The sequence below is a fragment of the Pseudomonas sp. G166 genome (assembly GCF_037027455.2).
Taxonomy (GTDB): Bacteria; Pseudomonadota; Gammaproteobacteria; order Pseudomonadales; family Pseudomonadaceae; genus Aquipseudomonas.
On sequence record NZ_CP146985.1, the window covers coordinates 4296797 to 4354467 of the forward strand.

General features: G+C 60.2%; 42 protein-coding genes and 1 pseudogene (2 of these 43 running past the window's edge). 29 read left to right on the forward strand and 14 right to left on the reverse strand.

What is annotated here, in order from left to right; genetic code table 11:
• Positions 1-2420: the 3' portion of a winged helix-turn-helix domain-containing protein gene (locus tag SGN16_RS18635; RefSeq protein ID WP_335944340.1), read on the forward strand. 388 nt of this gene lie to the left of the window's left edge; only the last 2420 of its 2808 coding nucleotides appear in the window; the start codon falls outside the window, past its left edge; its stop codon occupies positions 2418-2420.
• Here the strand turns inward: SGN16_RS18635 and SGN16_RS18640 are convergent.
• Both SGN16_RS18640 and SGN16_RS18645 read right to left on the reverse strand, forming a co-directional pair.
• Positions 2367-3854 (reverse strand): winged helix-turn-helix domain-containing protein, encoded by a 1488-nt coding sequence (locus SGN16_RS18640; RefSeq protein WP_335944341.1) that lies wholly within the window; start codon positions 3852-3854, stop codon positions 2367-2369. The genes SGN16_RS18635 and SGN16_RS18640 overlap by 54 nt on opposite strands.
• A 183-nt stretch (positions 3855-4037) precedes the next feature.
• Complete coding sequence (locus SGN16_RS18645; protein ID WP_210639448.1) at positions 4038-4988, reverse strand: GlxA family transcriptional regulator; 951 nt, start codon at positions 4986-4988, stop codon at positions 4038-4040.
• A gap of 380 nt (positions 4989-5368) precedes the next feature.
• Here SGN16_RS18645 and SGN16_RS18650 point away from each other — a divergent pair, with 380 nt between their 5' ends.
• The gene (locus SGN16_RS18650) at positions 5369-6091 is read left to right on the forward strand and encodes a pirin family protein (RefSeq protein WP_210639449.1); all 723 of its coding nucleotides are present in this window, start codon (positions 5369-5371) and stop codon (positions 6089-6091) included.
• Between the two features lie 128 nt (positions 6092-6219).
• Here the strand turns inward: SGN16_RS18650 and SGN16_RS18655 are convergent, their stop codons facing one another.
• A complete protein-coding gene (locus SGN16_RS18655) occupies positions 6220-7095 on the reverse strand; it encodes a LysR family transcriptional regulator (protein ID WP_210639450.1) in 876 nt (291 codons plus the stop codon).
• A 113-nt stretch (positions 7096-7208) separates the two neighbouring features.
• On the opposite strand from SGN16_RS18655, the gene SGN16_RS18660 reads away from it, so the two are divergent.
• Positions 7209-8408: a YbfB/YjiJ family MFS transporter gene (locus SGN16_RS18660; protein ID WP_335944342.1), complete on the forward strand. Its 1200-nt coding sequence runs from the start codon at positions 7209-7211 to the stop codon at positions 8406-8408.
• Positions 8409-8679: 271 nt separating this feature from the next.
• Positions 8680-9081, forward strand: a complete 402-nt coding sequence (locus SGN16_RS18665) for a hypothetical protein (RefSeq protein WP_335944343.1) — start codon at positions 8680-8682, stop codon at positions 9079-9081.
• A 477-nt stretch (positions 9082-9558) separates the two neighbouring features.
• On the opposite strand, the gene SGN16_RS18670 is transcribed toward SGN16_RS18665, so the two are convergent.
• Complete coding sequence (locus tag SGN16_RS18670) at positions 9559-10602, reverse strand: GlxA family transcriptional regulator (protein WP_210639453.1); 1044 nt, start codon at positions 10600-10602, stop codon at positions 9559-9561.
• A gap of 289 nt (positions 10603-10891) precedes the next feature.
• Between SGN16_RS18670 and SGN16_RS18675 the strand changes: the two genes are divergently transcribed.
• From SGN16_RS18675 to SGN16_RS18725, 11 genes are all read left to right on the forward strand, one after another.
• The gene (locus tag SGN16_RS18675) at positions 10892-12835 is read left to right on the forward strand and encodes a methyl-accepting chemotaxis protein (RefSeq protein WP_335944344.1); all 1944 of its coding nucleotides are present in this window, start codon (positions 10892-10894) and stop codon (positions 12833-12835) included.
• A gap of 217 nt (positions 12836-13052) precedes the next feature.
• Entirely contained in the window at positions 13053-14045 is a 993-nt protein-coding gene (locus SGN16_RS18680; protein ID WP_335944345.1) for a transporter, read from the forward strand.
• 55 nt (positions 14046-14100) lie between these two features.
• Positions 14101-15282, forward strand: coding sequence for an MFS transporter (locus SGN16_RS18685; protein WP_335944346.1), 1182 nt, complete (start codon positions 14101-14103; stop codon positions 15280-15282).
• Between the two features lie 35 nt (positions 15283-15317).
• Positions 15318-16766: a carotenoid oxygenase family protein gene (locus SGN16_RS18690; RefSeq protein ID WP_335944347.1), complete on the forward strand. Its 1449-nt coding sequence runs from the start codon at positions 15318-15320 to the stop codon at positions 16764-16766.
• Between the two features lie 346 nt (positions 16767-17112).
• Entirely contained in the window at positions 17113-17964 is an 852-nt protein-coding gene (locus SGN16_RS18695; RefSeq protein WP_335944348.1) for a fumarylacetoacetate hydrolase family protein, read from the forward strand.
• 3 nt (positions 17965-17967) lie between these two features.
• Positions 17968-18789, forward strand: a complete 822-nt coding sequence (locus SGN16_RS18700; protein ID WP_335944349.1) for an IclR family transcriptional regulator — start codon at positions 17968-17970, stop codon at positions 18787-18789.
• A gap of 22 nt (positions 18790-18811) precedes the next feature.
• On the forward strand, positions 18812-20458 hold the full coding sequence (locus SGN16_RS18705; RefSeq protein WP_335944350.1) for a bifunctional 3-(3-hydroxy-phenyl)propionate/3-hydroxycinnamic acid hydroxylase: 1647 nt from the start codon (positions 18812-18814) through the stop codon (positions 20456-20458).
• Between the two features lie 24 nt (positions 20459-20482).
• The gene (locus SGN16_RS18710) at positions 20483-21331 is read left to right on the forward strand and encodes a VOC family protein (protein WP_335944351.1); all 849 of its coding nucleotides are present in this window, start codon (positions 20483-20485) and stop codon (positions 21329-21331) included.
• A gap of 73 nt (positions 21332-21404) precedes the next feature.
• Positions 21405-22883, forward strand: a complete 1479-nt coding sequence (locus SGN16_RS18715; protein WP_210639487.1) for an aldehyde dehydrogenase family protein — start codon at positions 21405-21407, stop codon at positions 22881-22883.
• A 102-nt stretch (positions 22884-22985) separates the two neighbouring features.
• Positions 22986-23984, forward strand: coding sequence for a helix-turn-helix domain-containing protein (locus SGN16_RS18720; protein WP_210639488.1), 999 nt, complete (start codon positions 22986-22988; stop codon positions 23982-23984).
• 167 nt (positions 23985-24151) lie between these two features.
• Positions 24152-24823: a class I SAM-dependent methyltransferase gene (locus SGN16_RS18725; RefSeq protein ID WP_210639489.1), complete on the forward strand. Its 672-nt coding sequence runs from the start codon at positions 24152-24154 to the stop codon at positions 24821-24823.
• Positions 24824-24874: 51 nt separating this feature from the next.
• Here SGN16_RS18725 and SGN16_RS18730 read toward each other — a convergent pair whose 3' ends face one another.
• The 3 genes from SGN16_RS18730 to SGN16_RS18740 are packed head-to-tail and all read right to left on the reverse strand — an operon-like array spanning position 24875 to position 30611.
• Positions 24875-26272, reverse strand: a complete 1398-nt coding sequence (locus SGN16_RS18730; protein ID WP_210639490.1) for an efflux transporter outer membrane subunit — start codon at positions 26270-26272, stop codon at positions 24875-24877.
• Positions 26269-29415, reverse strand: coding sequence for an efflux RND transporter permease subunit (locus tag SGN16_RS18735; RefSeq protein WP_335944352.1), 3147 nt, complete (start codon positions 29413-29415; stop codon positions 26269-26271). Before SGN16_RS18735 ends, SGN16_RS18730 begins: the two co-directional genes overlap by 4 nt.
• A gap of 2 nt (positions 29416-29417) precedes the next feature.
• Complete coding sequence (locus tag SGN16_RS18740; RefSeq protein WP_335944353.1) at positions 29418-30611, reverse strand: efflux RND transporter periplasmic adaptor subunit; 1194 nt, start codon at positions 30609-30611, stop codon at positions 29418-29420.
• Positions 30612-30755: 144 nt separating this feature from the next.
• Here SGN16_RS18740 and baeS point away from each other — a divergent pair, with 144 nt between their 5' ends.
• On the forward strand, positions 30756-32141 hold the full coding sequence (gene baeS / locus SGN16_RS18745; protein WP_335944533.1) for a sensor histidine kinase efflux regulator BaeS: 1386 nt from the start codon (positions 30756-30758) through the stop codon (positions 32139-32141).
• A 1-nt stretch (position 32142) separates the two neighbouring features.
• Complete coding sequence (locus SGN16_RS18750; RefSeq protein WP_335944354.1) at positions 32143-32826, forward strand: response regulator; 684 nt, start codon at positions 32143-32145, stop codon at positions 32824-32826.
• 246 nt (positions 32827-33072) lie between these two features.
• Here SGN16_RS18750 and SGN16_RS18755 read toward each other — a convergent pair whose 3' ends face one another.
• The 3 genes from SGN16_RS18755 to SGN16_RS18765 all read right to left on the reverse strand — a co-directional run bounded on the left by SGN16_RS18755 (position 33073) and on the right by SGN16_RS18765 (position 35554).
• The gene (locus SGN16_RS18755; RefSeq protein WP_210639494.1) at positions 33073-33522 is read right to left on the reverse strand and encodes a hypothetical protein; all 450 of its coding nucleotides are present in this window, start codon (positions 33520-33522) and stop codon (positions 33073-33075) included.
• Between the two features lie 89 nt (positions 33523-33611).
• Positions 33612-34871 (reverse strand): ATP-binding protein, encoded by a 1260-nt coding sequence (locus SGN16_RS18760; RefSeq protein WP_335944355.1) that lies wholly within the window; start codon positions 34869-34871, stop codon positions 33612-33614.
• A complete protein-coding gene (locus SGN16_RS18765) occupies positions 34868-35554 on the reverse strand; it encodes a response regulator transcription factor (protein WP_210639496.1) in 687 nt (228 codons plus the stop codon). Before SGN16_RS18765 ends, SGN16_RS18760 begins: the two co-directional genes overlap by 4 nt.
• Positions 35555-35778: 224 nt before the next feature.
• Between SGN16_RS18765 and bamA the strand changes: the two genes are divergently transcribed.
• From bamA to SGN16_RS18780, 3 genes are all read left to right on the forward strand, one after another.
• The gene (gene bamA / locus SGN16_RS18770) at positions 35779-38145 is read left to right on the forward strand and encodes an outer membrane protein assembly factor BamA (RefSeq protein WP_210639497.1); all 2367 of its coding nucleotides are present in this window, start codon (positions 35779-35781) and stop codon (positions 38143-38145) included.
• Between the two features lie 114 nt (positions 38146-38259).
• Positions 38260-39195, forward strand: coding sequence for a glycosyltransferase family 2 protein (locus SGN16_RS18775; protein WP_335944534.1), 936 nt, complete (start codon positions 38260-38262; stop codon positions 39193-39195).
• A gap of 25 nt (positions 39196-39220) precedes the next feature.
• A complete protein-coding gene (locus SGN16_RS18780) occupies positions 39221-40057 on the forward strand; it encodes an NAD-dependent epimerase/dehydratase family protein (protein ID WP_335944356.1) in 837 nt (278 codons plus the stop codon).
• Positions 40058-40246: 189 nt separating this feature from the next.
• On the opposite strand, the gene SGN16_RS18785 is transcribed toward SGN16_RS18780, so the two are convergent.
• The 4 genes and pseudogenes from SGN16_RS18785 to SGN16_RS18800 form a co-directional block, all read right to left on the reverse strand.
• Positions 40247-42412, reverse strand: a complete 2166-nt coding sequence (locus SGN16_RS18785) for a glycosyltransferase (protein WP_335944357.1) — start codon at positions 42410-42412, stop codon at positions 40247-40249.
• Positions 42405-43091: a 2OG-Fe(II) oxygenase gene (locus tag SGN16_RS18790; RefSeq protein ID WP_335944358.1), complete on the reverse strand. Its 687-nt coding sequence runs from the start codon at positions 43089-43091 to the stop codon at positions 42405-42407. The genes SGN16_RS18785 and SGN16_RS18790 overlap by 8 nt, the downstream gene beginning before the upstream one ends.
• The gene (locus tag SGN16_RS18795; protein WP_335944535.1) at positions 43085-44605 is read right to left on the reverse strand and encodes a polysaccharide pyruvyl transferase family protein; all 1521 of its coding nucleotides are present in this window, start codon (positions 44603-44605) and stop codon (positions 43085-43087) included. Before SGN16_RS18795 ends, SGN16_RS18790 begins: the two co-directional genes overlap by 7 nt.
• A pseudogene (locus tag SGN16_RS18800) lies at positions 44585-45808 on the reverse strand (ABC transporter ATP-binding protein); the annotation flags it as partial. The gene SGN16_RS18795 and the pseudogene SGN16_RS18800, both read right to left, overlap by 21 nt.
• Before the next feature lie 184 nt (positions 45809-45992).
• Between SGN16_RS18800 and SGN16_RS18805 the strand changes: the two are divergent.
• The 9 genes from SGN16_RS18805 to wecB form a co-directional block, all read left to right on the forward strand.
• Positions 45993-46811, forward strand: coding sequence for an ABC transporter permease (locus SGN16_RS18805; RefSeq protein ID WP_335944359.1), 819 nt, complete (start codon positions 45993-45995; stop codon positions 46809-46811).
• Positions 46812-47114: 303 nt separating this feature from the next.
• Positions 47115-49409, forward strand: a complete 2295-nt coding sequence (locus SGN16_RS18810; RefSeq protein WP_335944360.1) for a glycosyltransferase — start codon at positions 47115-47117, stop codon at positions 49407-49409.
• 47 nt (positions 49410-49456) lie between these two features.
• The gene (locus SGN16_RS18815; protein WP_335944361.1) at positions 49457-51865 is read left to right on the forward strand and encodes a phospholipid carrier-dependent glycosyltransferase; all 2409 of its coding nucleotides are present in this window, start codon (positions 49457-49459) and stop codon (positions 51863-51865) included.
• Between the two features lie 12 nt (positions 51866-51877).
• Positions 51878-52900 (forward strand): glycosyltransferase family 2 protein, encoded by a 1023-nt coding sequence (locus tag SGN16_RS18820; RefSeq protein WP_335944362.1) that lies wholly within the window; start codon positions 51878-51880, stop codon positions 52898-52900.
• Between the two features lie 92 nt (positions 52901-52992).
• Positions 52993-53679 carry a methyltransferase domain-containing protein gene (locus SGN16_RS18825; RefSeq protein ID WP_246883030.1) on the forward strand — a complete coding sequence of 229 codons (687 nt, stop codon included), beginning with the start codon at positions 52993-52995 and terminating at the stop codon, positions 53677-53679.
• Entirely contained in the window at positions 53676-54083 is a 408-nt protein-coding gene (locus tag SGN16_RS18830; RefSeq protein WP_210639507.1) for a GtrA family protein, read from the forward strand. Before SGN16_RS18825 ends, SGN16_RS18830 begins: the two co-directional genes overlap by 4 nt.
• 2 nt (positions 54084-54085) lie before the next feature.
• On the forward strand, positions 54086-55369 hold the full coding sequence (locus tag SGN16_RS18835) for an NAD-dependent epimerase/dehydratase family protein (protein WP_335944363.1): 1284 nt from the start codon (positions 54086-54088) through the stop codon (positions 55367-55369).
• On the forward strand, positions 55359-56945 hold the full coding sequence (locus tag SGN16_RS18840) for an FAD-dependent oxidoreductase (protein WP_335944364.1): 1587 nt from the start codon (positions 55359-55361) through the stop codon (positions 56943-56945). Before SGN16_RS18835 ends, SGN16_RS18840 begins: the two co-directional genes overlap by 11 nt.
• Positions 56942-57671, forward strand: the 5' portion of a protein-coding gene (wecB, locus tag SGN16_RS18845; protein WP_335944365.1) for a UDP-N-acetylglucosamine 2-epimerase (non-hydrolyzing). Its footprint extends 374 nt past the window's final position; 730 of the gene's 1104 nt are visible here — the first part of the coding sequence; the start codon lies at positions 56942-56944; the stop codon falls past the right edge of the window. Before SGN16_RS18840 ends, wecB begins: the two co-directional genes overlap by 4 nt.

A 57671-nucleotide genomic window follows, 5' to 3' on the forward strand; every position in this document is an offset into this window, starting at 1 on the left:
TGCCCCTGCGCCGCACACGAATGATCGGGCGCCAGGCCCTGATAGACGTGCTGGTGGCCCAGTTACCGCGAAAACGTTTCATCACGCTGGTGGGGACCGGAGGCATCGGCAAGACCACCGTTGCCCTGCGCGTCGCCGAACAGTTGCTCGGCCACTATCGCGACGGTACTTATCTGCTGGACCTGGCAGCGCTCAACGATCCAGCCATGATCGCCCCCAACCTGTGTGCGCTGCTGGACCTGCCACTGCATGACGACGAACCGCTGGACAGCATCGCCCGCCAGCTCAAGGAGCGGCATCTGTTGCTGGTGATCGACAACTGCGAGCACCTGATCGACGCCATCGCCCTGCTTTGTGAAACCCTGCTGCGCGGCGCCCCGCATTTGCACGTGCTGGCCACCAGTCGCGAAAGCCTGCGGGCCGAAGGTGAACATGTGCAGCGCCTGGATGCCCTGGCGTACCCGCCACGGGAGATGTCCATCAAAGGTTATCCCGCCGTGGAGTATCCGGCGTTGCAGCTGTTCGCCGAACGGGCGATGGCCAGCCATGACGACTTCGAGTTGACCGACCACGAGGTACCGTTGGTGGTCGACATCTGCCAACGGCTGGACGGCATTCCCCTGGCCATCGAACTGGCTGCGGCGCAAGTCGGCCGCTTCGGGCTGGAGGAACTTCGCAGACAACTGCAAGGCAGCGTCGCCCTGCTGCACAATGACGTCGACGCCGCACCGCGTCAGCAAACCCTGCGCGCCACGCTGGATTGGAGCTTCGCGCTGCTCACCCCTTGCGAGCAGATCTGCCTGCAGCGCCTGGCGGTGTTCATGGGCAGTTTCAACCTGGCCTCGGCAGCGGCGGTGATCGTCGGCCAACATGTCGCGCCCGATCAGGTACTGGTGTCCGTCAGCCAGTTGGTCGCCAAATCCTTGCTCAACGTAGAAATCGGCGATGAAGAGGTGCGCTATCGCCTGCTCGACACCACCCGCAGCTACGCCTTGGAGAAACTCGCCGAAGCGGGAGAACTGGCGGCCAGCCAGGCGCGCCACGCCGAGCGTTGCCTGACGTTGATGGAGCAAGCCCAAAGCGACTGGGAAAACACCCCCACTCGGCTGTGGATCGCCCGCTACGCCGCCTACCGCGACGACATCCGTGCAGCGCTTGACCGGGGCTTGGGCCCCCAGGGCTCCCACGCCGTGGCAATCCGCCTGACTGCCCGCACCCTGCCCCTCTGGCAGGAACTGTCGTTGCTCAAGGAGCACGGCCTTTACGTCAGCAAAGCACTGAAATTACTCCAGGCCAGCCCCTCGCCGTGCCCAAGGTTGACCCTCGCCCTGGAACTGGCCCACGCCAGTTTCAATTACCACACCGAAGGTGGCACACCGGCCACCGTCCGCTCTTTCGTCACGGCCCGGCGGTTGGCGCAACAATGCCAGGACCTGGCGGGAGAACTGCGGGCGGTATCGGGGCACATGACCGTCAACCTCAGTCGCGGCAATTACCAGCAGGCGCTGGAACAAAGCCAGGACTTCGACCGGCTCGGCCTGCATGGCGACCCGAACCTCTCCTTGAGCGCCCAACGCTTGCGGGTGCTGGCGCTGCATTTCACCGGCGACCAGCGCGCGGCGCGGCGCGATGCCGAACAGGTGATCCAGCGCCTGGCCCAGAGCGGCCATCTCAGCCGGTTCAGCCATGGCTTTGGCGTGCAATACGATCAGAGCGTGGCCGCACTGACGATTCTGGCGCGCATCCTCTGGCTGCAAGGCTATGCCGAGAAAGCCCGGCGCACCGCCAACCTGGCGTTGCAGATCGCCCTGCAGATCAACCACGGCATTTCGATCTGCTACACCCTGGCGATGACCGGTTGCGTGATCGCCCGCTACAACGGCGATCATTCAACCGCCCGGGAAAGGCTCGATCTGCTCAAGCAACAGGCCAGAAAACATTCGGTGATGTTGTTCCATGACTGGGCCTGTCACTACGACTGCGCCTTCGCCGGTGAAACTCTGGAAGCGAGTCCGACGGGCACCGGGCTGATCCGCGATATCGTGGTCACGCTGCGGGCCGACCTCGTCAGCCCGGCGCAAATCGAACGCGCCCACAGCGGTGCTGCAGGCTGGTGTGCAGCGGAAATCCTGCGGGCCGGCGCCGAAACCTGGCTGGCACAGGACGATCCGTCCCTTGAGGGCCGCGCCGAAGATCAACTACTGCAGGCACTGGCCGTGGCCCGGCGCCATAACGCCCTGGCCTGGGAACTGCGCAGCGCCATGTCCCTGGCCCGACTATGGCAACGCCGGGGGCAGACGCTCGCCGCGCAGGATCTGCTCGAGCCGGTCTATCGACGCTTCACCGAAGGCTTCGACACTCCCGACCTACAGGGAGCCGACGCGCTGCTCCAGACGCTGAGTCAACGGCTCGGGCATTGACCGGCGCGGCCCCCAAGCCTCTTGCAGCACATAACGCCGATGGAGCGCCTGCCACTGACCACTGCACCGCAGCTTTTCCAGGGCATAGGCGCGGGTGGTGTGGAGCAAGTGAAAACGAACCCCGTCGGCGCATTGCTCGACCATCAGCAGCGACTGGCTCACCAACCGCGACAGCAGCCAGGGCAATTGACCGACGCTCAGCTCGGCACAACTGATCACCGCCATCGCCGCCCGCAGGGTAAAGGGTGTCTCGAACACCGCCAGGCGCTGGAACACCACTTGCTCGTCAGCGCTCAAGCGCTCGAAACTCCAATCCAGCACAGCCTCCAGGCTTTGATGGTGGATCACCGCCGTGCGTCGTCCATGGCTCAGGAAAGACAGGCCATAATCCAACTGCTCCAGCACTCCCGCCACCCCCAAAGCATCGACCTGGACCGCCGCCAACTCCAACGCCAATGGCAAACCGTCCAGGCGTTGGCAGACCTGAGCGAGGGTCTGCACGTCGCGCCCTGCCGGTTTGAAGCCTTGCTGCCGGGCGCCGACCCGCTCGATCAACAACTGCACAGCCGGGCACGCCAATATCTGATGTTCAGGTTCAAGGGCCGACGCCACCGCCAATCCCTGCAACCGCACAACGCTCTCATCCGGAATACCCAGAGGTTCGCGACTGCTCAACAACAGCGACACGCCAGGGGCCGAGCGCAGTGCCTGAACCAGTTCCCGGCAGCCCTCGATCAAATATTCGAAACCATCGAGCACCAGCAACATTCGACGGGATGCCAGTTGCTGGTTCAACTCCCCGCCTTCCAAACCGAGCGTGCGGGCGACCTGCGCTGGCACCTGCGAAGAATCGCTAATGACGGACAGGTCAACGAACCAGGCACCGTCGTCAAAATACTCCAGCATCAGTTCCGCCACCCGCAACACCACGGTGGTCTTGCCGACACCGCCCGGGCCGGTCACGGTGGTCAGCGGCTGGCGGGGCACTTCGGCCAGTAACTGGCCCAGCACTTTGTCGCGACCGATCACTGGGCTCAGGCGGGCGGGCAAGTTGTGTCGCTCGGGCCATCGGTTGACATGCCGCTCGACATTCGCTTCCAGAATCACCGGGGCGGCAAGGCAATAACCTTGCCGGGGATGATTGAGGATATAGCGAACGCCGTCCCGCCCATCGCCGAAGGCCCGCCGCAGCGCCGCGATGTGCACCCGCAGGTTGATTTCTTCCACGACGCTGTCGGGCCAGACGCGCGCGATAAGCGCTTGCTTGCTGACAAATGTGCCGGCGTGCTCGACCAGCACCTGAAGAATGTCCAGGGCACGTCCGCCCAGCGCCAAGGGTTTGCCGTCACAAGTGACCAGGCGCTGCTGTCGATAAAAGGCAAACGGACCGAAGCCCACCGCCGGCTCGGTATCGGGTTTGACGAAACTGTTCATGGGCGATCCAGCGCCGGGTAACCGGGGCGGGCATGGCGTTACGGATCATCGAACGCGTCTGCCCTGGCTCCTGCGCATCCTTTCCAAAGGGTTCGCCGTTATCTTGGCAGGCACAGGTCTCAGGACAATGCTGGCACAGGGAGCACCACGGACATCACGGTGCCCTGGACGGACACCGATGGATCAACTGAACTGCTGGCGATATTGCACCGGGGTCAGGCCGAGCTTTTCACTGAACAGATAACGCATGTGCCGCACGCTGCCGAAGCCACTGCGAAACGCCACGGTCTTGAGCGGCAGGTCAGTGGTTTCCAGCAACTGACGAGCGCGATCGATGCGCGCGCCCTGCAGGAACTCCATGGGCGTCATCTTCACCTCACGGGCGAAGACCCGGGCGAAATGCCGCGAGCTCATGGCGGCCAAAGCGGCCATGCGCTCGATGGTGAAGGGTTCTTCCAGGCGCTCCATCACATGATTCTGCACCCGGGTAATGGCCGATTCCTGCGTCGCCACCGCCGCTACCAGGGGACTGAACTGCGCCTGCCCGCCCTGGCGTTTCATCACGACCAGCAGAACCTTGGCCACATCCAACGCGACTTTGCGACCGTGGTCTTGCGCGACGATGGACAGCGCCAGGTCGATCCCGGCGGTGACGCCGCCGGAAGTGATCAAGCGACGGTCCTGCAGGAAGATCTTGTCGGTTTCCACCATTGCCTTGGGAAAACGCCGGATCAGGCGTTCGGTGTAATGCCAGTGGGTGGTGACGCGGTAACCGTCGAGTAATCCAGCCTCGCCGAGCACAAAGGCCCCGGTGCAAATGGACCCGTAGCGCGTGGCCCGTTGCGCCGCTGCCCGCAGCCAGGTATGCAAGCCCGGATGCTGGTTGTTATAGGCCCCCGGCCCGCCCGGGACCAGCAACACGTCATAGGCCGCCCAAGCCTGGTCGATATGAATGTCGGCCTGCACCGTCACGCCGTTGGAAGCCCTTAATGCACCGCGCTCGGTGCCCAGGGTCAGTAATTGATAACGGTGATCCGGATCGAGATAGCGATTGGCGATGGAAAACACTTCCAAAGGCCCGGCCATGTCGAGCAGCAAGAAATCCGGGAACAGCACCATTGCAACGGTTTTCATTGGGGATACGCCAAAAAAATCCAGGGGAACGCAGCGAAGCCTAACGCCCGCCAATCAATAAATGTGCAGACCGTAGATTTCCCCTGTGGGAGCGAGCTTGCTCGCGATAGCGTCCGTCCAGCTGAATCGATGTAGATTGACACTACGCCATCGCGAGCAAGCTCGCTCCCACACAGTTCATCGTTTGGCTGACAGGCTTGAGTCAAAGCCTCAGCATTATGGCGAAGCGAAGCGACTGCTGGTGACATTTGAGCATTGTCCACTCAAAACGGACAGTATTTCGTTTTCCACCTGCTTATTGAATAGTTCGATAACCATTAACCTTCTTCTGAACCCGGCGAACGGCCACAGCCATCGCCCACTGAACCAGGAGAACTACCATGCTGACCCTTCGCAAAGCTTCGGACCGCGGCATCGCCCGTCACGGCTGGCTGACCTCGTTCCACACCTTTTCTTTTGCCAGCTACCGCAACGTCAATGAACAAGGCTTCTCCGACCTGCTGGTCATCAATGACGACCGGGTCGCCGCCGCCAAGGGCTTCGGCCAACATCCCCATCGGGACATGGAGATTTTCTCCTATGTGCTCGAAGGTGCGCTGGAACACAAGGACACCCTGGGTACGGGCTCGGTCATTCGTCCGGGCGACGTGCAATTGATGAGCGCTGGCAGCGGTGTGGCCCACAGTGAGTTCAACCACAGTGCCGACGAGTTGGTGCATTTCCTGCAAATCTGGATCGTGCCCAACGTCAGTGGCGCCACACCGCGCTATCAACAGGAACACTTCAGCGCCGAACAAAAACGCGGTCGCCTGCAATTGATCATTTCCCCGGACGGTGCCGACGGTTCGCTCCAGGTGCGCCAGGACGCAAGGGTCTACGCCGGGCTGTTCAACGGCCAGGAAAGCGCCACCCTGGCGCTGCCAGCCGATCGCTATGCCTACGTCCATGTGGCCCGGGGCAGTGTCGAGCTTAACGGTGTGCCGCTACAGGAAGGTGACGGTGTGCGAGTGCGCCAGGAACAGGCACTGACGTTGAGCAACGGCCAGGATGCCGAGGTGCTGGTGTTTGATCTGCGGCCGCAGGAACTGCCGCAGATGCCATGACAGGGGTGCCTGTGAGCACCTGTGGGAGCGAGCTTGCTCGCGATAGCGCAGTACCAGCCAGCGTTGATGCTGGCAGGACTGACGCGATCGCGAGCAAGCTCGCTCCCACATTGGATCCTGTGACCGCTTTACTCATTCTCCAGCGCAAACACCTCGACAATCTCATCAATCACCGCCCGCACCCGCGCGGTATGGCGCAGGTCCGCGTGGGTGACCAGCCATACCTCATAGGGCAGCGGGCGCGTGCGCTCCGGCCACAACCGCACCAACCCGTCCCGCTCCCCCATATACACTGGAATCTCCCCCACCCCAATGCCCGCGGCAATTGAGCGACGCACTAACAGGCTCGAACTCAAGCTGGCGACGATCCGCCCGCGGCTGATCGGTTCCGAGACCAGGGTAAAGTCCTTGTTGCCCTGCAAATAGGGCTGGTAGACCACCAGGTCATGGCCTTCGAATGCGCTGCCAGGCGACGGTACGTCATGGGTATCGACATAGGCCTGGGAGGCGAACAGGCCCACCGGCCAGCGCGCAATCCGCCGGGCGATCAGGTCGGGATTGTCTGGCCGGGTGTTGCGCACGGCGATGTCCGCTTCACGCTTGACCAGGCTGAGGATCTGCGTGGAGGCGTCCAATTGCACCCGCACGTCAGGGTGGCGTGCATGCAGGCTGGCAATGGCCGGAATCAGAAAGTCGATTGCCAGCGAATCGGTGGTAGCCACACGCACGTTGCCGATCAGGCGCTCATCCAGGCCCTGTATCCGTCGCTCCAGCTCCAGCGCCGAATGCTCCATTTTCTCCACCGCCTTGAGCGCCGCTTCGCCCACCGCCGTCAGTGCATAACCGTCGGAGGTACGCAGGAACAACGCGGCGCTCAGGGATTTCTCCAGTGCGTTGATACGCCGCCCCACGGTCGCCTGATCCACCCCCAGTAGCCGCGCGGCGCCGCGCAAGGTCGACGCTCGACAGACAGCAAGAAATACCCGTGCATCATCCCAATTCATCTGGCCTCCCACATGATGCACAAATGCATCACATTGCCGCGAAATCGCTGCGCAAACGCAGCAACGATAGCCGATATGCTGAGCACCATAAACCTTTTCGCAGGATCGCTATCATGAGTAACCCTTCCGCTACGCTCGACGCCCCCCGTGCCGGCATCTGGTTGCCGATCCTTGCGGGTCTTTGCGCCAGCCTCGTCAGCATCGGCCTGGCGCGTTTCGCCTACACACCGCTGATTCCTTCGCTGATCCAGGCGCAGTGGTTTTCTGCCCATGACGTGGTCTACCTGGGGGCTGCGAACCTGGTCGGCTACCTGATCGGTGCTCTGCTCGGCCGGCCCGTGGCCCGCCGGCTGACGAATAAAAACGCCTTGCGGCTGATGATGCTCGCCGTGACGGCCGCGTTTTTCGCCTGCGCCTTTCCCGTGTCGGTGACCTGGTATTTCGCCTGGCGATTGCTATCGGGGATCGCCGGCGGTGCAATCATGGTGCTGGTGGCGGCAACCGTGCTGCCCCACGTCCCCGCAGCACGTAGAGGGCTGGCCAGTGGCGCGATTTTCCTTGGTATCGGCCTGGGCATCGCCGGCTCCGGCACGATCGTGCCGCCACTGTTGAGCCTCGGCCTGCAGGCCACCTGGCTGGGGCTCGGGGCGCTGTCGCTGGTACTGACCGGGCTGAGCTGGTTCGGTTGGCCGCAGGATCTGCCGCACGTGGCCGCCAACGCTAGCGACGCCAAGCCCGACGAGCCAACGCCTCGCGCCGTGTACCAATTGTTCGCTCAATATGCGTTCATGGCCGCCGGGCTGGTGCCTGCCATGGTCTTCCTGGTGGATTATGTGACCCGCGGTCTCGGTGCCGGTGCGCATATCGGGGCGCTGGTCTGGGTGATGTATGGCCTCGGTGCGATTATCGGGCCGGTGAGCTATGGCTTTCTTGCCGACCATCTCGGGGCGCGCAGGAGTATTCGACTGGTCCTGGTCGTGCAAGCGATTGCCCTTGGCTTGCTGGCGATCTCACACACCTTCATCGCATTGGCGTCACTGGCGCTGATCATCGGTTCATTCCCACCCGGCATTGTGCCTTTGGCCCTGGCCCGGGTGCATGAACTGGTACCGGACCATCACCGTCAACAAGTCGCCTGGAGCCGTGCCACCGTATCGTTCGCCACCTTCCAGGCCGTGGCCGGGTTTGCCTATTCGGCGCTGTTCAATGCCAGCGGCGGGCATCACGCCGTGCTTTTCCTGGTTTCAGGCGGGGCAATTATTTTTGCGCTGATACTCGACTTCATCTTCGTGGAGAAAGAAGACTCGAAATGAGCGAGTTCAGGTGAAAAAAATCTAAAGAACCCCGGCAATCCGGCGAATTCAAGCTTCACTCTGTGAGGCGAAGCCCATCGGCGTCGCAGATAACGCTTCCACGCCTTGCGCGCGAACCCGAATCGTCTATAAAGTTCCGCCGGCAATCCGGATTTCTGACCAGCAGTTACCTGATGCCTCGTTGGATTGTTGACTCATTGTTACAAGCCGAGCAAAATGATTTCAATTTGCCATCTCAGCCCTTAGCTTCAGATATTTCATGGAAGAAAGCATGAAAACGGTTATATCGATCGCCGTACTTTTCGTAGCGTGCTGCGCCACAGCGGACGTTCAGAAAATCCAATATAACTACGACGATTCGGCGGCAGAATACGCCATCGTCTCGTTTGCTGAACATGGTCCTGCGATCCACGCCACCATACGAAGAACGGGGGCCTACTTCACTAGCTATACAAAATTGGAGCTTGATTGCGCCAACCGTAATGTCCGTCATATGGGCATGTATAACAGCGTCGAGGCCTTGGAAAACGTTCAGTTTGACGAGATGCAGGGGCGAATCGTCGAGGGCACCGTGGCTGATGAAGTAGGGAAAGTACTCTGCAGCGGTTCCACCTTGACCGCCTCGCAGTCCGCTGAACTGCCTGCCGAAGCGCAACCAGACGACAAGATTTGACCCCTACGCCGCTAGCCTGCGGCGTTGTCTTTCGCATCCGTGCGAAAGTCACTACAGAGCAAAATGCTCTGACATGGATGTCTTCGTATTGGATGGCGAGGCCTTGCGACGGCTCGCCAGCGAATACTGCAAGACCCTTTATTTCTGCATAGACAGAAAAAGGCAACCTGACCCGATTACCTGAAGTACCTGCCTAGTCTTGGCGGGTGGGGAAGATTCATGCACGCAAAAAAGATATTCGAGTTCCTGATGTCGCTGTTGGCCTACGCTCTTGTCTCACTGCTCTGGTTTGCGTACGCCGTTCCAAGCATGATCGAGCAAGACTCAGACCTCTCATTGATCGTGGCCGCCACCGGGTCGATCATTTGGATGTGTGCCACGGGCTGTATCGTTTTGTACATGATCCAGAAGTCCCGAGCGAGCTGATCGAGAGATCGAACCCACTCGGCTACGCAAAAAGCGCGTTACATCGAGGCCTTAGCGCAACGCTTGTTTTCGCTCAAGCCTGGAACGATAACTGCCCGGTGGAACGCCGAAAAAATCCCGGAAACGCCGTTGGAAGTGCGGCGAACTGACAAAGCCCGTCGCCACGGCGATTTCTGTCACGGACCGATTGGTTTGCTGGATGAGTTGGCGCGCGCGCGTCAGGCGCAGTTCCAGGTAATAGCGCGTCGGGGTCGCCCCGAGAAAACTGCAGAAGCGTCGTTCCAACTGCCGCTTGGAAATCTTGACGCACGCCGCCAGCTCATCGATGGTCAAGGGCTCCTCTACGTTTTGCCACATCAGCTCCAACGCCAGCTTGAGACTTTCCGGCAGCGTCGGGTCCGTTTCGACAAAGACCGGCGGTAAATCCGAAGCATCATCGCCGGATTCATCACAGCGAAGAATCTCCTCGATCGCCCCCACCAGCGCCTGCCCTCCCGTCTTGCTGATCAACTGGAGCATCATGCGCAGCGAGCTGTTCGCGCCGGCGCAACTGACCCGCTCCCGGTCAACCACGTAGGCGCGGCTGGAAACCTTCACGTGGGGAAACATCTCCGTCATCATGGCGCGGCTTTCCGGATGCACGGCGCATTCGAAACCATCGAGCAGGTTGGCATCGGCAACAAAAAACACGCCGTTCCACAACCCGCCCAGTATCGCCCCGGACGTTGCATTGGCGCGCAGCTTGCGACGCAGCAATGGATGGCCCTGCAACTTCACACGAAAGCCACCGGCGACGATCAGCACGTCCTGGTTCTCCGGCATCTGCGCCAGCTCGATGTCAGTCGAGATGACGATTCCCAGGTCGCTCGTCACCTGCGCCCCGGAAACCCCCACCGTCAATACCTCGTAGAGCGGCATGTCGCTCATCAGGTTGGCGGTCACCAGCGCGTCCACCGCCCCGGTGAAGGACATCATCGAGAAGTTATCCATCAACACAAACGCGACACGGATCGGCGCCTGGTTGGCAGGTGCCGACCCGAGCGGTCGATAAGCCATGTTCTTGTTTTTAAGTACGCTTTCGAATGCGCTTGGCATAGGACCTCGTTGATACATGAAGACGACCAGTACTTACCTGACGCCGACACCTTTAGAAAAGGCCAGTGGGATGCAGTGCCGCCGGCACTATCTTCCAGATTAGCGAGGTTGTCTGCAATCGCCTCGCGGCAGCCTGATCGATCTCCGGTGGCAACCCATCGGCCTAAAGTACATGGGACTTTGGTCGATATGCTATGGGTAGGCATGGGCGCTTCCCTTCCAGAATTCGTAACGCTCACCGCTAATGTTTCCGCCGCTCCAACACCTAAAATATTCCGCGGGAGAAGTCATGAATATCAAACAGAAGCTGACATGGGCGTTCGCGGCCATTGCCTGCCTCCCGGTTGTCCTGGTGGCAGTGCTCGTGGTGTTGAACCTGCGCGACGCCGCAAAAGCCAACTTCCTGGATAGCAGCGGCCGTGAAATCCGCCAGATCGACAATGGCATGAAACAGTTCTTCGACGGCATCAGCCAGAACGTGGAATTCTTTGCCAAGGATCCTCGGATCGTCGCGGCCAAGGATCTCAAAAACTATTCCGGTGCCGACGCCGCACAAATCCCTCTTCCTGAGAACAACAAACAGCTTTTGGATATCTTCGACAGATTTGCCAAGAGCCACCCGACCACAGCGTACCTTTCCGTAGGCCTTGCCGACGGTGGCTATGCCAGCTGGCCTGACGATCCCAAAATCTCCAATTACGACCCACGGGTACGTCCATGGTACAAGGCAGCCATAGCCGCACCGGGCACCACCGTTCGCACAGATGCTTATTATTGGGCACCAGATGATGTGTCACTGATCGGCATCGTACATACGGTTTCAGACGCCGCCGGCAAGCTAGTGGGTGTCGTTGGCCTGGACGTGTCGCTCAAGCAACTGACCGAGCTGGTCAAGAACATCAAGCTGGGCGAAAGCGGCTACCTGATGCTGGTCGAAGCCAACGGCAATGTCCTGGTCGATCCGGCCGATGCCAAGCACAACTTCAAGCCGTTGGCCGACCTTGGCCCCAACTACGCCGAGCTGGCTAAAAGCAGCGATGGCGTGACCCAGATCGAGATTGACGGTGTGCCTTACATGGCCAACGTCGTCAGTTCCAAGGGCCTGGGCTGGCGCTTCATCGGCCTGATCAAGCGCGATGAAGTGATGGCCGAGGCTTCGAGCCTGACCTGGTTGATCGCCGTCATTGCCGCTGCGCTGGCGGCGGTCTTCGCAGTCGTCGGTGCCAGTTTCGCCAGCGTCATCGTGCGTCCGATTCGCGGTGTTGCCAACGGCCTGCAGGAAATCGCCGAAGGTGAAGGCGACCTCACTCGTAAACTCTCAGTGCAAGGCAAGGACGAAACGGCCACTCTGGCGGGCTGGTTCAACCAGTTCCTGGGCATGATCGCGCAACTGATGCAGCGTATCGGCAGTGCCTCTTCCGACCTGCAAACGGCCGCGGCCGATACCAGCCACGTGGCTCAAAACATGAACGACGCTGCCGGGCGCCAGCGCCAGGCCGTGGAGCTGGTCAGCACCGCGTTCAACGAAATGGTTGCCACCGCCAACGAAGTCGCCCGCTCCTGCAGCCAGGCCGCCTCCAGTGCGGACGAAGGCTACCGCGACGTGCACGACGGGCAGCAGCACATCGGCGAAGCCACCGGCAGTGTGCTGAGGCTGAGCGAGGACCTGCAAAAGTCGACCCAGACCATGCAAGCGCTGGAACAGGACAGCAAGAACATCAACACCATCCTCGACACCATTCGCTCGATTGCCGAACAGACCAACCTGCTGGCCCTCAACGCCGCCATCGAGGCAGCACGCGCCGGTGATCAAGGTCGCGGCTTTGCCGTGGTGGCCGACGAAGTCCGCGCCCTGGCCCGGCGCACCGCCGACTCTACAGGCGAGATCGACAGCCTGCTGGGCAACCTCGCCCGACGTACCCAGGAAGTCACCCTGCAAATGCAGGGCAGCCTCCAGGTGTCGCAAACCAGCGTGGAACGCATCCAACAGGCCCGCGACAGTTTCGACAAGATCCGCACCTCAGTGGATTCGATCCGCGACCAGAACACCCAGATCGCCACGGCCGCAGAGGAACAGCACCAAGTGGCCGAAGACATCAACCGGCACATCGCGCAGATCCATGCCGATGCACAGCTGGTCGAGGAATTCGCCCACTCGGCGCAGACCGGCTCGGGGCGCTTGACCGATATTTCCGGGCAGCTCAAGGGGTTGGTAGGGCGCTTCAAATTCTAGTGTTTCCCGCCTGATTGCCAGGGATGGCTTCAGGCAAATGGTATCCCTCTTGTTGCGTGGTTAGTCAGCGTCTAGCGATCAACCATGCCCCCCCCACTTCGTGGCACTCCCAGTCAACTCTGGCCGCTGTGCACAAGCATCGCCCACATCCCGGACTTAAAGTCGAAGTGCCAGGGGAAGTTCCCCCGCTCACAATTCCAAGAATAGAGCCACTTCAATGAGCCTGACCAAATCCCTGCCAGCGTGCCTGGCACTCAGCTTCGCCTCATTTGCCGCCCATGCCGCCGATGGCCCGCCTCCACCTTCGGTGAGTCAGCCCAGCGGTATCAACCTGGGCGGCACCAGTTTCTACGACGGCTTTGCAGGGCCGCCCGGGCTGACTCATCAGACCTATTTGAAGTTCAGCACCGCCAGCAGCATCAGGACCAACGGGGGCAAGAAAAACAGCGCCTTTGATGATCCGAAGATCAACGTCATCACGATGGTCAATCAATTGAGTTACTACTCACCCGACACCTTCGCGGGCGGGGCGCACCTGGGCTGGAGTCTACTGGTGCCCGTCGTTTCCCTGGACGGCGATTTCGGTGACAACGGTGCCAAGCTCAAGGATAACGCCGCAGGCCTTGGCGATGTCACGGTCGGGCCCCAGGTCCAGTTCGATCCGATCGTCGACGCTACCGGCAGGCCGGTTTTCGTGCAGCGCATGGCCTTCGACACCATCCTGCCAACGGGCAAATACGACAAACACAAAGACCTGAACCCAGGCTCCAACTACTTCTCCCTGAACCCCTACTGGGCAGCGACCTGGATGCCGGCGCCACGCTGGGAGGTGAGCTGGAGACTGAATTACCTGTACAACTTCAAGAACGACGATCCGGCAAGCAGTTCGGCGCAGTTCTTCGAAGGGCAATCCGTACGCGACACCCAGTCGGGACAGTCAGCATGGGCGAACTTCACCGTCTCGTATGAGGTGCTTCCAAAGGTCTCGGTGGGCATCAACGGCTACTACTTCAGGCAGATCTCGGATGACAAGGTCAACGGCAACACCATGACCGACTCCCGGGAAAAAGTATTGGGCATTGGCCCGGGGCTGTTCTGGAAGATCACCGAAGACAAAGCCTTTTGGCTTAACACCTATAAGGAAACCGGCGTGGAGAATCGCTCCCGAGCGGATTACCAGGTGCAGGTTCGTTACGTTCACAAGTTCTGACTGACGTGTACGCCTGCTCACGCATGAGCAGGCCCTTTACCCGAGGTGATGCTTCATGAATGCGCTCGACTCCATCGACAGCAAAAAATCATTGGGGGCCATCTGCCTGATGATGGTCATTTCCCTGGGGACACTGCAGATCCAGCCGATCCTGGGCGGTGCCTTGATCGACCAACTCGGCCTGCCGCTCAATGCGATAGGCGCCATTTTCGCAGCCGAACTCATGGCGATGGCCATCGCCTGCGGCGTCTGCGCCCTGTTCATGGCCAGCGTCGACCGGCGCCGCTTCGCCCTGGTGGCCTTGTTGATCCTGGCAGTGGGTAACCTGGTCAGCACACAACTGCACAGCCAGGCTGGGCTGGTCATTTCCAGGATGGTCTGTGGCGCAAGCGGCGGCGCGGTCATGGCGGTGGTCTATGCCACCGCAGCACTGCGCACATCCAAGGATGCGACCTTCGCTGTCATCAACATCGGTAACCTGCTGTGGGGCATGCTACTGGTGACCACCATGCCCCTGATCCTTCAAACATTTGGCGTGAATGGGGCGTTTTCCCTATTGGCGATCACCAGCGTGCTTGCGGCGTTGGGGTGCTGGAGAGTGCCCAAGCATTACCCTGAAGCCCATCGCGCGGCCAATGGCTCTATCCAGCCATTTGGTCTCACCGCTGTGCTGTTGATCCTGCTGTTTGCCCTGCTGTTTTTCGGACACTCGGCCCTGTGGGTCTACCAGGAGCGTATCGGCAAGAGCATTGGCCTGGAGCCGCAGCAGATCGGCGGGATTCTCGGCGGCAGCATCCTTGCCGGCGCCCTGGGGGCAGGCCTGGCCGGGCTGATTGGGCGACGCCTGGGCCTGCTGTTTCCGCAACTGCTGAGCTTCGGCACGGCATTACTGGCGACGCTGATCATGGTCTATGGCACCAGCCCCGCGGCCTTTGTCACCACGGCCTGCCTGATCCACATGGTCTGGTTTTTCAGCCTGCCGTACCTGCTTTCCATGGCCGCCGAACTGGACCCTTCCGGTCGATTGGCGGGCCTGGGTAACGCGGCGATTTTCGTCGGCCAGGGACTGGGGCCGTTTGGCGCCGCACTGGTCGTTGGTGAGGGCCACTTCCGGGCGGTCGGATGGCTCGCCGCCTCGGCCTATTTACTAGCCTTGGTGATCTCGTGCCTGGTGGTTGCACGCTATCGCCGCGGCGTGAAGTCTTCCGGCCCGGCCCTGTCTCCACAATCGGTCTGAACCTGAATGAAACTGTACATTGATGAGATTGCCCGATGACTATTACATTCCCGCAAACCCCTGAGTTTTCCGGTGCTCTCTACACGCCCAGCCGTGTGGAAGCAGAGGTGTTCGACCTCGAGATCGAAGGCGTCCTGCCCGCTTCGATCAACGGGACTTTTTATCAGGTGGCGCCAGACCCGCAGTACCCACCCATGCTGGGCAACGATATCTTTTTCAACGGCGACGGTGTGGTCAGCCGCTTCAACTTTGCCAATGGCAAGGTCTCGATGCGACGCCGCTACGTGAAGACCGATCGCCTACTGGCCCAGCGCCGTGAAGGGCGTTCGCTCAACGGTGTCTATCGAAACGTCTACACCAATGACCGCCTTGCGGCGAAAAACAACACCACCGCCAATACCACCGTTGTCCCGCACAACGGCGTCCTGCTGGCGCTCAAGGAAGATGCCCTGCCCTGGGCGATGGATCTCGAAACCCTGGAGACCCTCGGCGAATGGACATTTGACGGTCAGATCAAATCCGCGACGTTCACCGCCCATCCCAAGCTCGACCCGGTGACAGGTAACCTGCTGGCCTGCAGTTATGAAGCCAAAGGCGACGGCACGCCCGACCTGGCCTATTTCGAGATCTCGCCGGACGGCAAACTGCTGCATGAAATCTGGTTCCAGGCACCTTATGCGGCCATGGTGCATGATTTCGCGGTGACTGAACGCTACGTCGTGTTCCCACTGATTCCATTGACGGTGGACGTCGAACGCATGAAAAACGGCGGGCCGCATTTCCAATGGCAACCTGACCTGCCCCAGCTGTTCGCCGTCGTGCCGCGCCATGGGCAGGCGCGGGATGTGCGCTGGTTCAAGGGCCCCAAGGACGGCTTCCAGGGGCATACGCTCAATGCGTTCGATGAGAACGACACGGTCTACGTAGACATGCCGGTCACTGGCGGAAATATCTTCTACTTCTTCCCACAGGCCGACGGTTACGTCCCGCCGCCGGAAACCCTGGCGGCCAGCCTGATGCGCTGGACCTTTGACCTGAACAGCCCCCGGGACGAGGTCGAACCGCAACCACTGACCGAGTACCCCTGCGAGTTCCCAAGGTGTGACGACCGCTACATCGGTCGAAAGTACCTGCATGGTTTCCTGCTCGCCTTCGATCCTGAGCGCCCTTACAACCCGGCGAATGGACCGATACCCTTTCAGTTCTTCAACCTGCTGGTCCATTTGAACCTGAAGACAGGCATCACCGACGCCTGGTTTCCTGGTGACAGCGGCTGCTTCCAGGAGCCCATTTTCATTCCGCGCTCTGCTGATGCGGAGGAAGGCGATGGCTACGTCGTTGCCCTGCTCAACCTCATCGCCGAGGGGCGCAGTGAGCTGGTCGTGCTGGACTCCCGTGACATGGCCAGTGGGCCCATAGCTCGCATCAGGATTCCCTTCCGGATGCGCATGTCGCTGCATGGGTGCTGGGCACCGAGCGACTGATTGGCATCGGCCCTGATGCCCGTCAAATCCCTGTGGGAGCGAGCTTGCTCGCGATGGCGGCGGTTCAGTTACATGAATATTGAGCTGGCTGGCCTCATCGCGAGCAAGCTCGCTCCCACAGGTTTAAATCCCTTTCCGACCCCTCTCACAACACCCCTGCCATCTGCGGTTGGCTGCCTGCCGCCTCCCCTTCGCTCCCCAAGTCCGCCAAGTCCGCCAAAGGTAGAGCCTCGCCAAATACACATAAATTCCATATTTTAGGATTTTTGTATAAATCCCACTTTACAGGACTTTATAGCAAGATTAGATTAACCCTCATTGCACCCTCCCTCTCCCAGGAGCCTCCATGAAACTCGCAAGCTTTATTGTCCAAGGCCGTAGCAGCTACGGTGTGGTCGAAGGTAATCAAATCATCGACCTGGAAACGCTCAAGCCCACCTTCGGCGGCGATCTCAAGCAAGCCATCGCCCACAACCGCCTGGGCGAGCTGACCCGCGAGACCCTGGCAGGCCTGCCGCGCATCCCTTTGGCTGAGGTGACGTTCCTGCCAGTGATCCCGAACCCGGGCAAAGTGCTGTGCATCGGCATCAACTACGCCACTCACGTGCGCGAAACCGGTCGGGAGATGCCGACCTATCCGATGATCTTTACCCGCTTCGCCGACAGCCAGACCGCCCACCTGCAACCCATCGTTCGCCCCAAGGCCTCCCACAAGCTTGATTTCGAAGGCGAGCTGGCTGTGGTGATCGGTAAGACGGCGCGGCACATCAAGCAAGCCGACGCCCTGGACTATGTCGCCGGTTACGCCTGCTACAACGACGGCAGCGTCCGCGATTGGCAGAAGCACACCATTCAGTTCGTACCGGGCAAGAACTTCCCGAATACCGGTGGTTTCGGCCCTTGGCTGGTGACCAGCGACGAGATCGGCGACCCACAGGACCTGGAATTGACCACCCGCCTGAACGGCCAAGTGATGCAGCACACCCGCACCAGCGACATGATTTTCAATGTGCGCCATCTGATCGAGTACTGCTCCACCTTCACCGAACTGGCGCCTGGGGACGTCATTGTGACCGGTACCACTGGCGGTGTTGGCGCATTCCGCGAGCCACCGGTGTGGATGAAACCAGGCGATGAAGTCGAGATCGAGATTGCTCGAATCGGCACTCTGCGCAACAGCATCGTGGACGAGCAATAAACCATGGATCACCCACACACCGCTGAACAACTGCCAGAACAGGAAGCCGACAGCAAAGGCTCGAGCCTGGAACGCATGTTGCGGGTGCTCGACCTGTTCACCGAAGAAAACCCGATCTGGGCGGTCGACGACATGGGCGCTGCCTTGGGTTTCACCCGTTCGACGATCTACCGCTACGTGCGTGAACTGGCCGAGGCCAACCTGTTGTTCCAGGTCGAAGCCGGACGTTATGCGCTGGGCGCCCGGATCATCACCTGGGATCGCCAATTGCGCCTGAGCGACCCGCTGGTACGCGCAGCGCAATCACTGGAGCCCAGCTTTCCGCAGTGGAACGAGCAACAAGTCTGGTTGATCTGCCGACTGTTCAAGGACCAGGTCGTGTGCATTCATCAGCACGGTGATCTGTTCAGTGAAGTCAGCTATTCGCGCGGTTCACCCAGGCCATTGTTCCTGGGGGCGACGTCCAAGGCGATCCTGGCCAACATGACCCCGCGGCAACATAACCAGCTGTTTCTGGACAACCCCGATGAGGTACGTGCCAGCCACCTGGGCCAGACCTGGGACCAGTTTCGCCGCGCGCTGCAACAACTGCGTCGCCAGGGCTATGTGGCCAGTGCAGGCGAAGTCGATCCTGGCGTCTATGGCCTCGCCGCACCGATCTTCGACGGTGATGGCAAGGTCGTCGGCAGCATCAGTTGCGTGCGCCCGATCCAAGCCCGTGACGACGTCCAGGAAGCGGCACAAGGGCAGCAGATCCTGGCCCTGGCCCAGGACCTGTCGCAGCGCATGGCGGCGCTCGCCAACCGTCCCAAGTCACTGGGCTGAGCCATCCGCAAAGGGAATAACAATGACAACCCTCAAACGTATCAACACCCAGGTACTGGTCATCGGCGCCGGCCCTACCGGACTGACCCTGGCCAACCTGCTCGGCCAGGCCGATGTCGACACCTTGATCATCGATCGCAAGCCCGGCACCGTGACCGAGCCACGGGCGGTTTCAATCGATGATGAATCCTTGCGCACCATGCAGGCCATCGGCCTGGACCAGGCCGTGCTCAAGGACGTGGTTCCCGGCTACGGCGTGCATTATTTCACCCGGCCCGGAGGCCGTTGCTTCGGTAAGGTCGAGCCGACCGGCAAGCTGTACGGCTTCCCCAAGCGCAACGCCTTTCGCCAACCGCTGTTCGAGGCCACGCTGAAGGCAGGCCTCGAACGCTTTGCCAGCCTCAAGGCATGCTTCAACCACGAACTGCTGGAATTTCATCAAGACCCTCACGGCGTGCGTGCGCTGATTCGTGACGCCGATGGCGAGCTGCTGGAAATCCAAGCAGCCTACCTGGTGGCCTGCGACGGTGGCCGCAGTCCGGTGCGCAAGCAGCTCGGGATCGAGATGGTCGGCTCGAGCTTCTCCTCGCGCTGGCTGGTGGTCGACACCGACCAGGATGACGACCCGTTCTGGCAAACCCGCGTGTATTGCGATGCCCGGCGCCCGGTGGTTGAAGTACCCGGCCCTCACCGTACGCGCCGCTTCGAGTTTCTGCTCAAAGCGGACGAAACCGATGAGCAAGTGCTCGGCGAAACCCGCCTGCAGGCGCTGCTACGCCCGTTCAAGGGTGACACGCCGGTTTCCATCGTGCGCAAGACGGTCTACACCTTCCACGCGCGGGTCGCCGAGCGCTGGCAGGTGGAGCGCGTGTTTCTCGCCGGCGACGCTGCGCACCTGACCCCGCCCTATGCCGGCCAAGGCATGAACAGCGGCGTGCGCGATGCCCACAACCTGGGCTGGAAGCTGATCGGTGTACTGAAAGGAAAAATGGCGGAAACCGCCCTGCAGTCTTACGAAAGCGAGCGGCGCGATCATGCCTGGGCATTGATCAAGCTGGCCTTGAACCTCGGTGTGGTCATGGCTCCGGCCACCGTCCTTCGCGCTCGCTTGATCAGTTCTGCGTTTGCCCTGATCGGCCTGTTGCCACCGTTGCGCGATTACTTCCTGCAGATGCGTTTCAAGCCCAAACCCCGGTTCACCAAAGGCCTGGTACTGACCGAGGGCGCCGCCGGAAAGCTGTCTTGCGGGCAGATGTTCCCGCAACCGATGCTCAGCGATGCCCAGGGCCATGAATGCCTGCTCGACGAAGCCATCGGTGCCGGTTTCGCCTTGGTTCAATACGGCGCCCCTACCCGCCAACGGATCGACGAACTCAAGCATGGTTTCTGGAACCATCTGGAAGCCAAACGCATCCTGATCCTCCCCGAGCCCATCGATGCCATGCCGGCGATTCCAGGCTGCACGGTGCTCCAGGACCGGGAAGGTTCGCTCAAGGCAATACTGGGCGATGCACACAGTTTCTTGCTGCTGCGCCCGGATCGCTATATCGCCGCCATTTTCGACAAGGCCACCGAAACGAAAGCTGCCGAATCGTTGCAGTCGCTGTTCGGCATCGCCGCGCCGAGAAGCAGCGAAATCGAGTCGGGCATCGCCCCCGTCTTTCACTGAACCTTCCAAGCCCCCGAGGTGTTTATGCAAACACTCCAGACTTCCACACCGGCACGCTTGTGCTACCTGCACCTGGCGAGCAAAGAGCCACAACGGCAAATCGATTTCTATCGGCGGTTGCTGGACATGGATAGCCTGGCGCAGGCCGACGGCAGCTGGCTACTCAGTGGCCCGCAACGCGCCATGCTCGTGTCGCCCGCCGACCACTGCGGCCTGCTGGCAGCCGCTTTTGACCTGGCAGACCAGGCTCGCCTGGGGCAATTGCGTGTTCGCCTGATCAAGAACGGTTGTGCTGTCGAAGAACTCGACTCCCCGTTGCTCGAACCGGGAGCCTTCCTGATCCGTGACCCTCAGGGCCGACAAACGATATTCGGCGTCTCGCGCGCCAATGCCCAGGCCCATCGGCCAGGCATGCCGGGGCGTTTGCAACACGTGGTGTTCCAGACCACTGAGCTGGAAGCCATGATCGATTTCTACGTCAACACGGTAGGGTTTACCGTCTCGGACAATGTCGTGGATGAGCAGACTGGCCAGCTCACGACGTGCTTCCTGCGCTCGGACGATGAGCATCACACGCTGGCGTTTTTCCGTGGTTCGAAAAACGAGTGGGATCATCACTGCTACGAAACCAACGAATGGAACGACATTCGCGACTGGGGTGATCGCTTCGCCAAGGAGCGCATCACCCTCTTCTTCGGCCCTGGCCGGCACGGGCCGGGTAACAACCTGTTCTTCATGGTGGTCGATGCCGATCGCAATCGCCTGGAGTTCTCGGCCGAGCTGGAAGTCACCGATGCCTCGCGCCAACCCGGCGTCTGGCCCCAGGAGGAATACACACTCAATTCCTGGGGACGTGCCTGGATCCGCAGCTGAGCACTTTTCGCCCACAACGTTGGCCCCCTCAACCTCTTGAACGACGCAATCACCTGCCGCCAAAGGTAAGAATATGACCACTCAACAGCTGGCCCCCTACGCCATCAATGGCGATCAATACATCAACGGCACCTGGCGTACCGGTCGCTCCGCACGACGCCTGGACGACCGCAACCCGTTCAACGGCGAACAACTACTGGAAATGCCACTGGCCTCGATCGACGATCTCGATGACGCCTACCAGGCGGCCCATCGAGCACAAACGGCGTGGGCCCAACTGCACCCGACACAACGTAGCGCATACCTTGAAAAACTCGCCCAGGTCATCCAGGACCGTCGTGACGAAATCATCGACTGGCTGATTGGTGAATCGGGCAGCACCCGAATCAAGGCGAGCATGGAATGGCAGTTCACGCTCAACCTTGTGCGCGAGTGCACAAGCATGCCGATGCAGGTCGAGGGACGCATCCTCACCAGCTACAAGCCCGGCGAACAGAGCTTTGTGTTTCGCGAGCCACTGGGCGTGGTGGGCGTGATCAGCCCATGGAATTTCCCGTTGTACCTGAGCATGCGTTCGGTGGTGCCGGCACTGGCGCTGGGTAACACCATCGTGCTCAAGCCTGCCAGCGACACGGCGGTGACCGGCGGCCTGCTGATTGCCCACCTGTTCGAAGAAGCCGGCTTCCCCGAGGGCTCGCTCAACGTCGTGGTCGGTGCCGGTTCGGAGATTGGCGACGCCTTCGTCGCGCACCCGGTACCGAGCCTGATTTCCTTCACCGGCTCGACGGATGTGGGTCGCAATGTCGGCCGTATTGCCACCGGCGGCAAACACATCAAGCGTGTCGCCCTCGAGCTGGGCGGCAACGCACCACTGGTGGTGCTGGACGACGCGGATGTTGAAATAGCCGCCCACGCTGCCGTGGTCGGACGCTTCCTGCACCAAGGGCAAATCTGCATGAGCGTCAACCGGGTGATCGTCGACCGCTCGCGGTATGCCGACTTCGCCGCGCTGGTGGTGGAACGCGTGCGCAACCTCAAGACCGGCGACCCGGCCAAGGCCGACACGGTGATCGGGCCGGTGGTCAATCAGAGCCAGCTCGATGGCCTGTTGCGTAAAATCGATGGAGCCCAGAGCGCCGGCCTCAAGCAGCTTTGTGGTGGCCCGGCATCCGGGCTGGTGCTGCCTGCCCATGTCTTCGGTGAAGTGGGGGCCGATCAGGAACTGGCCCGCGATGAAACGTTCGGGCCTTTGCTGCCGCTGCTGATCGCCGAGAACGAAGCTCACGCCCTGGCGTTGGCGAACGCCAGCGAATATGGCCTGTCCAGCGCGGTGTTCACCCGGGACATGGCCCGAGGCTTGAACTTCTCCCGCGGCATCGTGGCCGGGATGACCCATATCAACGACATCACGGTCGATGACCAACCCAACGCGCCCTTCGGCGGGGAAAAGAACTCCGGGCTCGGCCGCTTCAACGGTCACTATGCCCTGGACGAATTCACCCGTGCCCATTGGGTCACCTGGCAGCCCGGAAGCCATCAATATCCCTTTTGATCAATAACCTTTTGGATCACTAACCCGCATGGACGCAGCCAGGATTGGGCAAGTTGACCTCTTTGCCCAATCCACAAAAAAATAAGAACCAGAGGCGCCAAAATGACCCATTTAGCCTGTGTGTCCACTGATCAGGTTGTGCGTTCCGATCGGCTGATGAAGTGGAAAGAATTCATGAGCGACCACCTGGGACGCACGCCGGACTATATAAAACGCCTGGAGTCGACCTTCATAGACCCCTTGCATGACAGCAACTTCCAGGGCCGGCTGGAGTATGGCGACCTGGGTCAGCTGCGGTTCTGTCGAATGACCGCCAGCGCCCATCGTTACTCACGCCACTTGAGCAAAGCCATCGACTCGCTCGACACACCGCGCATGTTGATCATGCAGATTGCGGGGGTCAGCCATTTCGAGCAGGGGCAACAACGCAGCGTACTGGCGCCTGACGAAATGCTCCTGGTGGACTGCGGCAAACCTTTCGACGTGACCAGCACCCAAGGCTGCGAGCACTTCATCCTGCTGTTCCAGGGCTCCCCCGGACAGCTGGCGCAAACCGGCGACATGCACCTTAACGGTCGCAACGGCCTGGGCCGAATGCTGATGCACCTGATCAGCGATGCCTACAACCAATACCCCTTGCTCAACAACCACTCGGCCGGGCTGATCGGCGACAGCATCACGGGGCTGCTGGATAACGCTCTGAAAAACAAACAGGAAGAAAAGCAACTCGAACACGACTTTCGCTTCTTCAAGCAGAACCGCCTCAAGGCGTATATCGAACGTCACCTGGCCGACCGCGATCTGACCATCGAGCGCATCGCCAACGCCGAACAGTGTTCGGTACGCAGCCTGCACCGGGCGTTCCAGGATGAGCTGGGATGCAGCGTCAGCGAGTACATCTGGCAGCGGCGCCTGGCCCGCTGTGCCGAAGACCTGCGCAGCCGGGAACATGCCCATCGCTCGCTCACCGAGATCGCCTATGCCTGGGGCTATGGCAGCAGCTCCCACTTCAGCCGGCATTTCAAATCGACGTTCGGCATGTCGCCTCGGCTGTTCCGGGAAACCGCGAGCGACAGCCGGGTGAAATCGACGGCGGCCTGAGTAAGCTTCTGCGCTCAAAGCCTCCAGAAGAGAGGGGGAATGAAACCGCTGCCAACCAGGGCGCCAAGGTTGACCGTTGGTCGAGAGCAAAATAGGGTAACAGGCCGCCCACCAGCATCGTGACCTAGTATCAACCCAGGTTCGGCTGGACAACGCAGGAGATCGACATGCCCGCCTCCGAATCCAGCCTCCTCCAGAGCTGGCAGCACAACGCCCAATCGTGGATCGAGGCGATCCGCACCGGCACCCTCGAGAGCCGCGTCAAAGTCACCGACCAAGCCATCCTGTTGGCGGTACTGAGCCGTCAACCCGAGCGTGTGCTCGACCTGGGGTGCGGCGAGGGCTGGCTGTTGCGGGCCTTGGCCGAACGGGGCATCGAGGCGGTCGGCGTGGACGGCGATGCAACGCTGGTCGAGGCTGCGCGGGCCGCCGGCTCTTCGCCGGTGCATCTGGCAAGCTACGAAGCGCTGGCGCAGGCCACGGTGGACATCGGTCGCAACTACGACCTGATCTGCGCCAACTTCGCCCTGCTGCACCAGGACATCATCCCGCTGCTCACCGCCATGAACGCCCTGCTCGCCCCTGGCGGCACGCTGGTGATCCAGACACTGCACCCGTGGGCCGCTGCGGCGGGCAACTACCAGGACGGTTGGCGAGAAGAAACCTTCGCCGGCTTCCAGGGGCAATGGCAACCCATGCCCTGGTACTTTCGCACCTTGTCCAGTTGGCTCAATGCCCTGGATATGGCCGGCTTTCGACTGGCCGGCCTGCAGGAGCCGCAACACCCGCAAAGCACGGCACCGCAGTCGTTGCTACTGGTGGCCGAGCCGCAAGGTTGAACGCCACGGCGAACTGCTCTTCAGGGGTGCTCGACGCCTCTGAAGGTCGGTTCAGTTCCAGCCGCCCCCCATTACCTTGTACAGCGTCACGCGGTTGCTCTGTTCGGTCAGGCGCAAGCTGATCAAGTCCTGCTGCGCGCTGTACAGCGAGCGCTGGGCATCCAGGGCTTCGAGATAGCTCTGGGAACCACCCCGGTATAAGGCGTCGGACAGTTCGAAGCTCTTGCGGCTGGCGTCGGTCAACGCCTGCTGGGCCTCGATGCGCCTATCCAGGGTGCTGCGTACCGCCAGGGCATCGGCCACTTCCTTGAACGCGCTTTGCAGCGTCTGCTGGTAAGTCTGCACCTGAATCTCGCGCTCGGTCTTGGCCGCGTCCAGCGTCGCACGATTGCTGCCGCCGTCGAAGATCGGCAGGCTGACGCTCGGAGCAAACGACCAGGCGCCACTGCCGGACTTGAACAGGCTGGACAAGGCCGAACTGGAAGAACCGGCACTGGCCGTCAGGCTGATGCTTGGGAAGAACGCCGCACGGGCCGCGCCGATGTCGATATTGGCTGACTTGAGGGTGTGTTCGGCGGCCAATACATCCGGACGCCGTTGCAGCAGGCTGGAAGGCAGCTCGGCCGGTACCTGGACCAGCGCCGCAGCCGATTCCAGGGTCGAGCCTGGCAGCAGTTCTTCGGGAACATCACTGCCCACCAGCAGGCGCAGGGCATTGCGATCCTGGAGAATCTGGCTTTCATACTCCGCCGCGTCGGCCCGGGCTGACTCCACGGTGGTTTGCGCCTGGGCCACGGACAGACCGGAGGAACCACCCAGCGCGTGGCTGCGCTGGGTCAATTCGTAGGTCGCCAGCTGGCTGCGCAAGGTCTCTTGGGCCAGGTGCAGCCGCTCGTTGTCCGCCGCCAGGGTCAACCAGGCCGTGGCCACTTCGGCCACCAGGCTGATCTGCGTGCTACGCCGGGTTTCGGTCAGGGCCAGATAGTCTTCCAGGGCTTCGTCCTGAAGGTTTTGCACCCGACCGAACAGATCCACTTCATAACTGCTCAGCCCCAGTTGCGCGCTGTAGTCATGGGTGGTGGTCGCCGAGCCACTGTTGGACAACGAACCAGGCGTACGGCTGTGAGTGCCACTGACACTGGCATCGATCGACGGTAACGACTCAGCGCGCTGGATGCGGTATTGCGCCTGGGCCTTTTCGACGTTCAAGGCGGCCAGGCGCAGGTCGCGATTGTTGCTCAGCGCCAGGGTCTGCAAGCGCGCCAGACGGCTGTCAGTGAAAAACTGTTGCCACTCGATATCGGCGGCCACCTGCCCTTTGGGTGTGCTGGCGGGCGCCAGCCATTGCTCGGCGACCGGCGCCTCCGGGCGCTCATACTGCGGCGCCAGATTGATGCAGCCACCGAGCAGCGCGAGAACGGCCAGCAAAGGCCAGCGAAACTTGATCATGCGTCACCTGCCTGGGTGGTTGGAACAGAAGTCGAAGCCGTGGAAACCCGGGAAAAACGCCGGCGAATCTGCACGAAAAACAAGGGTACGAAGAAGATCCCCAACAGCGTGGCGGACAACATGCCACCCAGCACACCGGTACCAATGGCCTGGCGTCCGGCGGAACCTGCGCCGCTACTCAGGGCCAGGGGCAATACGCCGAACATGAAGGCCAGGGACGTCATGAGAATCGGCCGCAGGCGTTGGCGCACCGCGATCAACGTCGCCTCGCGCAGGCTGTTGCCCTGCTCTTGCAGGTGCTTGGCGAACTCGACGATCAGAATCGCGTTCTTGGCCGCCAACCCCACGGTGGTCAATAGCCCGACCTGGAAGTAGACGTCGTTGCTCAAGCCACTGACTCGGGTGGCCAGCACCGCGCCCACCACGCCCAACGGCACCACCAGCATCACCGAGAAAGGCACCGACCAACTCTCATAGAGCGCGGCCAGGCACAGGAACACAAACAGCACCGATATCCCGTACAGCAACGGTGCCTGCGAACCGGAAAGGCGCAGTTGATAGGACTGCCCGGTCCACTCGTAACCGATGCCTTGCGGCAATTGCTTGATAATCGCTTCCACCGCGTCCATGGCGTCCCCGGAACTGACCCCAGGCGCCGGGTCGCCGACCACCTCCAACGACGCGTTGCCGTTGTAGCGCTCCAGCAACGGCGAGCCGTAGCTCCAGGCACTGCTGGCGAACGAGGAAAAAGGCACCATCTCGTTGTTGCTGTTGCGCACGAACCAATGCTCCAGGTCGGCCGCCTGCATCCGTGCGGCAGCCTCGCCCTGGACGTAGACCTTCTTCACCCGGCCCTGGTTGAGGAAATCATTGACGTAAGTGCCGCCCAACGCCGTGGACAGCGTGGTGTTGATGTCGCTGGTGCTCAGGCTCAACGCCCCGGCCTTGCGATCATCGATGCTGACCTTGAGCTGTGGGGCGTCGTCCAGGCCATTGCTGCGTACGCCGAGCAAGCGAGGGTCCTGGTTGGCCAGCTCGATAAGTTTTTCCCGCGCCGCCACCAGCGTGTCGTGCCCCAGGCCGGCGAGGTCCTTGAGTTGCAGGTCGAAGCCGGATGTCTGTCCCATCCCACGCACGGCCGGCGGTTGCATGACGAACACATTGGCATCGCCGATGCTCGACAGCGCCATGGTCGCGCGCTGGGCAATGGACGCCGCATCCTGCCCTGCCCCCGTGCGCTCGCTCCAGTCCTTGAGCCGGATAAACGCGCGGGCGCTGTTCTGGCTGTTGCCGTTCATGCCCAGGCCGGAAATGCTGATCAGCGCTTCGACTTCCGGTTGTTCGAGCAGGTAGCTTTCGAATTGCTTGACCACCGCTTGAGTGCGGCTGTCCGTGGCCCCTACTGGCAACTGCACCTGAGCCATGAGAATGCCCTGATCTTCATCTGGCAGGAACGAGGTCGGCAGGCTCAGATAACCGGCGCCCATCACCAGCACCACCAGCCCATACACCAGCCAGCTGAGGCGCCCGCGCTGCAAAATCCCACCCACCTGGCGTTTATAGGCCTCGGCAGTGCGCTCGAACGTGCGGTTGAACCAGCCGAAAAAGCCGCCTTGGGCGCCATGGTCCTGGCCATCGGACGGTTTGAGCAGGGTCGCGCACAATGCCGGCGTCAGCGTCATCGCGACCAGCACCGAGAGCACCATGGCCGAGACGATGGTGACCGAAAACTGCCGGTAGATGACCCCGGTAGAGCCGCCAAAAAATGCCATGGGAATGAACACTGCGCTGAGCACCAGGGCGATGCCGACCAGGGCGCTGGTGATTTCATCCATCGACTGGCGCGTGGCATCCAGGGCCGACAGGCCCTTCTCGCCCATCACCCGCTCGACGTTCTCCACCACCACAATCGCGTCGTCCACCAACAGGCCGATGGCCAGGACCATGGCGAACATGGTCAGGGTGTTGATCGAGTAACCGAACAGCGCCAGCACGCCAAACGTACCAAGCAGCACCACCGGCACGGTGATCGCCGGGATCAGCGTGGCCCGCAGGTTCTGCAAGAAAAGGAACATGATCAGCACGACCAGGACAATGGCCTCGCCCAAGGACTTGACCACCTCTTCGATGGACAGGCTGACAAAGGGCGTGGTGTCGTAGGCGATAACGTTCTTAAGCTGCATTTCCGTGGGGTAGAACGGCTCCAGCTCCTTGAGCTTGGCTTTCACCGCCTCGCCCACATTCAGGGCATTGGCCCCGGCGGCGAGCTGTACGCCCATGGCAGCGGCGGGTTTACCGTTAAGGGCGGAGGTTACGTCGTAGCTTTCACTGCCCAATTCAACCCGTGCTACATCCCCAAGCAACACCACCGCACCGTTACTGGTGGACTTGACCACGACATTGCGAAACTCTTCGACGGTTTGCAGCTTGCTGCGGGCGCTGATAGTGGCGTTCAACTGCTGGCCCTTCACCGCCGGCATGGCGCCGAGCTGACCGGCGGAGACCTCAGTGTTCTGCGCCTCCAGGGCGCTGCTGATATCCGAGGGCATCAGCGCGTACTTTTCCAGCTGGGCCGGGTCCAGCCAGATGCGCATGGCATAGCCCGAACCCAAGGTCTGCACATCACCAACACCGTCGATGCGGCTGATGGAATCGAGCAAGGTACTGGAGATATAGTCGCCAATCTGGGTGCCGGTGACGCTCGGGTTGTCGGACGCCAGGGCGGCAATCATCAGGAAGTCCGAACCGCCCTTGGTCACGGTCAACCCCTCGCTTTGCACCGACTGCGGCAACCTCGACTCGGCCTGTTGCAGCTTGTTCTGCACCTGCATCTGGGCCACGTCCGGGTTAGTGCCGGCGGTGAAGGTCAGGCTGATGCTGGCACTGCCGTCCGAACTGCTGGAGGCCGACATGTAGGTTAGATTGTCCAGGCCTTTCATCTGCTGTTCGATGACCTGGGTCACCGAGTCTTCCACGGTCTTGGCCGAGGCGCCGGTGTAGGTGGCGGAGATACGCACCGTCGGCGGCGCGATGTCCGGGTACTGCTCCAAGGGCAACTGGCTGATGGACAAGGCGCCGGCGAGCATGATGACAATGGCGATGACCCAGGCAAAGATCGGTCGGTCGATAAAGAAGCGCGCCATGGTCAACCCTCCTGCGCAATGGCAACAGGCGTGGCTTTCTGCGTACGGCTGCGGGTGCCGGCGTTCTGCGCCACGACGGTGTCACCGACCCGGACTTTCTGCCCGCCCTCGACAATCACCTGGTCTCCCGCGTTCAGCCCTGCCGTGACCCACCATTGGTTATCCACGGCCCGATCGATGGTCAGCAGCCGTTGCTCGACCTTGCCATTGACCACCACCAGCACCGAAGTCGCGCCGCTGGCGCTGCGAGTCACCGCCTTCTGTGGAATCAGGATGGCCTTGTCATCCCGCGCCTGCTCCAGCACCGCCCGCACGTACATGCCTGGCAGCAACAGGCGCTCGGGGTTGGCGATTTGCGCCCGCAAGGTCACCGTACCGGTGCCCTCATTGACGCTGACCCCGCTGAACTTCAAGCGCCCCTCATGGGCGTAGGTACTGCCGTCATCGAGCTTGAGACTGATCCGCGCCTCGCCTTCACCATTGCTCTGGAGCACACCGCTGGCCAGGTCGCGCTTGAGGCGCAGCAGCTCGGTGGTCGATTGGGTGACGTCGACATACATCGGGTCCAACTGCTGCACCGTGGTCAGTGCGCTGTCTTGGTTGGCAACCACCAGCGCGCCAGGGGTGACCGTCGAGGTTTCGATGCGGCCGCTGACGGGAGAACTGATGCGGGTATACGCCAGGTTGATGCGTGCGGTGTCGACATCGGCCTGGGCCACTTGCAATTCCGCTTCGGCGGTCAGCAGGCTGGCCTGGGCATCCTCGTTGTCCTGCTGGCTGATGGCATCGATTTTCACCAACTGTGCATCACGCTTGGCCTTGGCCTGGGCTGACTTCAGGGTGGCGCGTGCCTTGGCGAGGTTCGCCTGGGCTTCAGCCAACGCGGCCTTGTAAGAGGAAGCGTCCAGTTGATAAAGCGCCTGCCCGGCCTTGACCTCGGCCCCTTCGACAAACAGGCGCTGCTGGACGATACCGCCCACCTGCGGACGAATCTCGGCGACCATGAACGCCTGGGTGCGTCCGGCCAGTTCCGTGGTCAGGGCCTGGCTTTGTGGCTGCACGGTGATCACGGAAACCTTGGGCGGTTCCAGTGCGGGGGCGGATTCACCGGAGCACCCGCCCAACATGAACAGAACGATCAAGGCCACCAGGAAGGCGGCGGTCACCAGGGATTTGGCGAATAATTTGGTCGACATAAATGCCTCTGCAAGACGGATGGTTCAAGCCAGGCGCCATACTGAGAGGCAAATGTGCAGGAAAATTGAAGATTGCCCGCTGCCCTTGAATCTTCATCGCACCAGGGCCTAAATGGACGGGCATTCATCGACCTGCCCGAGCCCATGAAACTGAGCATCTCCACCAAGCTGTTTATTGCCGTAATGGCCAGCGTGCTGTTTGTCATCCTGAGCATGGGGGTGGCCAACGGTTGGAGCTTTGGCAACGGCTTTCTCGACTACCTCAACGAACAGGCGCTGCTGCGCATGCAGCCGGTGCTACCGCGCCTGGCCAACGCCTACGCACGCGAAGGCGACTGGGAATTCCTGCGCAACCAGCCGGATCGCTGGTTCGAACTGCTGCGCCCGGAACCGGGGGAAAACACCACCGACCCAGAACGGCCGCCCATGCCGATGTCCGACCTGACTGGCGCGGTGTTTCGCATCGCCCTGCTGGACCAACAAAAGCAAAGGGTCATGGGCTATTCGGCCATTGCCGACGACGCCCTGATGCGCCCGATCGAGGTCGCTGGCAAAACCGTCGGCTGGCTGGCGGTGACGCCGTTCCAGAACGTGACCGAAGCCGGGGGCGAACGCTTTCGGCAGTACCTGGTGCGCACCAGCCTGGCCGTGGGCGTGTTCTCGTTGCTGCTGGCGATGCTGATCGCCTGGTGGATCGCCCGTGCCCTGCTCGATCCGGTCAAGCGAGTGGCCGCCGCCACGCACCGACTGGCCGCCGGGGAATACAGCAACCGGGTGTCGGTGTCCTCCAACGACGAAGTTGGTCAACTGGCCCGGGACTTCAATCAATTGGCGTATACCCTGGAGCGTAATGAAAAAATGCGCCGGGAGTTCATGGCCGACGTGTCTCATGAACTGCGTACCCCGCTGTCGGTATTGCGCGGTGAGCTGGAGGCCATCGAAGACGGTGTGCGCACCCTCGATCAGGCCTCGATGAAATCGCTGCAAGGCGAAGTCGGCATGCTCAGCAAACTGGTGGACGATCTGTATGAACTGTCCCTGGCCGATGTCGGTGCGCTGACCTACCGCAAGAGCGAATGCGATCTCAACGACTTGCTCGACGGTTGCGTGGCGATGTTCCAGGAGCGCTGCAATGCCCGGCATCTGGGTTTGGAGCTGGAGCTGCCGACAACGCCGCTGCAGGTCGAAGCCGACCCCAAACGCCTGCAGCAACTGTTCGGCAATCTGCTGGAAAACGCAGTGCGCTATACCGATGAAGGCGGTGTGCTGCGTATTCGAGCCGCCAGCGAGGACGACGTCGTGCGCATCGACTTTCTCGACTCCGGCCCCGGGGTCGATGCGGATCAATTGCCGCGGCTGTTCGAGCGCTTTTACCGCGGCGAAAGCTCACGCAATCGCGCCAGTGGTGGCGCCGGCCTGGGGCTCGCCATCTGCCACAGCATCGCCCTGGCCCACGGCGGCAGCCTCAGCGCCGATCACTCGCCGCTGGGCGGCCTTTGGCTGACCCTGCGCCTGCCACGGAACGCCTGACATGACCAATGACAGTCCGATCCTTATCGTCGAAGACGAACCCAAACTGGCTGCATTGATGCGCGACTACCTGATCGCCGCCGGCTACCCGACCCAGTGCCTGGACAATGGCCTTCAAGTGGTGCCAGCGGTACGTGCCAGCGAACCGCGGTTGATCCTGCTCGACCTGATGCTGCCCGGGTGCGACGGCCTGCAAGTGTGCCAGGAGCTGCGTCGCTTCAGCGCCGTGCCGATCATCATGATCACCGCCCGCGTCGAGGAAGTGGACCGCCTGCTCGGGCTGGACCTGGGGGCCGATGACTACATCTGTAAACCCTTCAGCCCGCGCGAGGTGGTGGCCCGGGTCAAGGCGATCCTGCGGCGTAGCCCGCAACTTCTGAACTCTGGGCCAAAGCGTCTGCTGATTGACGAAGAACAGTACCTGGCGTCTTTCGACGGCATCGCACTGGACCTCACGCCGCTGGAGCTGCGCCTGCTCAGCACCTTCGCCCGCTCTCCCGGGCGGGTGTTTTCCCGGGATCAGTTGCTGGACAGGATCTATTCCGATCACCGGGTAGTCACTGATCGCACCGTCGACAGCCATATCCGTAATCTGCGGCGCAAGCTCGAACAGGCCTGCCCGGGTGAACAGCCGATCGAGTCGTTGTATGGGGTGGGTTATCGGTTTCAGCTTGCCGATGGCTGAGGCGTTGCAGCAAAACGAGGCGGCCTCATAGCCGGCCTGATTGGGGCGAGCCCGCTCCCACAGGTTTTTGTGTTGTTTGCAGATACTGTGAACACCCTCAGCCCCATGTGGGAGCGAGCTTGCTCGCGATAGCGGTCGTTCAGCTACATAGATGCTGGGGGTCTCCTGCTCTGCTTTGGCTGTTGATCTTGGCACCCTATTAAACAGACATTGCGCAGTAGGCACCCCGGCATCTCGAAGTCGAGCCTACTGATCAGCCGAATAGATAATAGTTTGCGCGCTATCGCCCATCGCAGGCCGACGAGTGAAGTAGGTGTCGCCTTCGTCTGTCTGGATCTCGTAGTCAGCCTTGCTGGCCACACGACCCGATGCATCGGTGTGCTTGATGATTTTCAGCACCCGCTGGAACTTCACGCCTTGAGTACCGTTCTGGGCGGGGCCGGTGAGCACATTGACCTTCTGGAACCAGCCTGCATGCTTTTTGTTCGACACCAGCGTGCCACTCAGCGCTTCAAAACGCTCCAGACGAGTAAAACCCCAAAGTGTCTGTTCCTCGACCACTTTGCCCGGGGTGGCGGAGCCAGTGAAGACAAACAGGTTGAGGCCCGGATTGTCCTCGCAGAAGAAGTCGTAGGGCACCAGGCCGTCGACCATTCTCTTGCCGGGGACGAAGCCCTTCTTATGAACCAGAAACATGAGCACCTCCACGCTGAATAAGTTTGAGCGCAAAGTCTACTGAGGCGGGGCGTACAGAGCCGTCAAGCCAATGTAATATCGTGTAAAGATCATGCCTGATGGGGCAAGCTGATTTCCACGGTCAACCCACCGGCTGGCTCGTTGCGCGCCATGATCGTGCCGCCGTGTATTTCCACGGCCCTTGAAGCGATAGCCAAACCCAGGCCGAAACCGGCACTGCTGTCGTTCAGGCCCCGCTCGAACGGATGGAAAATATCCTGCAAGCGGTCGTTTTCAACACCTGGTCCCTGATCGCTAATCCGCACCGTCAGGCAGCCTGCCTCGGTGGTGGTCTCAGCCACGACCACCACCGTGCTCCCCGGCCGGGTATAGCGCACCGCATTTCGAATGACGTTCTCGAAACAGCGATACAACAGTTCGCCGCTGACCCGACTGACAAAGGCCGGGCACGCTTGCAAACTGACCTGGCAACCTTTCATTTGCGCCTCGAATCGAGCGTCCTCGACGATCACCGACAGCAACTCGACGATATCGATGGGCTCGCGCTCGATACTCTCAGGCCGCCCTTGCAGGCGCGCCAGGGTCAACAACGCCTCGATCAATATGTCCATGCGCACCGACTCACGGTCGATGCGCTCCACCATTTCCAGGCGAGCCGGATCTTGCTGCAACAGCCCGATAGCCGCCTGCATGCGCGTCAATGGCGAACGCAGTTCATGGGAGATGTCGTGCAACAGGTGTTGCTGGGCCTCCACCAGCAGTTTCAACTGGTTGGCCATTCGGTCACAGTCCCCGGCCAGATCGACGATTTCATCCCGGCGCGCGCCCATCATTGGCTTGACCCGGGTTTCGAAGCGCCCTTGAGCAACGTCACTCATGGCCCGCCGAAGATAGGCCAACGGCCATGCCAGGTAGAACGCCATATAGCCGCTGAACAGCGCACTCATAACCGTGCCGATGATCAACGGCGTCCAGGGGCTCGGTCCTTTGTCGCGCTCTTGAGCCAGGGGATGGGTAGACTTGAGCAACACCGCGGCGCCGTCCTTGTCGACGACCGATCGCGTATAGGCCGGTTGCGCAACCGGTGCCCCGGCCAGCAACTGACCGGTACTGTCATACACGCCAACGGCCTGGTCAGCCGGGTGTTCCCACACCGCCAGCAGCTGCCGGCCCGACTCGACACCAAACTGGCGCAGCAGCTGTTCCTCAGCGGCCAGGATGGTTTCCAGATGCGGATCCCCTGGCCTGGAACTGCCCATCACCAGAAAGCCCAACCCGACCAGGAATGTCAGGCCGGTGGCGAGCCAAAACGCCAGGAACAGTTTCCAGAACAGCCGGCTGGGTTTCATTGTTCGGCAATCATCAGGTAACCGAGGCCACGCACGCTCTGGATCCAGGCCTTGGTGTCGGGCCGCGGGCCGAGCTTGTGGCGAATGCTGCTGATGTGCACGTCGATACGCCGGTCGTAGCGGGTCAAGGGGCAGCCCAGGGCATTGAGGGACAGATCCTGTTTGCTCACCACCTGCCCGGCACAACGGGCCAGTTCTTCGAGCAGGCTGAACTCGGTGCTGGTTACCGCCAGCTCGCGTCCATGCCACTGGGCCTGGCGCTTGCCGGGCCACAAGACCAGCGGGCCGGTCCTGATCACTTCGCTGGTGGGCTGATCCATCGGCTGCACCCGGCGCATGATCGCCCGTAGACGTGCCACCAGTTCCCCCGGCGAACTGGGCTTGGGCACATAGTCATCGGCCCCCAGTTCCAAGCCGGTGATCTTGTCGATGTTGTCGCCACGGGCCGTGAGCAGCACCACCGGCACCTGGTTCACCGCCCGAATGCGCCTGAGCACCTCAATGCCCGACAGTCCCGGCAGCATCACGTCCAGCACTACGATGCTATAGCGACCGGACAGCGCCTGGACCTCGCCCTCCTCGCCGGTATGCACGGCGGTTGCCTCAAAGCCTTCCCGCTCCAGGTATTGGCTGAGCATTCCAGTCAGTTCCTGGTCATCGTCGACAAGCAATACGCGGATCATGGGACGCTCTTGAGTGGGGGGCGGTGCATTATCGCCCTTGCACGACACAGCGTCATCGTCGCGGGCCAACCTTTACCTAACTTGACACTTGGTTAACCGCACCGAACGCACCGAGCTTTTATGCTGCACTTCCACCAGCCTGCTCGCTGCGCGGTGACTTGTCTTGCTGTGAGATATCCGCGCCCGCCTACGCTGCTTGTCGATGTGTCCTGGATAAGATCTTGATGAATTTTTCGCGCCTGCTCTGCTCGGCTGCACTGCTGCTCAATGCCACACTTGCACACGCTCAAGGCTTCAAAATTTCCGACATCCGTATCAACGGCCTTCAGCGCGTTTCCGCCGGCAGCGTGTTCGGTGCCTTGCCATTGAACGTGGGTGATCAAGCGGATGAGCGACGCCTGGTGGAGTCCACTCGCGCACTGTTCAAGACTGGTTTTTTCCAGGATATCCAACTGGGGCACGACGCCGATGTCCTGGTCATTACGGTAGTCGAACGCCCGTCGGTCGCCAGTATCGAGATCGAAGGCAACAAGGCGATCTCCACTGAAGACCTGATGAAAGGCCTCAAGCAATCCGGCCTGGCCGAAGGCGAGATCTTCCAGCGCGCCACCCTCGAAGGTGTGCGTAACGAGCTGCAGCGCCAATACGTCGCCCAGGGTCGCTACTCAGCCACCGTCGATGCCGAAGTGATCGCGCAACCGCGTAACCGTGTGGGCTTGAAAATCAAGATAGACGAAGGCTCTGTCGCAGCGATCCAGCACATCAACGTGGTGGGCAATACCGTCTTCACCACGCAAGAACTGACCGATCAATTCACCCTCAAGACCAGCAACTGGCTGTCGTTCTTCAAGAACGACGACAAGTACGCCCGTGAAAAACTCTCCGGTGACCTGGAGCGCCTGCGCTCCTACTACCTGGACCGTGGCTACATCAACATGGACATCGCTTCGACCCAGGTGTCCATCACCCCGGACAAGAAGCACGTCTACATCACCGTCAACGTCAACGAAGGCGAGAAATACACCGTTCGTGACGTCAAGCTCAGCGGTGACCTGAAAGTGCCGCAAGACCAGCTCCAGTCGCTGTTGCTGGTGCAGAAGGGCCAGGTGTTCTCGCGCAAGCTGATGACCACCACGTCCGAGCTGCTCACCCGTCGCCTGGGCAACGAGGGCTACACCTTCGCCAACGTCAACGGCGTGCCGACCCCACACAATGAAGACCATAGCGTCGACATCACTTTCGCGGTGGACCCGGGCAAGCGTGCCTACGTCAACCGCATCAACTTCCGGGGCAACACCAAGACCGCGGACGAAGTGCTGCGCCGTGAAATGCGCCAGATGGAAGGTGGCTGGGCCTCGACCTACCTGATCGACCAGTCCAAGACCCGCCTGGAACGCCTGGGCTTCTTCAAGGAAGTCAATGTCGAGACACCGGCCGTACCGGGCGTCGATGACCAGGTGGATGTGAACTACAGCGTCGAAGAACAGGCTTCCGGTTCGATCACCGCCAGCGTCGGCTTCTCCCAGAGTGCTGGCCTGATCCTCGGTGGCTCGATCACCCAGAACAACTTCCTCGGCAGCGGCAACTACGCCAGCCTCGGCCTGACCCGTTCGTCTTACCAAAGCAAGTACAACATCGGCTTCACCGACCCCTACTTCACGCCGGACGGCGTGAGCCTGGGCTATAATGCGTTCTACAGCGCCACCGACTATAACGAATATTACGATGACGATAATTCGTACTATTCCATCAATAGCTATGGCGCCGGCACCACCCTCGGCTACCCGATCAATGAAACCTCACGGCTGAATTTCGGCGTGACGGTGCAGCATGACAGCATCGAGCCAGGGACCTACAGCGCCGATGAAATCTACGACTTCATCCAACGCGAAGGGAGCGAGTTCACCAACTTCAAGGCCAATCTCGGCTGGTCTGAATCGACTCTGAACAAAGGCGTACTGGCCACCCGCGGGCATTCGCAAAACCTGAACCTGATGGTGACCGTGCCCGGCAGCGACCTGAGTTTCTACAAGCTCGACTACACCGGGCAGGCCTTCCTACCGGTCAGCGATGCCACCTCGCTGCGCTTGCATACCAAACTCGGCTACGGCAACAGCTATGGCTCGACCGACGGCCTGCCGTTCTACGAGAACTACACCGCCGGTGGCGAAGGCTCGGTGCGCGGCTTCGAAAGCGGCACCCTCGGCCCGCGCAACACGCCGGCCACCGGCACCTATGCCAGTGAAGGACAGAAGTATTATTCCGACCGGGACACCGAATCACTGGGCGGCAACATCCTCATCACCGGCGGTGTGGAATACCTGTTCCCGATGCCCTTTATCAAAGACAACAAATCACTGCGCACCTCGGTGTTCTGGGACGTCGGCAGCGTCTACTCCGACAAGTGCTACCTGAGCACCACCCAGGGATGTGACGGGCTCGACCTCGGCCAGATGGCCAGTTCGGTAGGCGTCGGAGTGACTTGGTACAGCCCGCTGGGACCATTGAGCGCCAACGTGGCCTTTCCGGTGCGAACGCCGGATAACGCTGACACGCAGGTGTTCCAGTTTTCCTTGGGGCAGACGTTTTGACCTTGCCGGCCGGAACTGGTCGAAGGGCAGACATGCTATCTTGAATACAGACCTGAGTAGTCGCGATCCCATACGTATTCAGGTTTGATCAATGGAGTGACTAAGTTGGAAGCAGTGGAACTGCTCGCTGTTGATGAACGGGACACATCATCTCTACAGGGCAAGTGTGATGTGATCATCGTCAACTACAATGCTGGTGAACTTTTGGTGGCGTGTGTCGGGTCGGCATTTGCCGCCGGCGCTTGCAGCGTGATCGTGGTGGATAACAACTCCCACGACGATAGTTTGTTACTGCTGGAGCGAATCCACGCTGCCGGCGACTCGCTTCAAATCGTACACAACACCACCAACCTCGGCTTCGCCGTGGCGTGCAACCAAGGTGCCCGCCTGTCAACGGCCGCCAATTTATTTTTCTTGAACCCGGACAGTGTGCTGGCCGTCGATGCCATAGACCGCTTGCTGCTGGCGCTACGCAGTTCGCCAGAGATCGGCATGGTCGGAGGGTTCCTGTGCAATCCGGACGGTAGCGAGCAAGCCGGTGGACGCCGGGTGTTTCCGACGCCCAGACGCGCCTTCATGCGGGCTTTCGGACTTTCGCGGCTCTCAGCACTTTTCCCATCGCTGTTTTCCGACTTTTTACTGCACAAGGAACCGCTACCCAGCGCCCCCATTGTCGTTGAAGCCATCTCCGGGGCTTGCATGCTGGTCAAGCGCGAAGCGATCGAGAGCGTCGGGTTGTGGGACGAAGACTATTTCCTCCATTGCGAGGATCTGGACTGGTGCATGCGCTTCCATCGCAGCGGCTGGAGCGTCCTGTTCGTGCCGGATGCCCAGGTGATGCATGTATTCGGTGCTTGCAGTCGTCATCGTCCCTATTTCGTCGAATGGCACAAACACCTGGGGATCCTGCGTTTCTATCGCAAGTTTTTCCGCCGTAAATACCCTGCGGCCCTATGGGTCAGCGTGGTTATCGCGGTCTGGTTTCGATTCAGCCTGATGGTCCTTCGCCACGCAACTACCCGGCTTAAAAATGCTTGGAACCTACGATAAGAGACCTCAATTGCGAATAGGGATAATGGGCGGTTCCAGCCTCCTCGGCGAGCACGCCCTGCCATTGCTGGCACAAATCGGCCACTCGACAAGCGCCTTCACTCGAGGTCTCCCCAAGGAGTCCCGCCCTGGTGTGACATGGCGAAACGCTGACAACTGGAACGGACTAACGCTGGACACCTTCCTGTCATTTGCCCCCATCTGGGTGTTACCCGACTATCTGGAGCGCCTTGCCAGCACCCACGTCAAACGCATTGTCGCGCTGTCCTCCACAAGCCGTTTTGCCAAGCAAGCATCGCCCGACGCTCGGGAAAGGGAGGTGGCGCAACGCTTGATACGCGCAGAAGAACAGCTCGAGAAGTGGGCTATCGAACGGCAAATAGAATGGGTGATCCTGCGGCCGACCATGATCTATGGCTTTGGCCGCGACAAGAACATCTCGCAAATTGCCCGTTTCATTCAACGCTTTGGTTTTTTCCCGCTCATCGGCGGCGGAACCGGACTGCGCCAGCCGGTGCATGCTAATGACGTGATCCAGGCGTGCCTGTCCGCCATCAGCGCGCCTGGCCTGCCCAGCGGCAGCTACAACCTCTCAGGGGGGGAAGTGTTGCCTTATCACACAATGGTAAGGCGAATATTCCAGGCCATGGGATGCCCTGAACGAACACTACCCCTCCCCGCCAAGGCATTAAGCCGGGTCGTTTCGATCATGCGCTGCCTGCCTCGCTATCGACATCTTTCTAGCGCGCTGGTGGCACGCATGAACCAGGATCTGATATTCGACCATTCCGACGCCAGTGACCGGCTTGGCTTTGCGCCCAGGACGTTTCACCTGATGGGCGAGGACTTGCCTGGGCGCTGAAATAGTCTTTGGCGAATGTTGGGTCTACTGAAGACTGAGTGTGGGAGCGAGCCTGCTCGCGATAGCGGTGGCTCAGTTTACGGTGATGTTGCATGTGCCGACGTCATCGCGAGCAAGCTCGCTCCCACAGGGATCTGTGGGGTATATGAATTTTATGTCCACTGTAAACAGCCTCACGAGCATCGCGATCTAGTCTTTCTCGCCCGTCTCCACGCCAGACTCGTCGCGATGAACGTGGGCTTGCCAAGTCCCCCATTTGCTTTCGAAGTACGCCTGGTTCTTGTCCCAGAGGGGCTGATACTCACCACTGGCAATCAGCTTCCTGAAAGATGCCTGCCCGTAATGATGGATAAACACATCCTCGGCACAGACAGTCCGGTAGCCGGCCGCCTGCACACGACGGCTGTAGTCGTCGTCTTCGAACATCCCGATACCGAATGCTTCATCCAGATACCCCACTTCTTCGAGAAGGCCACGACGAAAGGCGACACAAAACATGGCGAGCATCGAGATATCGAACGACCGTCCCTTGTGGGCTTCGATGTAGCGGTCTGCGAAATCTTGCATCTGTTGAATGTCGGTGTAGGAAACTTCTATTTTCGCTTCGTTTCCTACTGCATTCGTGACCGGTCCAACCAAGCCGATACTTGGGTCTCTCAAATGCCTGACCAGCGGATCCAGCCAGCCTTCAGGCACGACAGTGTCGTTATTGAGCAACACCAGGATGTCGCCGTCGGCTTCTCGCAAACCCTGGTTATTGGCCGCAGCGAAGCCCCGGTTGTCCGGGTTGAGGATGATCTTCGCGGTGGGCATCTCTTGGCGCAGGCGCTCAAGATAGTCACCCGTACCATCATCCGAGCCGTTATCGACGACAATGAGCTGGTAATTGGGCCAGGTGGTATTACGTAGAATGCTATTTACACATTGAACGGTCAGATTGAGGTTGTTGTACGTCACAAGCACGATGGAGACTTTTTCGTACAACCCGACGATAGCCAGTTGCATGCTATTGAATCGGTCTTTCCAATCATTGGCCCGGGCGAGTTCTACGCGTCGTTTGTACAGGGCCAGGTCGCGCTCGGCCAAGGCACGCTCGATCTGCTCGATGAACTCATCGACCCCGGTTGCGAAGTACAGCAGGTCTTTATAAATGCTCATCTCCGTCAATGGAGTGGAGATCACCGGTTTGCCTGAACTGATGTACTCGTAGAACTTCACCGGATCTACCGCATGCGTCACGTTGTAGAGTCTGAAGGGAATCAGGCAGACATCGAAATGATCCAGGTAGAGCGGCATTTGCGAGTAAGGCTTCTTGCCCAACAACTGCACATTGGGCTTGTGCTCAAGGCCGGCCAGATCGTCGACGAAAATATCCCCTACCAGGATGAAATTCCACTCTGGCCGCCTGTCCGCCAGCGCCGCCAGTAATGGATAGTCGAGCCATTGTGCCAGGGCGCCGTAAAAGCCAATCACCGGGCCGACAAGCCCACTCAACACATCATTGGTAAAACAGTGCTGTCGAAAAAAAGCGAAGTCCACCGCGTTTCGGACCAAGACGCAACGCGGGTTGTGGGCGCACCACTTCTGATGAAGCAACGCAGCGGAAACGGTCACCAGATCCGCCTGGGCAACCAGGGCCTGTTCCTCGCTCAGCAGTTGCTCACCGATGTTCGGGAACCCATCCCAGTCATCCATGCAGTCATAGTGAATGCACCAGCCATGCATGGCTCGCAGGCTGAGAGCCACCGGGCTCCAGTAAGCAATATGCACCACCGAGAGGGCGGTTCTTATCTGCATATCGGCGACCAGTGCAGCCATGGCGAGCAGCAAAGCCTGATGATTCTCAGGCGTCACTATCTTTTTGTAATACGCCTCTTGCGCATCCCGTTGCAGTGCCACTTCAAAGATGTTGGGCGCCACCGACGTCAATCGATAGAGCTGTCCTTGCTCCGGCACACTGGAGGGGACGATATAAAACACCCGATAACCATTGCTCGCAAACTGGCTCATCAACTGCTGCGGGCGCTGGAATCGCGCAGCCCAATCAATGTTGGCGAAGCAGAGAATATCCAGGTGTCTTTTCGCGCTGAAATCTGGTTCCACATCAAGGTTCGGCAATGGCTCCGGTGCTGCCGGATAGACGACTGCAGCGGCCATCTCGGGCAACTCCTGCGTTGCGCTAAAACCATAACGCATCCATCGGAAAAGCGAGCGCAAGGGTCGGGTGAAACGCCACGAACGGGTGTTTTGCAGGAAGTCGACTTTTGCCAAGGCAATATCACGTTCATTGATGGCCGCATCTCTTTGGGCCAAGGCGGCATCGCGGTCGATCAAGGTGCTGTCGAGCTTAAGCACGTGGGTACCCATGCAGAGGAGTGCTGTCGCCCGGCGGCCACATGGAACTCAGGGAGCCCGGTCGATAGAACGTTGCTGTCAGGCTGCGGCGGGAAGAATGGCAGCCGCTCACCACGGGCGTGACGGCATGCCAGGAGTTATCCGAGCGCACCAGGATCGCCGAGTTGCCCACCAGGGGTTCGATCTCGGCCGCCACGGCAGTGGGGTCGTTGCGGTGCAGGATGTTCAGGCACCCGCCGTCGTTGCGGTCCCAGGACTCATTGAAATACAGGATATGAGTGACCAGTTTATCGGGTAGGTCCGGATGGGCCCCCAAGCTGGCGCCAGGACCGTAATGAAAGACGTTGACCTCCATCGGCACGGTGCGCAGGTCTATCCCGGTCAGCTCCGACATGGCTTCTCGATAGCCGACCGAGCCAAGGTCCTGCGCCAGCCTCAACCACGCCTCGCTCAGTTCTTCGGGGAAAGCGATGGTGTTGGTGCCCATGCCCACCAGGGCGCGGGCTTCATAGTCATAGTTTTTCTCACCGCCATAACCACTCACCGTCTTGAAGTGATCATGAGGAAAGGAGGCCGCCAACGCGGCGGCGTCCTCGACCGAATACAGGCTGCCGATTTCAGCCCATGAGAACGGGTGAGCCTTTAGAGCCGCTGGCGTGAGACGAGAGAGATCTAGCATTGTCTGTTCTTGTTCGCTGTCAGGTTTCTGATACCACGGGCGATGGAGCGCAGTGGTGCGGTCATTCGGAATGAATTGGAGTTCTGCAACTCAAGCATCCTGGCATCACTGAGGGCCAGTTGCTGACTGAGCTGAACGATCCGTTGCTGCTGGGCAAGCGCTTGTACTGCCGGGTCTTGCTCCGGTTCGATGAGCTCAGGCTCTGACACGACAGGGCTTACCGCAGATTCAGCCGGCAATGGGTCACGGTCCTCGGCTGCGGCTTCGAGCAGATTGGGCAGATGCTGTAGAAAGCCCCCCAACACCGGCGGGGACGACGTTTTACCTGCGCGAATGATCGCAGCGACCCGGTCCCAGTGCTCGACCAACTGATCCGCCGCCGCACGAGCCGCGGGCGATGGGCGGGTCTTGCCCATGCGTTCGATAAACCATTGCGGATCGATCGTCGCCACTTCCGGCAACGCGTGGAGTGAGTCGAACTCCGCCAGTGCCGTGTATTTGCCCGCCGTCAGATCCGCCGAGCAAAACACCGGGACGCCAAACGCCAAGGCGGTTATTGCCAAGTGGTAGCTATGGCCGATCACCGCTTGGGCCTGACTGAGAATTTCCGCCATCAGCAGCGGTTCTGGCCAGAATGACAAGGTAATGGCCTGGGGCAGGCGCGCCGCAATGACCGACGGATCGTCCCCCAAGACGGGGCCAATCGGCACCACCAGGAACTGATAGCCCTGGAACGTCTCGGCGTGGTCTTCGAACAGTTTTACAAAGGATTCCACCACGTGAATGGCGTGGATCACGATGTAGGGCCCGGTCAGCCCGGCGCGCTCGCGCAATCGAATGAACTCGGTGGAGGGCTGCTGCTCATCGATCAGGCGGGGCAAGCCAAACGCGGTATCGGGCAGCACTTGGATCTCGGCCTGTTGAGTGAGCGCACCGAGGGTATCGCGCGACAGCGCATCACGGACCCGCACGTACTGGCTTTGCTCAAGGGCCATCGTCAACAACGGCCTGGCCCAGTCGGGGATACTGTTGCAATGCATCCCGGGGGCATTCCACATGACCGGGACCGCGTGCTGTTGCGCGATGAGCGCAGGCGTCAGCCAATAACCGGTAGGGTGATGGATATTGGCGGTTGTCGGCCCATAGCCATGGGCAACGACTTTATCGAATCGGATCAGGAAGCCACCGCCGATCAAAACGCCATCCAGGCTGGCCGCCACCTGAGGCAGCTCTGTCAGCGAGGTCACCGCATAGGGCCATTCAGGTCGTTTTTTAGCGTGATAGGAAAACCGATGCAGGTTGACTGAACCCAAGCGCCGGGCCAACTCCGCCTCGGCAATGATCGGAAACAGTAGATCGCCGTAGTTTTCTACGTCGAAGGTGCCGAATATAGCGACCTGCCAGGCGCGCTCATCCAGGTGTTCCGTCAAAACCCTCTCTCCTGGAGTGCCGCAGGCCTTGGGAAGCGACTCGACGGGACGAGGGTCGACCCTCTGCAACCCCAGGTCAACCATGCCCAGAAAATTCCTGTGGTTCGGCAACATGTCGAACGCCAATGGCGCAACCTGCTTCTCGATCAGTTGCGAGGTGTCTTCCGTCGCACCGTGCAACAGCTTGAGCGTGACATGATAGCGCCCCTCGGCGAGGTTGGCCGGGAAGCGCACCGTGATCGCCGTACGCCGCCAGCCGTTTTCGACGGGGCCCGGTTGCAGCGCGAAGTTGCCTCCACCAATCACCAGCAGCCTTGCTTCCTGGATAGTGAAGCTGATGTTGGGTTGAGTGATCGACTCATGCAGCAACGCCTCGACGCGAATTTCGATGTCGTCGCCATACAGGTAACTGGAGCAAAGCTGCTGGGTGTTGGTAAAGCAGGCAGCGCTGATATGCCCCTCTTCGGTACCAAAGGCCATCCCCTCCTGTCCGCCCATGAATGACTTGCGCGTAACCGGTATGACCCCGCCACTGGCCCAGCGGCGTTGCTCGTCACGCATGTCGAGCAAGTGCAGCTCGGCCATTTCATCGGGCGAGCCACTGGCAACGACCCGGCCCGCGCGCAGATAGATGACCCGGTGGCAAAAGCGCTTGACCATGCTCATGTCATGGGAGACGAACAGCAGCGTCGTGCCCTTGGCAGCCAGTTCTTCCAGCCGACTCAGGCATTTGAACTGAAAGGATGCGTCGCCGACGGAGAGGGCCTCATCGACGATCAGGATCTCGGGCTCTACACAGACCGAAACGGCAAAGGCCAGCCGTACCAGCATGCCACTGGAATAGATTTTGGTGGGCTGGTCGATAAAGTCGCCGATATTGGCAAAGGCTATGATGTCATCGAAGCGAGCGTTGATTTCCGAGCGACTCAAACCCAGCACCGCCGCATTCACATAGACGTTTTCCCGGCCGGTGAATTCCGGATTGAAACCAGATCCCAACTCCAACAACGCCGCAATCCGGCCATGCCCCTGGACGCGGCCCCGGGTCGGCATCAACGTTCCGCAGATCAGTTGCAACAGGGTGGATTTGCCACTGCCATTACGGCCGATGATACCGACGGTCTCCCCCCTTGCGATGGTCAGGGAAACATCGTCCAAGGCCCAGAACTCGCGATAGAAACGCTTCCTGCCGCGCATAAGCATCTGCAACAGGCGGTCCCTGGGCGAATCATAAATCTGATAACACTTGCTCAGGTTTTCGGCGCTGATGGCCACTTCAAACGACATCGGCAAAACCCTTCCATGAACCACGACCATTATTGCGGCGCTACTGAATCAGTCCTTTGCGGGGCGCTGCGGATGAGTTAAGCACAGATGGGATAAAAAACTGCGAATGAATCTACACTTGGCCTACCCTCCATGGGGATGCGACTCAACGAGCATCCGATATTGTCTTGAGGATCAAGCACCAATGCAGTCGTTCAACACGTCCCCTGCCGCCATGGTCAAGAGTGTCCTGATCAATCGAATATTGATCTACGTGTTGATCCGCAGAGAGGTCATCGGTCGCTACAAAGGCTCGATGCTCGGTATTCTATGGTCGTTCTTCACGCCGGCTTTCATGCTGGTGGTCTACACGTTCGTGTTCAGTGTCGTTTTCAAGGCCCGCTGGTCTGGCGGCGGTGAATCCAAGAGCGAATTCGCCCTGGTGCTGTTTGCTGGTCTGCTGGTGTTCAACCTGTTTTCCGAATGCGTGAACCGTGCGCCGGGCCTGGTGCTGGCCAACACCAACTACGTCAAGAAGATTGTGTTCCCACTGGAGGCCCTGCCCCTGGTTTCGCTCGGTGCAGCGCTGTTCCACATGGCTGTCAGCCTGCTGGCCTGGCTGGTCTTCTATGTCGTCCTGTTCGGCACCCCGCCGGTAACCGCTTTTCTGCTGCCACTGGTACTGCTCCCATTGGTGTTGCTGACGCTGGGCATCTCCTGGTTTCTCGCCTCGATAAGCGTCTACCTGCGCGATATTGGCCAGTTCATCGGCATTGTCATCACGGCGATGCTGTTTCTCTCACCGATTTTCTATCCACTCTCGACACTGCCCCAGAGCTATCAGATCGCCTTGCAGGCAAACCCGCTGACGCTGCCAGTGGAAATGGTTCGCGATGTACTGTTCTGGGGCAAGGCGCCGAAATGGGAGCACCTGGCGGCCTATTCGGCAATCTCAGTGCTGATTGCCTGCTCCGGGTTCGCCTGGTTCCAGAGGACACGCAAAGGCTTCGCCGACGTTATATGAGTGGTTCGCCATGGCGACCCGCCCAGCAAACGCTATGATGGTCTATGGCACCGTTGGAGCCCGGGGCTGGCTTGCCATTGAAGCCGACATCGATCCTGGAGGATCGATTGTGCGTTGACCGCATTGACCAAAGGACCAGAAAACCGCATGGACCAGATCAACCGTCTTGTTGATTGCATTGACCAACTGACTCGCTCAACACAATCCAGATCCATTGAAGCCTTGCATCTGGTCAAGGAAATCGAGAATCGAGATCGGCTTATCAAACAACTGAACCTCGATTCAAAGGCGCTTCGCACTCGCGTGTCACTTCAAGAAGGTGAGGCCGGGCTGCTGCGCGAGCAACTGCGGGCGGCTGAAAAGCGCCTCAAAGAGACAGAGGCATTACTCCAGACAAAAGAAAGCGAGGCCGTGGCGTTTTCCGATCGGGCCGTGGACTTGCGCGCCCAACTGGCAACGAAGCAAGCTGAGCTGCTCAAGCTTTCTGACTGGAGCAGCGCCATCGAACGCGCACCGCTGCGTTATTCGATACGCAAGCAGCTGTATCGGTTATCGCGCTGGGTCTACGCTTGGCTGCCACTCGACGCCCAGCGGAAAAGCAAACTGGCGCGCCGACTTCGAAGCTGGTTGAAGCGCCGCAAGGCAACACCAGGCGAATCTGCAGCGCCAGCAAGTTTCATCCCATTGCAACACCTGCCACCGCCCGTAAACCTTGAAATACCGTCTTGCCCCGGGCAGCCCATGATCCTGATGTTCGGCGTGATTGACTGGCACTTCCGCATCCAGCGCCCACAGAACCTGGCCAAAGAGTTGGCCCGGGCAGGACAAACGACATTCTATATCTCGAACAACTTTATCGACGATGAGGCCTCCGGCTTCGAAGTAGAGCCCTTGGAAGGCTCCAATCGGCTGTTCCAGATCCGTTTCAAGGTGCTCGGCGCACCGGTCATTTATCACGCACCGCCGTCAGCCGCGGCGATCCACCAGTTATGCCAAGGTATGGCCATGCTCCTGCAATGGGCGAACGTCGGTGCCGTGGATTGCATTGTCCAGCACGCCTACTGGTTCCCGCTGGCAAGGCGCATCCCCAACGCCACGCTGGTCTATGACTGCATGGATCACCATGAAGGCTTCGGCAACGTTGCCCAGGAATTGCTCGACCTTGAAATCGCTCTGATGCGCAGGGCGGATCTGCTGGTGGCGACATCCAACTGGATCGAACAACACGGCAAGCGGGAAAACCGCAACGTAGAGGTGATTCGCAACGCCTGCGAGTTCAGCTTTTTCAGCCAACGCCCCGATAAGGTCTACCATGACCCCGCCAACAGAAAAATCATCGGTTACTACGGCGTCATTGCCGAATGGTTCGATCTGGATTTGGTCAAGCAAGTCGCCCAATCCTTCCCACAGCACCTGATACTGTTGATCGGCAGCGATACTGTCCAGGCAAAAAAACACTTCAAGGGCTGCCCGAATGTGATCCTGGAGGGCGAGGTCCCGTATGCCTGCCTGCCTTATTATCTCTATGCCATGGACGTTTGCCTGCTTCCGTTCAAGGTCATGCCGTTGACCCTCGCCACCAATCCGGTCAAGGTCTATGAATACCTGAGCGCGGGAAAACCGGTGGTGTCGGTGAAACTGCCGGAGTTGAGCCAGTTCGGCAAACTGGTCTGGACGGTTGAAGAGCCGACTGAGTTCATCTCGACCATAGCCGATGTCCTGGACGCAGTGCCAGAACCCGGCTCCACGCTGGAGGCGCGTCAATCGTTTGCCCAGGGCCAGACCTGGCAGCATCGGGCCGCCAGCTTGCGCGAGGCCATCGCGACCTTGCCCCTACCTAAAGTCAGTGTCGTGGTGTTGACCTATAACAACCTCGAACTGACCAAGGCCTGCCTCGACAGCCTCTTGACCCAGGGTCAATACCCGAACCTTGAAATCATCGTCGTCGATAACCACTCCAGCGACCAAACCCCAGCCTACCTCACCGCCTGGGCCGACGGACATCCAGACCGGATCGTCATCCTCAACCCGGACAACAAAGGATTCGCCGCCGGCAACAACCTGGGCCTCGCGGCAGCCAGCGGCGACTATCTGGTTGTCCTGAACAACGACACGGTCGTCACCGCCGGCTGGATCAAAGGCTTGATCCGTCATCTGCAGGACAACAAGGAAATCGGCATCATCGGCCCGATCACCAATAACATCGGCAATGAGGCCAAAGTCAGCACCCGCTATGACCGCATAGAAGACATGCCCGCCGAAGCCGCGCAACTGACCCGCGCTCGCATGGGTGAGTGGTTCGAAATCAACACCCTGGCCTTTTTCTGCGTGATGTTCCCACGCTCGACCTACGAGCAAATCGGTGGTCTGTGCGAAGAATATGGCCTGGGGCTTTTCGAGGATGACGATTACTGCCGTCGCGTGCAGCGTCGTGGCATGCGCGCTGCCTGCGCCGAAGACGTCTTCGTTCATCACCACCTGTCGGCCTCGTTCAACACTTTGGGTGCCGAAAAAAAACAGGCACTTTTCGAAAAGAACCGGGCGATCTACGAGAGCAAGTGGGGGGCCTGGGTCCCGCACACGTACCGAGACATATAAGCCCCCTTTTGCATGGCACTGAGGTGCTGAACAGCCGAGACGATATTTTGCCCAGATACAACCTGAAATACGCAGTGGTGTTGTTGGTTTTACTGGCGAGTGCGGTGGTCGGCGTGTACGGTTTTTCGACGCTTGAGCTAGCGTCCATGAACAGCGGCACCCGGACGATTCTGCTGTCAGTGGCAGGCCTGGCCGCCCTCACCATATTCACTGGCAAGCCACCGATCATTCTTTGCCTGGGTTTACTGACGTGCCTGTCCATTGCCTGCGCGCAGACTTGGCCGGTAATTGTCGTCGCAGTCTTCGGGCTGTCTGCCACCGTGCTCGGCAGGTGGATGCTCAGGCAGAAAGCCTCGACCGATTGGAGCGTTCACCTGCTGATGGGAGCGGGTACGTTCGGTACGCTGATAGGCCTGGCGGCCTACTTTCCGATCAACTACCCCTGGCTGTATGGCGCGCTGCTGTTGTTGCCGCTTGTATTGGGCCACAGACACGTCACGTCGATAGGTCGTGAACTGCTGCGGCAAATCCAGGCCACCCGCTCAGCGCAAACACCCCTCCAGACGGGGCTCGACGTACTGATCTGCAGCTTCGCCTGCCTCTACGTGTTGGTCGCCTTCATGCCGGAGGTCGGCCATGACGCATTGGCCATGCACCTCTTCGTCCCGTCCCACCTGGCCCAACGGCACCAATGGAAGTTCGATGCAAATACCTATGTGTGGGCGGTCATGCCCATGCTGGCCGACTGGATATACAGCATTGTCTATATGCTGGCTGGTGAAACCGCATCGCGCCTGAGCAACAGCGCATTCACCTTGCTGCTGGCATGGCAAATCCGCAACATGACCCTCTGGGCCGGCGGCTCTGCCACAAGCGCCCGCTGGGCAAGCCTGATCTTTCTGTCGACGCCCCTCGCCTTCGCTGAAAACAGCAGCCTCCACATAGAGTCGGCGTGGACCGCCTTCATGATGGCCGCGACGCTTGCGATCCTGAAAGTCTCAAGCTTCACGCCTGATCCCAGGGAGCGCCTGTCACAATTGCTCCTGGCCGCTCTCCTGCTGGGCTTCGCCATGGCGACCAAGGCCGTGACCCTGAGCGTCCTGCCGGTCCTGCTGGTGGTCCTCTTGCTGCACTACAAAGCCTGGGCTATCCAAGGGATCGTCAAGACGCTCCTGCTGGGCAGTGTCGGCCTGGTACTGGCAGGGGCTACCCCTTACGTCTCTGCCGGGTACTTGACCGGCAACCCCGTGTTCCCGTTTTTCAATGCCATTTTCCATTCGCCGCTCTGGCCGAACATCAACTTCGAACCGCCGGCCGCTTTCGGTACCGGGGTGACCTGGGACACCCTCTATCGAATGGTCTTCAATTCGCCTCAGTTCATCGAGGGGCGAGTTGGCGCGGCAGGCTTTCAATGGCTGTTGCTGCCCACGGCCGCCGCCGCCGTGCTGTTGAGCGGCAACAGAAAAGCCTTGTGCATCCTCCTGGTCGGCGCCGGCGCGTTGTTCATGACGTACCACTCAACGGCCTATCTGCGTTATGTGTTCCCCTCCTTCGCGCTCTTCTCTGTGATCCTCGCCCTGCCCTTTTCCGACGCCAGGATTTTCCCGCGCAGCCTCGCCATCGTGGCCGGTGCCTTGTTGATCCTGACCAACACCCGCTTCATCCAGGCCGCTACTTACTATGGCGAAATCAAACCCTCTGCACTGCTGAGCAAGGCCGGTCGGGATGCCTATCTATTGGAACGGCTGCCTATCCGAAACATGGTCGACACCGTCAACGCTTTGAACACCGGGCATCAGCCCGTGGCGGTCTTTGCGTCACCCTTGATGGCGGGTTTGCATGGCGATGCCCTTTACGCGTCGTGGTACAACCTGAAGTGGAAAAGCGAATTCGACGCGGCGGCCTCGCCATCAGAACTTGCCCAACGCTTGCACCAGCGCCAGGTGAACTGGCTGGTGATCGACCTCAAGTCCCTTCCCCAAGCGAAACTGGACCTGCTGCTCAACGTGTCCACGTCGTATGCCAGACTGGGTGACCTGGACCTGCGCAAACTCAACGACACCCACTACGAACACCTGCTCGACCCAGAGCTGTCCAGCCTCGAGGGCTGGAGCCTGACTTCACCCTCGACCTATGACCCGTCGCGCAAGATCCTGACCGTCAATGTCAAGACACCAGCGACACAGCGTGTCGAAGTGACGCCGGGGCTGACGTACGTCAACAGCGTGTCCGCACGCTGCGCAACGACGGCCACTACCGGAAGAATCCAGGCCAACTGGATGGACGAGCAAGGCAATTTCATCACCACCAGCATCGAGACGTTTGACTGCACCACGCAATGGCAGACCCATGAAATGAACGTCATAGCCCCTGCGAATGCCACGTCCGTGATCATTTTTGCGTCCGGTCATACCGACACTCCCCTGGAGTTCAAGTCACTTTCATTCAGGCAATAGTTGGCGATATCGATGAACTCAAAAACAGCGCTTTTCACGGACGAGCAACGAGTCGCCGTCGTCATCCCCAGCTATCGGGTCACCGCTCATATAGTAGGTGTCATAGAGGCCATCGGACCGGAGGTGTGGCGCATCTACGTCATCGATGATGCCTGCCCGGACGGCTCAGGCGGGCATGTCCTGGCCTCCTGTAGCGACCCCCGGGTCAAGGTGCTGCCTCATGACGTCAACAAAGGTGTCGGCGGCGCGGTCATGACTGGCTATCGGGCAGCCCTCGCCGAGGGTGCGAGCATCATCGTCAAAGTCGATGGAGACGGCCAGATGGACCCAACCCTGATCCCGCTGTTCATCGAGCCGATCCTGGCGGGGGAAGCCGATTACACCAAGGGCAATCGGTTTTTCGATCTGGAGGAAGTCCAATCGATGCCGCGAATTCGCCTGTTCGGCAACGCCGTGTTGTCGCTGATGGCCAAACTGTCGACGGGTTACTGGGATCTGTTCGATCCCACCAACGGCTACACCGCGATTCACCGCGACGTCGCCAGGCTATTACCTCTGGACAAGGTCAGCCAACGCTACTTTTTCGAGACCGACATTCTGTTTCGCCTGAATACCGTGCGCGCCGTCGTGGTTGATGTTCCGATGGAAGCCCGGTACGGCGACGAAGTCAGTCACCTCAATATCTCGAAAATCGTGGGTGAGTTCCTCTTCAAACACCTGCGCAATTTCACCAAGCGCGTGCTCTACAACTATTATCTGCGCGACATGTCCCTGGCTTCGATCGAACTGCCGATCGGGATTCTCATGTTCTTGTTCGGCATCCTCTTCGGCAGTTATCACTGGTTTGAATCGGCGCAAAACGGCATCGCGACACCAGCCGGAACCGTGATGCTCAGCGCACTGCCCATGCTCATGGGGTTGCAGCTGATCATGGCGTTCCTCGGTTATGACATCGCCTCCGTACCCAGTAGGCCACGGCAATCCAGGCGTGGTAAAGCAAGGTCATTGCAGGAAGAAAACTCATTAAAGCGCTGAGAGATTTTTTATCGGACCCCTCGCTCAAGACTTTGGATGTCGATGGCACTGAACGCCTCGAACTTCATGGCAAAGTGCTTGAACGCAAGCGAATGCTTCAGGAAGTATTCGTCGAGTTCCACTACGCGTTTCATCGCCTGGCAGACCGCTACTTCAAGGTCGAGGGTCTTGAGGTGGAGTTGGGGGCGGGCATCGCGCCCATGCGTAATTCGTACCCTGAAGTATTGGCTACGGACATTGTCGCTACCGAGAAACTGGACATGGCACTCAATGCCGAGGCAATGAGCCTGGATGATCACTCGGTCAGGGCCTTTTATGGCCAGAACTGTTTTCACCACTTCCCTCATCCCGATCGGTTCTTCACAGAGCTGGAAAGAACACTCAAGACCGGCGGCGGTGCCATTTTGATCGAACCCTTCCACGGCCCCTTTGCCGCTTTTCTCTATAAGCGTCTGTTCAAGTCCGAAGGCTTCGACATGCACTTCCCATCCTGGGAAACACCATCGACCGGCCCTATGAACGGCGCCAACCAGGCCCTCAGCTACATCGTCTTCGTTCGCGACAGGCAGACGTTCGAGCGCAAGCACCCAGGCTTGGAAATCGTCCACCAGGAAATCTGCGGCAATTATCTGCGCTACCTGATTTCCGGCGGCTTGAACTTTCGCCAGTTGTTGCCTGATGTGCTGATTCCTGTGCTCAAGGTCGTTGAAAAGCTGCTGTATCCGTTGAGAAAGGTATTGGCACTGCATCACATCGTGGTCATCCGGAGGAAGTCTTGACCTTTATCAGGTACGGCGCCATCCAGCTCATGGCTTATGCGTTGGACATGGGTACCTTTGTGCTATTGATGACGCTATTCCAGGATCACCCCGTACTGGCCAATATTGCCGGCAAAGGTGTCGCTGGTGTGTTCGCGTTCTTTTTGCATCGGCACTTCACATTCCAGTCGAGTCACCGCAGCAGCAAGGCTCAAGCGGTGCGCTACTTCTCGTTGCTTGCCATCAATATTCCGCTCGCTTCGGCGCTATTGAGCGCGGGACTGTATTTCGTCAATAGCCCTGCCCCGGTGAAATTTGTCTCCGATGTGGCCTGCGTGGTGCTGACTTACTGGATCAGCAAGCTGTTCGTCTTTCGATCCGATACGCGCCCGCCTGCTCCCGCTGACCGTACCGAAGGCGCATGACGATGACGCTACTGATTACCGGCGCGACAGGTTACATCGGACAACGCTTGTCAGCCCTCGCGACGGCAAGCGGACACGAGGTCATTTGCGCCACGCGCCAACCGTGTCCCGCCCCCTATGCCTGGCTTCCTTATGACCTGCGAGGCCCAGCCCCCGAGTGCCCGACCGGCACGCAGGCACTGATCCATTTGGCCGCCGACACTTCGACAGGTGTTCACACCGGCGCAGACGACGAAGTAAAGGCGGCCCAGGCATTGATTCGTTGCGCCCAACAAGGCTCGGCCAGGTTTATCTTCGTCTCCAGCCAGACTGCCGACGCCACGGCCTCTAGCGCTTATGGCCGGACAAAATGGCGTATCGAGCAAGAGGTACTGGCCGCCGGCGGGATCGTGGTCCGTCCCGGCCAAGTGTATGGCGGCCCCGAACGCGGGCTCTTTGGTTTGCTAACAGGGCTGGTTCGCCGAAGCCCGTTTATTCCGATCATCATGCCAGCGCCTTGCGTGCAACCCATTCATGTCGACGATCTCGCGGCCTCGATCTTAGCCATCGTCGAGCGGGACGACATTCACGCCGAGATCCTCAATCTGGGCGCCGTGCAGCCGATTGCCTTTGGTCGCTTCCTGAAGTCGATTGCGGTACACCGGGTTCGTGCCACTCGCCTGCCAATCCCTCTGCCGGTGGCATTGCTTAGGCTATTGCGCCTGTCACTCGGACAATCCTTGAGCTCCAAACTGGGCCTGGAACGGGTTTTTTCCCTCATCCACCTACCGCCCATGGACAGCGCGCGTTCCCTGCAAAAACTCGGTATCCAGTTGCGTCCCCTTGCCCACGGCATGCATCGCTCCGGCCATGGGCAACGTCGAGGACTTCTTCAAGAAGCCGCGATCCTCTTGAACTACCTGCTCAAACGCCCGCCGCAAAGAAGCCTGGTCAGGCGCTACGCCCGGGCATTGGAGCGGGCGGATAGAAACCGCCCCATCATCCATTCTCGCGTGATGATGCGCTGGCCGATCCTCCTGACACTCCTGGACAATCCCGGTGTCCTGCACCAGCCCGAGGGCCGGGAACTGTCCTGGCGCCTTCAAGTTGCACTCGGTATCGCCGAAGCCAGTCCCCAGGGCGCGCAGGTGTTTCTCGCAGCCCAACGACCGTGCAGCCTTTTCGCCACGCTGATTGCACTGGGACTCACCTCGGTCAAGGCGTTGATGTGGCAGATAGCGGCTCTGTTAGGCCGCCCCTTTACCCGTCAGCTGTTGCTTGGAAGTGAAGCCCACCGTGAAGCCTGAATTCGATGTGATCATTGTCGGCAGTGGCCCGGCCGGCACTTCGGCGGCCTATCCGCTGGTCAAGGCGGGTCTGAAAGTCCTCATGGTCGATGCCCAGGCCGATGCAGGCTCGGCGACGCCGCCGACGCGTCCATTTCTCAGCGCCAGGGCAAACGACGAGCATCAGTGGAAATGGATGATCGGCGAAAACTTCCATGCCTTGAACCAACTGGACGCGGTATCGCCCAAGCTGAAAACGCCGACCCATGCCCATGTCTTCGAGGGGTTCAGCGCCCGCAATCGCATCGAGACCGACAACTTTGTCGGCATAGGCTCTCTGGCAACCGGTGGCCTCTCCAATGCCTGGGGTTGCGGCGTGGCGACGCTCGGCGCCAGCGACTTTACCGGGCTGCCTGTCGATTATTCCGAGATGCTGGCGTCCTACGAAACGGTCGCTCGCCGGATCGGTATCAGTGGCCGGATCGATGACGACCTCTCAAGCTACTTCGGCCTCGATGAGTGGTCGCAACCGCCCCTGCCACTGGACACACTGCATCAACGCCTGCTCGATCAGTATACCCAGCGCCACCCGAGCTTTCCCGAACCAGGGTTTCGCCTTGGCCGCTCCAGGGTGGCTGTCCTGAGCCAGCCCCTGGACGAGCGCAAGGCCTGCGACCTGTCTGGAAACTGCTTGTGGGGCTGTCAGAACCAGGCGCTGTATAGCGCGTCGCAAGAGCTGCAAAAACTCAAGCAATACCCTGGGTTCCAGCACGTCCAGGACTTTTTGGTGGAAGATCTGCAGCAACAGGACGGTGCCTGGGCGGTCACCGATCAGCGCTCCGCCCGCCGCTTCTGCGCCACGCGCCTGCTGCTGGCAGCGGGCACCCTGGCCTCGACCAGGCTCGCCCTCAAGGGCCTGAACCATTGGGCCCCAGTACCGCTGCTGTCATCGCCGACGGCAGCCTTCCTGTTATGGCTGCCGAGAATGCTCGGGACCCCAAGGGCGCCGACATTTGGCCTGGGCCAGCTATCGTTCGCCCTGGCGCTGACGTCCAACGCAACGGCTTTCGGTTCGACGTTCAGCACCACAGGCTTGCCGATGGCCGAGTTTGTCAGCCGGGTCCCCATGAGCAAACGCTACAGCATCGAACTGCTGAAAAACCTGCTCAGCGCTTGCCTCGTGGGAAATATCTTCCTTCCCGGCCACCTGTCCAACAACACGGCGGTCTTGCGTCCCGACGGATCGTTGAGCATCAACGGCCACGTGCATCCCGAGCTCCCCGGGCTCATGAAGACCGCCGAGATAAAGCTGCGTCGAATCTACTGGAGAATGGGCGCGCTGTTGATGCCCACGAGTTTCACCATCGGCAGACCGGGGGCGGATATCCATTATGCGGCAACCCTGCCCATGCACTCGACGCCCAGGATCGGGCAGACCGACCGCCTTGGCGAAGTCGCAGGCCTTTGCGGTGTGCATATTGTCGACGGTGCCTGTCTGCCCAGCCTTACCGAGAAATCCCACACGCTGACCATCATGGCCAACGCGGACCGGATAGCACGCTCACTCGTCACAATGATAGGAAATCACAAGGCATGACCCGCAAGGTACTCTGCATCGTCGGTACGCGTCCGGAGGCCATCAAGATGGCGCCCGTGATCAAGGCGCTCCAGGCCGAAAAACATATCGTTTGCCGGGTGCTCGCCACCGCCCAGCACCGAGGCCTGCTGGACCAGGTGCTTGAAGGTTTCGCAATCACCGCTGACCTGGACCTGGACATCATGCGCCCCAACCAGTCATTGACGGCACTGACCTCACGCCTGCTGCTTGAACTCGACGGCGTACTGCAAGCCGAGAGACCGGATGTCGTACTGGCTCAAGGCGACACGACCACGGCCATGAGTGCTGCACTGGCGTGTTTCTACCTACGGATTCCCTTTGGCCATGTCGAAGCGGGCCTGCGTACCGGAGACCTCTACAATCCATTCCCCGAAGAAGCCAACCGGGTGATCGTCAGCAAGCTGACTCGCTGGCATTTCGCACCCACCCAGCACGCGGTGGATAACCTGCTGCGCGAGGGTGTCGCCGCCACCGATATCACCCTGACTGGCAATACCGTGATCGATGCCTTGCTGATGACTGCCGCACAAGACTCAGCCTTGGCCATCCAACTGGACGCCAACAAGCGCCTGGTGCTGGTGACCTCCCATCGTCGGGAAAACTTCGGCGAACCCTTCCAGAATATCTGCCATGCACTCAAGCGCCTGGCCGAACGAAACCCGGACATCCAGATACTTTACCCCGTACACCCCAATCCGAACGTCA

Coding starts and splice junctions, on each gene's coding strand:
- SGN16_RS18640 (WP_335944341.1), bottom strand. CDS start 3,854: ATGAACAGTTTCGTCAAACCCGATACCGAGCCGGCGGTGGGCTTCGGT.
- SGN16_RS18645 (WP_210639448.1), bottom strand. CDS start 4,988: ATGAAAACCGTTGCAATGGTGCTGTTCCCGGATTTCTTGCTGCTCGAC.
- SGN16_RS18650 (WP_210639449.1), top strand. CDS start 5,369: ATGCTGACCCTTCGCAAAGCTTCGGACCGCGGCATCGCCCGTCACGGC.
- SGN16_RS18655 (WP_210639450.1), bottom strand. CDS start 7,095: ATGAATTGGGATGATGCACGGGTATTTCTTGCTGTCTGTCGAGCGTCG.
- SGN16_RS18660 (WP_335944342.1), top strand. CDS start 7,209: ATGAGTAACCCTTCCGCTACGCTCGACGCCCCCCGTGCCGGCATCTGG.
- SGN16_RS18665 (WP_335944343.1), top strand. CDS start 8,680: ATGAAAACGGTTATATCGATCGCCGTACTTTTCGTAGCGTGCTGCGCC.
- SGN16_RS18670 (WP_210639453.1), bottom strand. CDS start 10,602: ATGCCAAGCGCATTCGAAAGCGTACTTAAAAACAAGAACATGGCTTAT.
- SGN16_RS18675 (WP_335944344.1), top strand. CDS start 10,892: ATGAATATCAAACAGAAGCTGACATGGGCGTTCGCGGCCATTGCCTGC.
- SGN16_RS18680 (WP_335944345.1), top strand. CDS start 13,053: ATGAGCCTGACCAAATCCCTGCCAGCGTGCCTGGCACTCAGCTTCGCC.
- SGN16_RS18685 (WP_335944346.1), top strand. CDS start 14,101: ATGAATGCGCTCGACTCCATCGACAGCAAAAAATCATTGGGGGCCATC.
- SGN16_RS18690 (WP_335944347.1), top strand. CDS start 15,318: ATGACTATTACATTCCCGCAAACCCCTGAGTTTTCCGGTGCTCTCTAC.
- SGN16_RS18695 (WP_335944348.1), top strand. CDS start 17,113: ATGAAACTCGCAAGCTTTATTGTCCAAGGCCGTAGCAGCTACGGTGTG.
- SGN16_RS18700 (WP_335944349.1), top strand. CDS start 17,968: ATGGATCACCCACACACCGCTGAACAACTGCCAGAACAGGAAGCCGAC.
- SGN16_RS18705 (WP_335944350.1), top strand. CDS start 18,812: ATGACAACCCTCAAACGTATCAACACCCAGGTACTGGTCATCGGCGCC.
- SGN16_RS18710 (WP_335944351.1), top strand. CDS start 20,483: ATGCAAACACTCCAGACTTCCACACCGGCACGCTTGTGCTACCTGCAC.
- SGN16_RS18715 (WP_210639487.1), top strand. CDS start 21,405: ATGACCACTCAACAGCTGGCCCCCTACGCCATCAATGGCGATCAATAC.
- SGN16_RS18720 (WP_210639488.1), top strand. CDS start 22,986: ATGACCCATTTAGCCTGTGTGTCCACTGATCAGGTTGTGCGTTCCGAT.
- SGN16_RS18725 (WP_210639489.1), top strand. CDS start 24,152: ATGCCCGCCTCCGAATCCAGCCTCCTCCAGAGCTGGCAGCACAACGCC.
- SGN16_RS18730 (WP_210639490.1), bottom strand. CDS start 26,272: ATGATCAAGTTTCGCTGGCCTTTGCTGGCCGTTCTCGCGCTGCTCGGT.
- SGN16_RS18735 (WP_335944352.1), bottom strand. CDS start 29,415: ATGGCGCGCTTCTTTATCGACCGACCGATCTTTGCCTGGGTCATCGCC.
- SGN16_RS18740 (WP_335944353.1), bottom strand. CDS start 30,611: ATGTCGACCAAATTATTCGCCAAATCCCTGGTGACCGCCGCCTTCCTG.
- baeS (WP_335944533.1), top strand. CDS start 30,756: ATGAAACTGAGCATCTCCACCAAGCTGTTTATTGCCGTAATGGCCAGC.
- SGN16_RS18750 (WP_335944354.1), top strand. CDS start 32,143: ATGACCAATGACAGTCCGATCCTTATCGTCGAAGACGAACCCAAACTG.
- SGN16_RS18755 (WP_210639494.1), bottom strand. CDS start 33,522: ATGTTTCTGGTTCATAAGAAGGGCTTCGTCCCCGGCAAGAGAATGGTC.
- SGN16_RS18760 (WP_335944355.1), bottom strand. CDS start 34,871: ATGAAACCCAGCCGGCTGTTCTGGAAACTGTTCCTGGCGTTTTGGCTC.
- SGN16_RS18765 (WP_210639496.1), bottom strand. CDS start 35,554: ATGATCCGCGTATTGCTTGTCGACGATGACCAGGAACTGACTGGAATG.
- bamA (WP_210639497.1), top strand. CDS start 35,779: ATGAATTTTTCGCGCCTGCTCTGCTCGGCTGCACTGCTGCTCAATGCC.
- SGN16_RS18780 (WP_335944356.1), top strand. CDS start 39,221: ATGGGCGGTTCCAGCCTCCTCGGCGAGCACGCCCTGCCATTGCTGGCA.
- SGN16_RS18790 (WP_335944358.1), bottom strand. CDS start 43,091: ATGCTAGATCTCTCTCGTCTCACGCCAGCGGCTCTAAAGGCTCACCCG.
- SGN16_RS18795 (WP_335944535.1), bottom strand. CDS start 44,605: ATGGTTGACCTGGGGTTGCAGAGGGTCGACCCTCGTCCCGTCGAGTCG.
- SGN16_RS18805 (WP_335944359.1), top strand. CDS start 45,993: ATGCAGTCGTTCAACACGTCCCCTGCCGCCATGGTCAAGAGTGTCCTG.
- SGN16_RS18820 (WP_335944362.1), top strand. CDS start 51,878: ATGAACTCAAAAACAGCGCTTTTCACGGACGAGCAACGAGTCGCCGTC.
- SGN16_RS18825 (WP_246883030.1), top strand. CDS start 52,993: ATGCTTCAGGAAGTATTCGTCGAGTTCCACTACGCGTTTCATCGCCTG.
- SGN16_RS18835 (WP_335944363.1), top strand. CDS start 54,086: ATGACGCTACTGATTACCGGCGCGACAGGTTACATCGGACAACGCTTG.